The organism is Fulvimarina fulva, assembly GCF_039652615.1.
Taxonomy (GTDB): Bacteria; Pseudomonadota; Alphaproteobacteria; order Rhizobiales; family Rhizobiaceae; genus Fulvimarina.
Window position 1 is genome coordinate 228,510 of record NZ_JBDJAC010000004.1, and the last position, 57,172, is coordinate 285,681.

Below are 57,172 nucleotides of genomic sequence, written 5' to 3' on the forward strand. Positions count from 1 at the left end.
CATACCTCGCCCTCGGCGATGATCGCCGAGGCATCCGAAAGGATCGAAAGCGCCGTCATGGAGCCGACATCGACCATCATCTTGAAGGCCTGGCCGAGAAGATAGTCGCCGACGAGGACGCTTGCCTGATTGCCCCAGATCGTGCGGGCCGTGCTTTTGCCGCGCCGCAGATCGCTTTCGTCCACCACATCGTCGTGGAGAAGCGTCGCGGTGTGCATGAATTCGACGCTGGCCGCGAGTTTGACGTGGGAAATGCCGTCTTCATAGCCATGCGCGAGGGCCGACGCGATCGTCAGCATCGGGCGCAGGCGCTTTCCGCCGGACGAAATCAGATGGTTCGCGATCTCTGGAATGAGCTCGACCCGCGAGCCAGCCATGGAAAGGATCAGCTCGTTGACGCGTTCCATGTCGCGCTGGGTAACCGAAACGATCGTATCGATCGTCGGGCGGGCTTGCGTGTGCTCGACGCGGTTCGCAGCAACCACTCTCTCACTCCAATCGATCGCAGGATTCGTGGTGGATCATGTGCCACCCTTCGAAGCTCTGATATTCATCCTAGTGCGAAACCATCGTTAAGCCAGTCCGGCCGATGGATTTACAGGTTCAGCGCGCACTTGCATTTCCCCGCGCTTGCCCGTCAACATGGATATCGCTTGCCAAGCAAAAAACCGGTAGGGGCGGTATCGGCGCTTTTCAGGCGCGAGGTAGATGGGGCGACATTTTATGCAGGAACTGATGCGATCCAACGACGCGGTCCTCATTTCGTTCGTCGATGCGCTTCTGAAGGACGCCGACATCCCGCATTTCGTTGCCGATCAGCATATGAGCATTCTCGACGGGTCGATCGGCGTGCTGCCGCGCAGGATCATGGTCGAGGAGGAGGATCTGGAAAAAGCCCGGCGGCTGATGCGCGATTCCGAGCTCGGCCATGAACTCTCGACAAGAACCTGACGGCGAAGCGGACCGTCGGCGCGCACCCGAAACCTCTGTCGACGCATTCTATAGCGGCCGCTTCCATCTCGTTCAGCCACGGCGGACCGGCTATCGCTCCGGGCTCGACGCCTTGCTTCTTGCCGCGACGGTGGGTGAGGGGGCGATCGGCGAATTGCTGGACATCGGGTCTGGCGCCGGTGCGGTCGGGTTCGCGGCGGCGACTCGGGCGCCGGATTTGCGGGTCGCCCTGATCGAGAGCCAGCCCGTCATGGCTTCGTGTGCGCGCGCCGGCCTCGACGAGGGTCGCAATGCCGGATTTGCCGATCGTGTTTCCGTCGTGGAGACGGATCTCTTTTCGCTCAAGCCGCGAGAACTTCATGCGGCACGAGGCGTCCGGCTCGCCGATTTCGTCGTCACCAACCCGCCATTCTATCTGCCGGGCCAGCGCCCATCGCCCGATCCGATTCGCGCCGCTGCCCTCAGCGCGCCGAGCGCGGATTTTCTCATGCGGTGGATGGAGGCGAGCCTCGCACTTCTCAAGGATGGCGGACGATTTGCCTCGGTCCTGCCGCCCGCTGCCCTGGCTGTTTGCCTGCCAGTCCTGTCCGGTCGTATCGGCGGGCCGGCGATCACGCCGATCCACGGTCATCCGGGCGAGGCGGCGAGGCGGCTCATCCTCAGCGGACGCAAGGGATATCGCGACAGCCTGACTTTTCTCCCCGCGCATTTTCTGTTCGATCCGGGCGGAGGAAAAACCGATTTTTCTCATCGCATTTCCGAGGGGCTTATCCATATCGGCTGGCCGCAGCCATCGGGATCTCGCACGAACTCCGTCTGATACCGCCGGACGAATGAATTGACCCGCTGGGTCAATCCACGCCCGGCAAACGGCTCAAACGCCGCTCGGGCTGCCGACGACCCATGAAACCGATGGTTTCAAAGGTCCGCCGGTATGAGCGCTTCGCGTGAGGGGACTGCAAAGCGGCTCGAGCAAGGCTCAGTCCTCGAAATCAATCTGACCGGCGATGACAGCGCGACAATGTCAGGCGGTGGCGATCAGCGAGAGGATGAAGGCCTCATGGGGGTCGAGCCTGGAGCCTTTCGGCTGACCCTGCCGATCGGGCCCGTACGAGCGTTTTCGCATTCAATTGCGATGCAAGGATCCTGACGTCGACGCCCCGATCGCAAACCGGCGGCCCGCGGCTCGCGTCGACAACCCGCTTGCGAAGATCGACCCCGTATGATCGCGCCATGACCTCAACCTCCCTTATCCATCTGGATCAGGGAATCACGCTTTGAGGCCAAGCGCAGACCAGCGATTCCGCGTACGGTGAAATCACTTTGTTTACTCGGGGGTGCATTCAGGATGGACCCGAGCGTCCGCCCGACGCAAATCAGTCAGTCTCATCGTATCGTATTTCAGTATTCCCCGGTCCGCAGCTGCTCCCCGCCCGGCATCATGCTGCCGGTCTCGCCGGCCGGGTTCGCGAACGGGATCGGTGGAGCGCCGGCTTCAGCCTCCGCATCGTGCCCCAGCGCCCAGTGAACGGAGGGAAAGGCGAGCTCGTCATAGGGGATATCGTCAGGCGAAAAGAGCTTCACCTCAAGACTTTCCGGGCCGGGCGAATAGTCGGGCTTTGCCAGCCGCGCGCGGTAGATCAGCTGCACCTGACTGATGCGCGGCACGGAATAGACCGCGAGCAGGCGCTCGATATCGAGGGTGATGTTGGCTTCTTCGGAGGCCTCGCGCCTCGCGCCATCTTCCGGCGTCTCGTTCAGCTCCAGATAGCCGGCGGGGATCGTCCAGAACCCTTCGCGCGGATTGATCGCCCGGCGGCAGAGCAGGATCTGGCCCTCGTGCCGCACCACCGAGCCGACTACGATCTTCGGGTTTTCGTAGAGCACAAAGCCGCAATTGTCGCAGATCTGGCGGGAGCGGTTATCGTCTTGCGGAACGGTCTGGGTGAAGGAGATCTCGGTCATAACCGTCTACATGGACTGAAACCCCCGTTCGGAAACGGGCCCCCGCGCGAATTCGCGCGGGGGATGTTCCGTCATCCCTTTCGGCTGAAGAACGCCTCGAAAGCCTGCCGCGCTTCTTTCGAGACGAGGCGTTTGGCGAAGATCCCGATTTCCCTGTCTATGCATTCGATCACCTCGGACCGATCGCCCCGTATGAGGTTTTTCGTCAGCTTCACCGCCTCCCGCGGTTTGTCCGCGATCGCTTTCGCCGCCGCAAAAGCCGAGCCGTCCACATCCGCGTCCACGATCTCCGTCACGAAGCCGCATTCGCGGGCAAATTGCGCATCGAAGGGACGGCCCATGGCGAGCATCTGGAACGCGCGCTGATTGCCCATGAGGAGTGGCGCGATGAGGCTGGAGGCCGCTTCCGGCGTCAGGCCAAGGTCTACGAATGGCGTCTTGAACTCGGATTTCGGCGTGGCCAGCACGAGATCGCAGTGGAACAGCATGGTGGTGCCGATGCCGATGGCGAGGCCGTCGACGCCCGCGACAACAGGCTTCTCGGCCTTGGCGAGAGAATGCAGGAAGTCGCGAACCTCGGTCGGGAGCCCGCCGCCCTTGGCGATTTCCATGAAGTCGACGAGATCGTTGCCCGCGCAGAACGCGCCGGGAGTGCCGACGAAGAGGATCGAGCCGATCGCCTCATCGGCCTCCGCTGTCTGAAGCGCCTCGTTCATGGCGCTGTACATCGCCCGCGAGAGCGCGTTCTTCTTGTCAGGCCGGTTCATGCGGATGGTCTGGACGCCATCTGCGAGCGTTGTTTCGATATGGTCGGTCATGCGGCCTCCAGTCCAAGGGCGATTCGACCTGCTTCGAGGCTCTCGGCGCCTTGGCAGACCTGTGCGGAAAGGCTTGGCGCTTCGGTGAGCAGGTTCTCCGCCATGAAGCGCGCGAGCGCCGTGCGTTCGCCCGCCGGATCGTCCGCGAGTGCGCTTTTGACGAGATAGACGCCACCTGCGGCAAGGCCGAAGAGGCGCAGATAGGGCGTTGCGCCGGCAAGCGCCGTCTCCGTCTCGCCCCGTGCGAGAGACTCGGACAGGAACCGCGTCGCGGTCTCCAGCTCGCGCAAAGCGGCGTCGATCATCGATGCGGACCGCCCGAAATCCGGCAGGTTGCGTGCCTCGAGCGCTTCCAGGACGGAACGCAGTTCGAGGCTGTAGCTGGAGACGGCCCCGCCGCCCGATAGCCCGATCTTGCGCGTTACCAGATCGATCGCCTGAATGCCGTTCGTGCCTTCGTAGATCGGCGCGATGCGGGCATCGCGCAGCAGCTTGGCCGCACCGGTCTCTTCCACATAGCCCATGCCGCCGTGTACCTGAATGCCCAGGCCGGCGACCTCGACGCCGACATCGGTGGAGAAGGCCTTGGCGATTGGCGTCAACAGATCGACGCGATCCTTCCAGGATTTCGCGGCGTCCGTGTCGCCGGCTGTTCCATAGTGCTTCGCCATATCGCCGGCATGGCCGCAGGCATAGGAGATTGAGCGGGCCGCTCCCGTCAGCGCCTTCATGGTCAAGAGCATGCGCGTGACATCGGGGTGGTCGACGATCGGTGCCATCTGCCCCTTCGTCTCGGCGCCCTTGGCAAGGCGCGTCGAGCGGCCCTGCCGGCGCTCGCGTGCAAATTCCAGCGCCTTCTGGGTCGCCGTTTCCGCAATGCCGACGCCCTGGATGCCGACCAGAAGCCGGGCATTGTTCATCATCGTGAACATGCAGGCGAGGCCCCGGTTCTCCTCGCCGATCAGCCAGCCGATCGCGCCGGGCTCGCCAGTCTCGCCCTTCGCATCGCCATAGATCATCGTGCAGGTCGGAGAGCCGTGAATGCCGAGTTTCTTTTCCAGCGCAGAGCAGAAAACGTCGTTGCGCGCGCCGAGGCTTCCGTCCTCGTTCACGAGGAACTTCGGAACGAGGAAAAGCGAGATGCCCTTCACCCCCTCCGGTGCACCCGGCAGGCGTGCGAGGACCAGATGGATAATGTTGTCGGTAAAGTCCTGCTCGCCATAGGTGATGTAGATCTTCTGGCCGAAGATCCGGTAGGTGCCGTCGCTGGCGGGCTCCGCGCGGGTCTTCAGCCCGGAAAGGTCAGAGCCGGCCTGGGGCTCGGTGAGGTTCATGGTGCCGGTCCACTCGCCGGAGACGAGTTTGTCGAGGTAGCGGGCCTGCAGTTCTTCCGAGCCGTGGAGATGCAGCGCCTCGACCGCGCCCACCGTCAGCGTCGGGCCGATGGCGAAGCCCATGGACGCCGAATTCCACATCTCCGCTGCGGCCACCGCGAGCGACATGGGCAGACCTTGTCCGCCGTGCTCTTCCGGCCCGGTCAATGCATTCCAGCCGCCCTCGCACCATTCGCGGTAGATGGCGGGCCAGCCCTTAGGCGTCGTCACGACGCCATCCTTGACGACGGCGCTTTCGTGTCCGTCATTGGCAAGCTCGGGTGCCATGCGTTCGGACGCGAACCGGCCTGCTTCGCCGACGATGGCATCGAGAAGGTCGGAGTCGAGATCGCCCGACGCGCCGCTCGCCATGGCCTCGTCGAGCCCGGCCACGTGCTTCAGAATATGGACGATCTCCTCCGTCGGAGCTTGATACATCGCTGTGCCTCCTCGCTGTCGCACCGGCCGTTCTTGTCGCGCCGGTCTGGTTCTTCTTTTAACTTAAGGCACCCAAAGCCCGGCTGCGATGCATGATTAACTCAAAATCTCAACGCATGGCGTGTGGATGCCCGGACATCGTGTCCGAACAACGCAACAAAAGGCGCGGCCCCATGAGGTCGCGCCTTTCTTTGTTGTTCGAGAACCGGAGTGACTTGAGACTTACTCAGCCGCCTCGAACTGGTTCATCGTGTTGTCGGCACCGCCAGCCTTGAGGGCCGCATCGCCAGCGAAGTATTCCTTATGGTCGTCGCCGATGTCGGAGCCGGCCATGTTCTGGTGCTTCACGCAGGCGATACCCTGGTGGATTTCCTCTCGCTGCACCTGCTTGACGTAGCCAAGCATCGCCTCGTCGCCGAAATAGCGCTTGGCGAGATTGTCGGTCGACAGAGCCGTCGTGTGGTAGGTCGGCAGCGTGATGAGGTGGTGGAAGATACCCGCCTCACGTGCCGCATCTGCCTGGAAGCTCTGGATCTGGCGATCGGCTTCCTGACCGAGTTCGGTGTCGTCGTACTGGCTCGACATCAGCTTGCTCGTGTCATAGGCGCTGACATCGCGGCCTTCGGCCTCCCAGGTGTCGTAGACATGCTGGCGGAACTTCAGCGTCCAGTTGAAGGACGGCGAGTTGTTGTAGACGAGCTTGGCGTTCGGCATGACCTCGCGGATCCGGCGAACCATGCCGCCGATCTGCTCCACATGGGGCTTCTCGGTCTCGATCCAGAGAAGGTCGGCGCCGTTCTGGAGCGAGGTGATGCCGTCGAGAACGCAGCGGTCTTCGCCGGTGCCTGGCTTGAACTGGTAAAGGTTCGAGGGCAGACGCTTCGGACGCATCAGCTTGCCGTCGCGCTTGATCACGACATCCGACGATCTGAGATCGTCGACCGTGACCTCCTCACAGTCGAGGAAGGCATTGTATTGATCGCCCAGATCACCGGGCTCTGCCGAATAGGCGATTTCCTTGGTGAGACCTGCGCCGAGGGAGTCCGTGCGGGCAACGATCACGCCGTCGTCGACACCCATTTCGAGGAAGGCGTAGCGCAGGGCGCGGATCTTGTGGATGAAGGCTTCGTGCGGAACCGTCACCTTGCCGTCCTGATGGCCGCACTGCTTCTCGTCGGAGACCTGGTTTTCGATCTGGAGCGCGCAGGCACCGGCCTCGATCATCTTCTTGGCCAGAAGATAGGTCGCCTCGGCATTGCCGAAGCCCGCATCGATGTCGGCGATGATCGGAACGACATGGGTCTCGTGATTGTCGATCTCGTTCTGGATCTTCTTCGCCTTCACGTCGTCGCCGGCTTCGCGAGCCTTGTCGAGATCGCGGAATAGGAGGCCCAGTTCACGGGCATCGGCCTGCCGCAGGAAGGTGTAGAGCTCCTCGATCAGCGCCGGAACGGAGGTCTTCTCGTGCATGGACTGGTCGGGCAGGGGGCCGAATTCGGACCGCAGCGCGGCGACCATCCAGCCGGACAGGTAAAGATATTTCCGCTTGGTGGTGCCGAAGTGCTTCTTGATGGAGATCATCTTCTGCTGGCCGACGAAACCATGCCAGCAGCCCAGCGACTGGGTGTATTGCGACGGATCGGCGTCGTAGGCCGCCATGTCTTCGCGCATGATCTTCGCGGTGTACTTCGCGATGTCGAGGCCGGTCTTGAACTTGTTCTGGGCCCGCATGCGCGCAACGGCCTCGGGCTCGATCTCGCCCCAAGCGTCGAACTTTCTCTTGAGGTCGATGATTTCCTGAATATCGGTCTGGTAGGCTGACATGATGGCACCTTCGGGCTTTTGTCGCAGGTCTGTAAATTTTTGACGGTGCGGTCTCGTCCCTGGTCGCTTGACCGTTGGTTCGCGACGAAACCGCCCTGCCGTGTGCCCCGATATATCCGCCGGCGCGCTTGCCATGTCCACGAAAAGGTCGGGAATGCGTTGTCAAAAGCGGTCATGATGTCGGGTGTGGATATGACAGAGGCTGCGGTATTGTAAATTTTTTTACAAAATATCTGGCGGCACGCTCGGTCTTCCAACAAGCAAAGCCAGTCCCGAGGGCCGCATTCCGGCCTCCTGCGGCTTCTGCGGTGTCCCGACGCCGATTCAGCGCTCGTCGGTGGAAGCGGTTCCTGATGATGTCCGCTCTGTGCGGCAAGCGCACCGCGTGCCGCTCTGCCCGTCCAGCGTCGCGGGCCCGGCGTGCGGGGCTGCGTACCCGCTCAGCGTCAGGCGTAGGCGAGGTACTGGCTGATCTGGTTCAGATTGCCGGCGAGTTCCTCTTGCGGCAACTCTTCCGAGAGCGAGATCGTGAAATAGGGGGTCTCGACGGTTCCGTCGCTGCGGACATGGGCGGCGATCAGGAATCCCTTGGCCGCCTTCAGGTCGATTGTTTCAGCGCCGCCGCCCGACCGGCGCTGCACGGGATCTCGCCCGCCGCCTTTTCGGTCGCTCGGCACCACCATCGCCAGTCTCATCGGCCCGGCAATGACAGCGGCTGGGCGAGGGGCGGCCGCACCTATGACGCGCTGCCGCCCGCCTGTGTCTGCGACGATGTCGTCGAGGCTTCCGGGCCTGCGGGTGGGTGAGATCACGCTTCCGGCCGGCTGGTCCTGACCGATCGTCTGGTAATCCGAAGACCGGAGCGGCTCCTTGAGCAGGAGGATATGATATCCACCGCTCAGCGCGCCGGGCGTGAAGCCGAGCGATGCCTCGATCATGCGAACCGGACGCGGGCCGATGCGATTGAGTGTCGTCAAGGTTCCAGTCAGGCGAATGCCTCGCCCGACGACGGACTCCATTGGTTCGATCGGTTCGGGATCGGTCATGCGCAAGTCTCCGCGAAAGCCATCACTCTCGAGACTAGAAGAATCCAGGCTTCAACGACAAGACACCACGCTCTTATTTCCTTCGCTCGGCAGGCTATTTCGCTTTTCTGGAAAGTGCTGCCCACGCTTTATCAGACCAAATGTCGAACCATCCTTCGTCTGCATCATAAATCTCATTGGCCGCAACGCGCTTCGCAATCTCTCCGCCAGCAGCGCCAGCGCCCGCCGTTGCTGCCGTAATCAAGATCAACCCGACCCACCCGACCGGTGTTGCCATCGCTGCGACGCCGATACCAATTCCTATGCTGGCAAGTGCTGTTCCGGCCAAGGACCCTGCTTTTTCGACAACAATGATTGTTCGTTCGTCGTCGGACTTGGCATTCGCAATCTGTGCGCCTGTCAGGCCGAGATCCACGACACTCACGATAATATTGGCTGTCTTGGCGACTTTTGCGATGCGCGCCAGCTTGTCGATCTCGGACAGATGTCGGGCTGCACGATGCGAGGCGTTTGGCTGGATGCGAAGCACTTCGCCTGGTCGCTTGCCCGGATTAACGAGGTGATGAAGCGGGCCGAGCTGATGGTTGATCGCCTTGATACTTTTGCCTCGGGCGTAGTCGTACTGTCCGACCGAGATCATCCCTGACTCTTTCCGGAAATATTGCAGAACAATGTTCTTGACCAAATCGATCGATGCGAGAGACGCTTTTCCCACTACATCGAAAAAGCCGCCAGCCGCGGTGCTGTAAGCATCGTAGAGGTTCAGATCTCCAAGGAAATTCCGCTCTTCCGGGCTGTAGCTCTCCAATTTCGTCGCGATCGCCGTACAAGAGCGGCCTGTGTCTTGATCGAATGTCGGAATACCGTTGGCGCGTTCACTGGAAATGATCGTGCCCCCGAGAGGTGGAAGCTTGATAAGCTGATTAGGGAAAATGCGATCCGGATTCTTGATGGCGGGATTGGCGCTCACGACCAGCGTCCTGACGGCCGCGCTATCATTAAGGAAAGCAGCATTCCCATAATGGGCTCGGAGAATCCGATCGAGTTGGTCCCCGGATCGAACTTGGTAAAAGCCAACGTCCATCTTCAGTCTCCTTGCGGTTCTGAATTCTCTTCATTGTAGAGGCGGAACTTATTGATATTATTTTCGAATTTTTCGAGAAAAATGGTTGTTATTCTGCGATGCGAAGATTTCGGTTGTCGACCTTTCTCGCCATGAGTGCGCGAGAATAACATCATGACCTTCGTAATCGTTTCCCTTATTCTACGCGATATTTGAATTGTCTTTCTTCCACGTCTATCCGCGCGGCCTCGATTTCCTTCTTCTCGATGATCCGCGTCAGGAACTGGCGTGACAGCTCGGGCAGCAACGTGTTCGTGATGATGTTGTCGATCATGCGCCCGCCCGACTCTGGATCGTTGCACTGGGCGACGATGTGGTCGACCACCGCATCCGTATAGGTCAGTGTCGCCTCGTGGTTCTCGCGAACCCGGCGCACGATGCGGTCGAGTTGCAGCCGCACGATGCCGCCAAGCATATCGTCGGACAGCGGGAAATAGGGGATCGTCACGACCCGGCCGATGAGAGCCGGGGGAAAAACCTCAAGCAGATAGGGCCTGAGGGCCGCGTTCAGCGTGTCGGGGGCTGGCTTCGTCTTCCCGTCCTTGGCCATCTCCATGATGACCTCCGTCCCGACATTTGAGGTGAGGATGATCAGCGTGTTCTTGAAATTGATCTGACGGCCGTTGCCGTCTTCCATCTGGCCCTTGTCGAAGACCTGAAAGAAGATCTCGTGAAGGTCCTGATGGGCCTTCTCCACCTCGTCGAGCAGAACGACGGAATAGGGCTTGCGCCGAACCGCCTCGGTCAGGCGTCCGCCTTCGCCGTAGCCGACATAGCCGGGAGGGGCGCCTTTCAGAAGCGAGACGCTGTGGGCTTCCTGAAACTCCGACATGTTGATCGTGATGACATTCTGTTCGCCGCCGTAAAGCGCTTCGGCGAGTGCCAGCGCCGTCTCGGTCTTGCCAACGCCAGACGGCCCGCAGAGCATGAAGACGCCGATCGGCTTGTTGGGGTTGTCGAGCTTGGCGCGGTTTGTCTCGATGCGCTTCGCGATCATGTCGAGGCCGTGCGTCTGGCCCAGAACGCGCTTGTTCAGGATGTCTGAGAGCTGGAGGATCGTCTCCAGTTCGTCCTTCACCATGCGGCCCACAGGGATACCGGTCCAGTCCGAGACGACGGAGGCCACGGCATCCTCGTCCACATGGGCGTAGATCATGCGGTCGTCGGGATTGATGGCGGACAGGGTCTCGATCTTCTGCGACAGATCGGAACGGACGGCCTCTGCGCTTTCGCCGTCGCCTGGGGAAGCCGCAGGATGTGCATCCTGCTCGTCCGGTTCAGTGCCACTCGCGCCGCCGTCCGCTGGCGCATCCGTTCCCACCGTGGGGGCCGCTTCCGGCGTGGGCTCTTTTTCTCCGGCCTCTTCGGCGAGCTTTTTGCGCAGGGCGAGGATATCGTCGACGATCGCCTTTTCCCGCTCCAGCGCCTTTTCCTGGTTTGCGAGCTCGGACTTTCGCTCGGCGATATCCGTATCGAGCTCCTTCAGCCGCGCCGGCTTGGTCGTGCCAAGATCGGCCTCCCGATGTAGCGCACCGAGTTCCTTCTCCAGGGCGGCGATCGCGACGTTCAGATCCGCGATCCGGGCTGGCGTCGTAGTCTGGCTGATCGCGACCCGCGCACAGGCTGTGTCGAGAAGGCTGACGGCCTTGTCCGGCAGCTGCCTTGCCGGAATGTAGCGCGCCGAAAGGGTGACGGCAGCTGCGACCGCCGCATCGGAGATACGCACGCCGTGGTGCTTTTCCATCGGCGCAAGGAGCCCGCGCAGCATATAGGTGCAGGTCTCGAGTGACGGCTCGTCCACATTCACCGGCTGGAATCGCCGGGTGAGCGCCGGATCCTTTTCGAAGTACTGGCGGTATTCCGCCCAGGTGGTCGCACCGATGGTGCGCAGGGTGCCACGGGCAAGGGCGGGTTTCAGAAGGTTCGCCGCATCGCCCGTTCCCTGGGCTCCGCCTGCCCCGATCAGTGTGTGCGCCTCGTCGATGAAGAGGATGATCGGCGTCGGCGAGGCCTGAACCTCGTCGATCACCGAGCGGAGCCGCTGCTCGAATTCGCCCTTCATCGAAGCGCCGGCCTGCATCAGGCCGATATCCAGCGCATGGAGTTTCACGCCCTTCAGCTGCGGTGGCACGTTGCCGGAGGCGAGGAGCTGGGCAAAGCCTTCGACGACGGCGGTCTTGCCGACGCCGGCATCACCCGTCAGGATCGGATTGTTCTGCCGCCGTCGCATCAGGACGTCGATGATCTGACGGATCTCGTCGTCCCGCCCGACGACAGGGTCCATATGGCCTGAGGCGGCGTTTGCTGTCATGTCGACGGAGAAGCGATCGAGAGCCGAGGTTCCGCGCCCCTTGCCCTCGCCGTCCGCAGCCGCTGATGAGCCGGAGGTGAGGCCGGAGCCGTCCATCGGCCTCAGATTTTCCTCGTCGGATTCGCCCCAGACCAGTCGCGCTTCCGCAGCCACGGTCTCCGGATTGAGGTCGCGAAAGGCGCGGGAGAGGCCGTAGATCTCGTCCTGCAGCTTCTTGTCCTGGAGGCAGGCGATGAGAATGTGGCCGGTGCGGATCTGCACTTCGCCGAAGAGCAATGTCGCATAGACCCAGCCGCGATCGAGGGCATCCGTCAGGCTTGGCGTGAAGCCCGGCATCTCGGTCACGTTAGCGCGAAATCCCTCGATGACGCGCTGGATGTCGGCAGAGACGCGCGCTCGATCGAGATTGAAGTGGTCCAGCGTGATCGACAGGTCGGACCGATCGTTGGCCAGTATTCCGGCCAGGAGATGGGCAAGCTCCACATTGCGGTGCCCGGCCTTCTTCGCCCTGAGGGTGGCCTGCCGAAAAGCTTCGAAGCCAAGCTGATTGAGCTTGCCTGCGACCGTCTCCAGACTGATATCGATCATGCTGTCCCCTTCAGTCTTTGTCGTTTGGCGGCGCTTCGTCCGCAGCGTTCATTCGGATTTCGAGCGGCGCAAAGCGCGCGTCGTAAAAATACGTCTCGCCCTTTTCGACGCGGGCTTTCGGATCGATCCAGCTCGTCAAGCCGAGCGCGCCGGACTCGCCGAGCCGCACGGGCGGCGCCTGATCGGCCTTGAGTCCCAGTTCGACATCGAATTCGAAGCGGTGGCCCATATAGAGGAAGCAGATGTCGGTCAGCCGGTCGCAGAGCTCGCCGCCCGGTAAGAGGCTTTCGTAGCTTTCAAGGGTTTCGGTCTTGAGGCGGATGCGGATTTTCTCGTTGATCGTATAGGCGCGCGAGCCGAGATAGGCATCGTCGCCAATGCGCATGCCGCTGACACCGATGGCGCTGCGTTGGATCTGGTCGAATTCGAGCCAGCTGCCGATCCGCTCGATGATCTCGACATCCGTGTGGAGCAGTCCGCGCAAAAACCGTTGCAGCTTGGTTGCCGTCTTCACCCGCCCATCGGCAAGCCCCGAATAGGGAAGCTTTATCTCATCGGGAATGCTGTCGCGATTCGAGGAAGCCTTGGTGCCGATGCCGAGGAACGATCCGAAATAGTCGACGAATCGATCGTGGTCCGGCCGGTCATGCTGGGTTATCGCCCGGGCATCGGACCAGGCCCTAAAGAAGAACTGGAGAAACCGGTTGGAGAACAGCTCGGTGAAGCGCACGAAGGAAGGATCGCGTCCTCGGCTCCACTCCATGGCATCGACGGAGGTCGTCAGCGGGAGAGCGCCCTGCGGTCCGAAAAAACCCAGGAACCGCGTATTGAGATGAGGAATACCCTCGCGCATCTCGAAGCTCTCGATGGTCGAAAGCGGAAATTCCAGAAAGGGATCCTGACCGAGACTGACCACATCGGCGCGCCTGGTTTCGCTGCGGCCGATACGGGGCTGATCGGGTGTCGCCTTTTCGATCTCCCGGAGGATCGAAAAGAGATCATGAACGGTCGGGTTGGCTTCGAGCTCGTCGCGGCGCGTCATAAGACCGGACCGGTTCCCGAGCGCGGTGGCCAACGCTTCACGAGACCGCGCTGGCGCGACGTGATCACCGTTTCGGTGAAACTGTTGATGCTGGAGTAATCGGCAAAAAAGCGATCGAGGAGCGCGCCAAGAAGCATGATTCCGGTTCCCTCGAAGGCATTCTCGTCGAGTGTGACTGTGATCTCGATTCCGCGGGCCGCGTTAAAGCCGTCGGGCTGGCGAAGGCGCCGCGAAATGGGGCGGCACGCAATGCCGACAATGCCGCGCAGGCGCCGGTCACTGGCAAGATCGTTCATGTCGGAAAAGAGGGCGAGAATCTCCCGAACCGCCCCGGCTGCATCCTTGCCGGAAAACCGGGAAATGCCATGATGGTTGAAGTTCAGGGCGTTGATCAGCCGCCACAATACGGTCCCCATGCTCCGTTCGTGCGGCTTGGACCGCTCCTGTACGACGATCGACTCGCGGGGGCGTGTCGGGCCGGAAATGCAGTCGAGGCTGATAGAGGTATCATCGACGAGATCGAGTTCCGCGCCGGTCGAGCCCATCGGCAGCTGATCTGGCAGATGACGGTTCGTACAGACCGCCCTGACCGACAATTCGCGGGCTCGCTTCGACGAATTGAGATTTGCCGGCTCGCTGTGGATGAGAAACAGATCGCTTCCAAGATATTCCGCGCGCTGGCCGAACCGACGCTCGCGTTCCGTGCGAAGCCGCGGCATCCGGCGGACGCTGTAATAATGGGCCGTTTTGAGTGGCACGGTCTCCGGGGGGGCGGCGTAGAGGGGATAGACCGGCACCTTTTCCTTCTCGCCCGGATAGATCGCCTCCACCTTTGTGACGCGATAAGGCTCGAAATCGATCCAGCGACTGACATCCGGCACCACCTGGTATTCGTGCCGGTCCTGCTTCAGCCGGATGCGGCTGCAGGTCATTTCGAACAGATTGACCGCGGGCGCTGCATTCAGCCGGAACATACCCGCGTCCACCCGCGGCGCGAGCGCCGTGTCGATCTCGTCGAACTCGAAGAGGAAGTCGGCCTGGGGCACGTCGAGGCGCTCCAAAATCCGCTTCAGGCGGGTCAGGCGAAAGCCAAGATAGGCGTTGGGAAATGCAAAGAAGCTGCGCAGCAGCGCAAAGCCGCTCGGCATCCGGTCGTCTTCGCCGAAAATCGGGCTTTCGCCGAAACCGATCTGTTCGATCGAGTGCGGTTCGAGGCGCATGAAGCGAGGATTGCCGAACGGGTCGACATATCGGACCGATATCGCCGTCAGATGGGCGAAAAGCTGCTCGTACAGATTGACCGCATCACCGAAATTACCCCACAAAAAGAACGGTAAATCATCGGTCTTCACACCGCTGAGCGGGGTCTGCCGGTTCTCGTTCGATGTCTTCGCTGTTTTATCGGACGGTGCGTTTGGCGAAGGGCGCCGGGTAATCGTCAGCCGGAGCCCGGCAAGCGTCGTGTCTCTCACTTCGAGACCAAGAGCCTGGAGGGCTGCGGGAGATGTGAGATATTCCGCCGTTTCGACCCGCAACGGCGCGACGAACAGCGGTCGGGACAGCCGGAAATGGCAAGAGACCCGGCGTTCGGACTCCACATAGACGGTATCGACGACACTCCCCTCAGGGAACCGCTTTCCGGGCGTCAGATTGTCGTCGCTGAAATTCGGACGCGCCTCGACGAGGATGGCGGAGGGCGTTGGCGCCAGATAGTCAGGCATCAAGCGCTCAAGCAGCTCTGTCGTGAATGTCGAGAACTCGCTGTCGAGCTTGAGCTGCACGCGGGCGGCCATGAAGGCGCAGCCCTCCAGGAGACCGGCAATGCCGGGGTCGACCTTTTCGCGGGTCAGACCGCCGAGGCGTTCGGCAATTCCTGGAAATTCCTCCGCGAATTCTTCGGCGCGCTCGTAAAGAATCGCCAGTTCTTGCTCGTAGAACCGCAGGAATTCGGCATTCATCTGATGCTACGCCCCTGATTCAGGTGAACCAGACCAGACGCGACATCGACCTCCGCGATGAATTCGATCGGAACATTGTAGGGACGGCATTTCATCATGCCGGCGATTTCGAAGCGGACGCGATGATTGACCTCGTCGTTTGCCCTCTTCTCGATCGACAGGTTCTCCGACGAAAGGCGCGGCTCGAACCGAAGCAGTGTGGAGGTCAGTTCGGTGGCAAGCTTATCGACGGCCCGGTCTTCGCTCGTCATCCGTCCGACATCGTCCAGTCCGTAGTTCAGCACGGATGCGCGGACACGCTTGTAGTCGTCGAGGTTGATGACGGATTGCAGGTTGATGCAGTTGGCGAGGGCCGTCAGATCATTCATGAAATCGGCGCGCAACGTCGCTTCGTCGACGCCGCGCCTGCGCAAAGTTGCTCTGTTCGAAAGGACGCGGGCGCCTTCTTGGCGTTCGTCCACCTTCGTGCGGGCATCCCCTTCTTCGTAGGCGGTTCGAAACGCATACATCAGAGGAATCTGAAAATAGTCTTGCTTTGCCAATACGCTTTTACCCAGCACTGAAGAGCATCGCGGGTCCTCGGTCCGCCGTCGAAGTTTTCGCAAATCACGCGTGACGTCAGCAAGACTGGAGCCCGGTGGCCAGCGCGGAACCGATGAGGCAAGCGAAGGTTGGCTGGGCTAAGACTGCCTCTGAACCGAAAGAGAAGCCACCTTTTGGGAATTTAAGGTCCGCTCTGCTCCCAAATCGCTTGCATCGGACAGGTCCTGGCGGTGTCTCGCATGCAAACGGCCGGGTCGACGAAGCTGCCAGCCCGGCCGTCCTTATTCAGTTCGGGCTTAGCCCGCGACGTTTTCCGCGATTTTCCACTTGAACTTGGGCTTCTTGCCCTCGCCGCCGTTCTCGAGCTGTTCGATATACTGGACTTCGACTTCCGAGAAGTTGAGCGTAACCGTTTCGGTGATGCGATCATCCCCACCAGAGCCGGAACCGCCCGTCTGGTAGGAAGAGACAAACACCTTGTCCATGGTGATGGTGAAGTAGTTGACCGGCTTCTTGCCACCCGACTTCCGCGCGACCATGACCGCTTTCGGGTAGTGAGCGCCGCTGGCGCAGCTGTTCATGAAGGACGGTGATGCCTTGTCGACATACTTCGTCACTGTGATGTCCTGGAAGTTCGCCTTGCCGGCACCGGCGCCGCCGCCGAGGTGATACGTACCGGAATTCGATACGCCCCAGGACCAAGCGAGAACGTCGATCTCTTCCTTGTGTTCGGAGTCGCGCGACTCGCCCTTCACTTCATCGATTTTGAGAAATACATCGACTGCCACTGTCTTAACTCCAAGCTATGTGCAGGTTTTCCTGCGGGGGTGGTGTGGACCGATCAGCCCTTCTGACCGGGAAGCCGAGAAACGAGACTCAATCCGATATCCATGCCTTCCAACTGGAAGTGCGGACGCAGGTAGAACCGAGCGCCATAATAACCCGGATTTTCTTCGTCGGGATATACAGTCACTTTTGCTTCAGCGAGCGGCTGCCGCGCTTTCTGGGCTGGTGTCGATATCTTCGGCGTTGGGTCGACATACTGGTTGATCCAGCTTTGAAGCCAAACCTCCAACTGTTCCTGCTCCATTGTCTCGCCGATCTTATCGCGAACCATACACTTAAGGTAGTGGCCAAAGCGCGACACTGCGAACATATAGGGAAGTCGCGAGGAGATGTTGTCCGACGCAGTGGCTTCCGCATCGTTATATTTCTTAGGCCTGTAGACGGATTGCGCACCGATAAATGCGGCCTTGTCGGTGTTCTTGCGATGGATGAGCGGAAGAAGTCCGGATTTCGAAAGTTCCGCTTCCCGCCGGTCGCTGATCGCGATTTCGGTCGGGCATTTGAGGTCCACGCTTCCATCATCGGTCGGGAAAACGTGTGTGGGAAGATTGATCACTTCACCGCCGGATTGGACACCGCGAATACGGACGGTCCAGCCATATTCCTTGTAGGCCCGGTTGATATTCGTCGCCATCGCGTAGGCGGCGTTCATCCAGGCATATTGCTTGCCGGCATGTTTGTCGGTTTCTTCCTCGAAGTTGAACTCCTCGACAGGTACCGATTTGGCGCCGTAGGGCTCGCGCGCCAGAACGCGTGGCATGCAAAGGCCCAGATATCGCGAGTTCTCCGAGTCACGCAGGGATTTCCATCCGGCATATTCCGGCGTGTCGAAAATCTTCGACAGATCACGCGGATTGGAGAGCTCCGTCCACGTATCCATGTTCATCAGCGAGGGCGCCGCGCCAGCGATGATCGGGCAGTGGGATGCCGCGCCGATCTTGGCGAGATCGCGCATCAGATGGATATCGACCGGCGAATGGTCGAAATAATAATCGCCGACCAGGGCGCCGTAGGGCTGCCCACCAAGCTGCCCGAATTCCGCTTCGTATACTTTCTTGAAAAGCGGGCTCTGGTCCCACTTCGCATCACGATAGTTGCGAAGCTCGCGGAAAAGCTCGTTCTTTGAGACGTTCATGACCTTGATCTTCAAGGTCGAGTCCGTCTCCGAATTGTTCGACAGATATTCGAGTCCGCGCCAGGCGCTTTCGATTTCCTGGAACGTCTCATTGTGGATGATTTCGTTCAGCTGATCGGAGAGCTTCCGGTCGAGCTGGGCGATCATGTCGTCGATTGTGTCGAGGACATCGTCCTTGACGAGATCGGTGTTCTCGAGCGCTTGGCTGACAAGCGTGTTGATCGCCTTGTCGACCTCGTTCTCATGAACTGTCGAACGCGGCTTGAAGGACTGCTTCAGAAGAGCGGCGAACTCGTCGACGTCCTCATAAGTCTCAGATGCACTCTCGCGTTCTTGCAGATCACTCGCCATTCGTATCAGCCTATCGCTTTGATCTCAGTGCCAACCAACGCCCGATTTACTTCGAGCCGTCGTCTTCGTTTGCGTCCGCTTCGCCGGCTTCGATCGACTTCTGACGCCGTTCCTTCAGCGCAGTCATCATCTTGGGGTCCGCGAGAAGCTTGCGAAGCTGGCCTTCGGCAGCAACGCGTCCGTCCATGTAACGCTGCAGATTGGCCAATTGCTCACGGGCTTCCAAAAGCTCCCTGAGCGGCTTGACCTGACGGGCGACCGCCGCCGGGCTGAAATCGGACAATGTCTTGAAGGTGAGTTCGACGCCCAGCTGCTCACCTTCGGTGTCCGAAAGCTTGTTGGCGCAGCGAAACCTCACCGCAGGCTCGACGCTCGTCATATACGCGTCGAAATTGTCCATATCGACGCCCGTGAAGTTCCGCTCCGCCACGGGTGGCTTCTCAACCTTGGAGGCATTGCCGGACAAGTCAGACATCACGCCCATCACAAAGGGCAATTCCACCTGTTTCTCGGCGTTATAAGGGTCTTCGTAGGAAATCTGTACGCGCGGTGGCCGGTTGCGCTTGATAAACTTCTGACCTGAATCCTGCGACATCGACCCACCTCTTCCGCATATCTTTCCTCAGGGGTACTCACGGGCTTCACCCCTGTCAATGCGATTCGACGTGGAATGAGGTGTCATCTATGCGTCATAAATTTGACTTAAGGTTGATGGTGATGATGCTTGGTTCTCCTGGCTCTATGGTATAATTAGTAAATATACGATAATACCTTGGTGTATATGAGCGAGTGAGCCGCTGAGCGACGATATGTTAACAATAATTCGATTCGTTTCTATAACGTGCGGGCTTGTGACGTAGGGGAATGGGCGCTGCTATTTGCTGCGGGCCATTGTTGGAGTGTTCGGCGTGCGATAGCCTATTGATCGGCGATCAGTCTTTTCGCCCGTTTTTGCCACTCAAAACAGTGCGCCATTCTCCTTCACGATTGTTTGCATGGCCGACTTATAGTCCTCGAAGTCCGTATCGGTTCGCGTGACGGTTTTTTGCGCTACAACCGGTTCTGAACCGGAGGGCGCTGCGGCCGCGACCTGGCTTGCCTTGGCCCCATGCATCTTTCGTTCCGCCCAGTCGATGACATAGCCCACGGAACGTCCCCTGAGAAACGGATTGGCCGCGATCACCTGATACCCAAGGACATCGACAAGTGGACGACTACTGTCGGCCGACAACACGATATGGGCACCATCCATTCCGAGGAAGTGACAGAGATACAGCCTTCCGGCGGTGATTCCGTGTCCGCGCGCCTTCAGATAGGCCTCGCCCTCGAGCGCGAGATTCTGCACCATCTCACGCGAGATCGTCGGATCATAGCGAAGGGCGAGCAGATCGTCGCGTGAAAGCGACCGGGCGAGATCGGGGCGATATGTTCGCATCATCCGCAGCCAGGTGGACTGGATGAACTGTCCAAGGCCGGTGGCCGTCGAGAGGGGGTTCTTGGCGCGGGCATTGCCGGCGCTCTCCACCCGGATGATCTTGTTCACTAGCATGCTGACGGCGCCGCGCTCGTCGCCGACACTGGCGTATTGCGTCGTGGGAGCGCCCGGCGCTGAGCCCGGCGCCAGCGGATCGACCGCCTTGTCCGCGATGTAGAGTTCGAAGTGAAGGTGCGGGCCGGTCGACAGCCCGGTCGTGCCGACATAGCCGATTACGTCACCGGCCTGAACGTGGGTTCCGACCTTTGCCTTTTCACCGAACCGGCTGAGGTGGGCATAGCGTGTCGCCCGGCCGGCCTCATGATCGATCTTGACGAGATTGCCGTAGCCCTTGCCGTCGCCGGCATAGGAAACCGTGCCGTCGAAAGCGGCAAAAACCGGCGTTCCGGTCGGCGCGGCCCAGTCGACGCCCTTGTGAATTCGGACCGTCTCGAGGATCGGATGCTTTCGCGGCCCGAAAGTGGAGGTCATGACACCCTTGACCGGCGTGACCATGCCATTGACATGTGCTCCCACCGTGACGCTGACCTGATCGGTGATCTCGCTCTCCGTCAGGCAGTCGAAATCGCGCTTGTTGGGGGCACGATAGACGAAGCATTCGATCGTTGCCTCTGCTCGACGGATCGCGGCATAGAGGACCCGCCCGCTGGTGCCGCCGGTGCTGTCGCGCGGCGCATCGCTGTAGATCAGGACGAAGCGATCCTTGGGCGATGCGAAGCCGCTGAGATCCTCCCCGCGCGCAAGCAACATCATAGCTTCTCCGACGACGCCTGAGGGCACGCCGTTTCGCATCGCGGTGCTATAGACCGCGTCCAGCAGGCGATATTGTTTCGCCGGACCCTCCTTTTGGGAGAGAGCGAACAGGTCCTTCTGAACCCAAGGGTCGGCACCCTCGACGAAATTGCCGTCATCGCTTCGGGCGAGCGTGCCGATATAGTCGCGCGCCTTGTAGATCGAGATCTGCCCGACCGACCACCGCGCAGACTGCCCGTTGAGGCGAAGGCCACGGACCGCGACGATCATCCCGGCCTCGAGCTCGTTGATCCCGAATAGCTGTTTCGCTGCCTTCTCGGCATGTTCGGCTTCGCCGTCGTCGAAGCCATCTTCCGACAAGAGGTTTTCGAGGCTTCGCTTCGCGAGCACCGAGACGAACATATCTTGCTGGACCGGTGCGCGCTGGTAGTCAGGCCGGAGCAAGGCCACGCTCGTCGTATTCTCGATCGTGGTACGCTCGAATTTGGGAAGTGCTTCTTCCCCATTGGAGATGGTTTCGCCCCAGCCTGCGGTTTCCGCGTCGGCTTCGATATCGAGCGAAATCTCCGAGACGCCCACCGGCATCGGCTCGCTATCAGGTAGATAGGGAAGCGGATCATCGGCGGTCACCGTTTGCTGGGCCCGAAAGAACGCAAATTCTTCCTGGGTCGATGGCAGATTGGCCATGAAGCGCTCGCTCGAAGACACCATGGTATCGGAAAGAAGATAGACCTTTCCTTCCGGGACGAACTTGCCGAGGTCTTCAGGCCGTTCGACCGGGCGCGCCCGAGCCGATGCCTCGCCTCCCTGTTCGAGTGTTATGCGAAGGGGATCGCCCATCAGGTCGAGTGCCTTTGGTCTGACGCTTGGCGCAGGCTGCTCGGCATCCGGAAGCGCGATCTCGACAGGCGTCAACTCTTCGTCGAGATCGGTTTCAGCCTGGGCGATCGGGGGTTGCGAAGGTGTCGGTTCGCCTCCTGCCAGGTAGACGATACCAGCACCGACGACCGCAATGACGCACAGGCCCGCCAAACAGATGCGAACGATCTGGCGTCGACGGCGATCGCGCCGACGCTTCTGCTTCGTCTCGCGAAAGGAGGGGTCAAGAACGTGCATGAAGACGACCCGCCGGTCAGGAGCTTGGCGGGCTTATTGGTTGCAGGTGAGTCCAGCATCCGCTGTCACGAGGGCGCGTGATCCAGCGCTCGTCTTCCTGAAGCGCCAGACGGTAACTGCACGTCATCGGAAGGCTCCACGCAGCATTCTTCCACGGCTGAAGCCGCTGCTCGAAGACGTTTGACGGCGCGGCGCTGCCTGCCGGACTTTCGGGGCAGGACGTGTCTGAACGGTACGACGGGCCGGGGCCGCGCGCTTCTTGACCGCCGGCTTCGTGGCGGCCGGCTTCCTTGTCGTCGTCCGTTTCTTTGCGGCGGGCTTCGGGCTCGCATTCTTCTTCACGCTCGGCGTCGATTTGCGCTGCGTCTTAGCGGCTGGCGTCGGATCGGCCTTCGGCGCGACACGCGTCACCTTGCATACAACCTCTTCTTCCTGCCGAAGATTGGAGAGAAGTGTCGGATTGGGTCGCGAGTCTTCGGGCTCCATCTTCTTGTTGGCATAATAGCGAAGCAGCGCCCGAGCGGAATTCGCCCCCCAAAGGTTGTCGACCGTGCTGCGATAACAGCCAAGGCGAGCCAACTCGGCCTGAACCGCACGTGGCAGCTGATCTTCCTCGACACCGAGAGATTCGGCCGTGATCTCCCCGGAATCATCCTCTCCTGCCGTATCTGGGATTTGGGGGAGGAGAGCTGGGTCTATATCGTTTGGCGTAAGGGCCGCGACCTGGATTTCACCCTCGCGTTTCGGAAGTTCCTTGCCGACGATGACTTCCGCTGCCAGATTGGCAGGAACGAGACGATCGATCTCGACACCGGTTTGGGTTTCTTTCGAGCCCGCCAGGTGTTCCACGGCAGCATAAGGCTTGTTCACGTTCTCGGCGGCGCTGATTGCGCCTCGTGTCGCCGATGCTGGTTCGGCGGACCGCAATTCGATTGTTCGTGTCTGGCTCTTGGGTCGCTCGCTTGCTCCATCCAAGCTTATACGTTCTGGCGCATCGCGCGGCGAGAGGACCGCTACATCGTATTCGCGGCTTTCCTCCGTGCTCGCGCCGGGGGCGTTCGGAGACAAGTCCCGAACGACCTCAATGCTGATCTGCGGTATGATCGGCTTTTCGGCCACCGAACCATTCGCGATGTCTTGCACGTCATCTGCGATAGCTCCATCGGGCGGCTCTTCGGCAGAAGCGGTCTCGATTGCCGTTTCGGACACGGTTGGGGAGTGAGCATTTGTGCCCGCAGCCTCGGAATTGAGGGTGTCTTCCAAAGGCGACGTGCCGGCGGTGTCCGAAAGCGGCTCTGGCGGCGTGACGACAGAGATCTGGATGCTCGGCTGGATCGATGCGATCTCGACGGTCTCTTCTTCATCAGGCGCGAGCGAAATTCCGAACCGCTCCTCGAACTTGGCGCGCAGGTCGGGCGGCAGGGCAGCCAGCATTTCCCGATCTTCGTCAGTCAGGCCGGATCCGGCTTCGTTCTCTGGAACGAAGTAGAACTGCGAGCGAAGCGAGGACTGATCCCACGGGGTCTGCTGATAGAGCGTGTTCTCCTGCACATCGTTTCGCACCTGGATCATCAGGTCCGAGATGCTCAGGCCCGGCTCGGTGACGTTGTCGACGAATGCGCGCGTGAAGGGGCTGTTGTCTCCCGACCCGTCCCGCGTGACATTTCCCGGCTGGGTGGCGAAAGCCACAAAGGTGCCGTTGCCGGTTTCCACCTGCGAAAGACCTTCGCCGGTTTGTCCGCGCAGGCTCGCGGGAAGCGGATTGTTGCGGCAGGCATCCAGGAAGATGAGCGTCTGGCGACGACGGTCTTCAAGCTTTGCAATGATTTCGTTGAGGCTCAGCGTCTGGGTCTCGATGCTGTTCTGTTCCGTCAAGACTGCATCGCTCGGTACGAGGTAGTTCACCCCGCCGAACTGAAAACCGTGGCCGGCATAGTAGAACAAGGCGGCATCCGCGCCGTCGGCTTTCTGCTTGAATGCATCGATCGTGTTAAGCATGTGCCGCCGATCGGAATTCTGCAGCAGCGTCACGTCGAAACCAATCTGCTCCAGGGTTCCGGCGACGGTTTCGGCGTCGCTCGCAGCATTTTCCAGGGAGTAGATCGACTCGTATTCCGAAATGCCCACGACAAGAGCGACGCGCCGATCATCGTCGGCAAGCGCAGAATCGGGACGTGACAGAACGAGCGCAGCGAGCGCAATTAAAACGAGCAAGATGTATCGTTCGATCTTGATCACGAGATCGTCGATCCGATCCAATGGGCGGTCCAATTCTGCATCGCTGATGCTAAACCCTACGTGAGGTAAAATCCACCCCTCTCTGGGTTTCTACTTGCCTTATCGGTCGGTATTCGTCCGTTCCGGAGGTATTGCCGCTGTCAGCTGACTTTAGCGATTTTGTGGCGTGAGAAAGAGTGTCCACCGGGCCATGGTTTGAGTGTCGACCTCGATGAAGCCGGCCGTGGAGAATCCGCGCACGAAGCAATCCTCCGTTCCGCGTATCGTAAAGCGCCGTTGCGCGATGCACATCTGTGTCGATCCATAGGTCACGGGCTGATCGAATACGTCGTTGGCGTAGACATAGATATAGCGGCTCGTCAGTTGCTCTCTGATCACAGTCGAGCATTGATTGGCGCCGATCGTCCACCAGCCTTCGGATTGGAAGTCGCTGTCCACCTCGCGGCCGATGGAGACGTTCACGACGTCGAGCGACTGATTGCAGACCGCGAACTGCGCTCGGGCCTGATCAATCGCGAGGCCGAGGAACACCAGCAGCGCCAGTGCCTTGCGCCGGTGCGGCCATCTTCGCTTGCCAGCGATGTCGAACGATCTTCCAGAGTCCATCAAGGCCTTCGTCGTCGGCGCGTGTTGCGGCTCGTTTACCGCTATCTGTTGTATCGACAACTTTATTTGCGGTTACGGTACCAAGCTGATATGTCGATACGTAAACGGCAGGGAGCAGTGCGATGAAAACACTGGTTGTGGCGACTTCCGTAGCGCTCGCGACAATTTCGGTTACGGTCGCGATTGCTGCTCGCTCGAATGTGACTTTCTCGGCTTCCACCGTCAAGAATGTTGTCGCTGCTGCGGGCGATGCCTCGGCTGATCTCGATGATGACGCGGTGAGGTCTTTCTCTGCGGCAGCGCTTGGCGCCAATGACGGCGCAGCCGATCGGTCGGTCGATAGCGTGATCGACGGTCTGAAGCAGACGGCTATGGTCGCGCCACATGCAAACCCCTCCGCCAGACACGCTCTCGGAGATCGGCCGGAAGTTCAGGCCCCCTCGCTCGATTCAGCACTGGTGCCGCTTCCATCGCGGCGTCCGTCTCAAGCGATCGCTTCAAGAAACACCGCTCCGGCGGTCGGTCTTGGCAGAACTGCTGAAGGGGGTGAACCGGTCCGGCAGGCCGCGGCGATCCCGGCGAGACCCCGTAACATGACGCAAAGTACTGCAACCCGGCAATCCGTGAAGCGAGCCGAACGCCAGAACGTTGCGTTTATCCGAGGCCGCGAACCCGGCTCCTCACAATTCAGGACACGCGTTCGAAGAGCTTTCGTCCTCGGCTCGTTTCGGTAAGTCCCGGCGGTTTTCGACCTTCCAGTTCACATCTCCTGCAATGCCGGCTGTATAGCAGGGAGCCGGAGTTTTTGGATGGCCGTCCGTTTTATCGCCGGTCGCACCGGCTCGGCATCTTCAGCCCCTTACGTGGACGGTTGACCGAATCCGAAGGCCGGGTCAGACTGCCTTATCACGATCGTCGGATCGGCCGATCGATCATGATTGGAGAGGACATGCAGGACATGATCAGGCGCGCCGTCACCGGGGCTGTCGTCGCCTTCGGTTTGATTGGGTCGATCCTTGGCATCGCTTGCGCCCAACAAGCCGAGAGCCCTTCATCCAATACCGCTGGTGAAAACGCCGCGCCCTCGGGTGGGATCGAGCTCGAACTGAACAACGCGACGGACGCGGACGGTGCATGCCGAATTTCCTATCTTGCATCCAATAAGACGCAGCAGGCCTTCGAACGCATTGCTTACGACTTCGTCGTGTTCGACGAGGAAAGTCGCGTGTCGAGACTGCTGGTTCTCGATTTCGGCCAGCTTCCGGTCGGCAAGACCAAGGTGGTCCAGTTCGATCTGAGCGACCAGCAATGCAGTGAGATCTCGCGTCTGCTCATCAACGATGTGTCGGAGTGCTCCATCGCGGGAGGAGATTCAGCGCTTTGCCTTCAGGGGCTGAAGACGAGCACCCGAACCGACATCGTGTTCGGGCTCTGAGGACGGAGACGATAGATGTCGGGCGGGCTCTTCGATCAGATCGGGTCGGTTGGCGGGTTGGTCCTGCTCGCTCTGGCAATTCTATCCATCGTCGGCCTGACGATCAGTCTCTTCAAGTACTTTCAGTTCATGCAACTGGGTGTGGGCCAGAGCAAGGAGGCGACGCGCATCCTCGAAGCCTATGCTTCGCGTAATCGTGAGGCGACGGGCGCGCTTGCAGGGAGCGCAAAGACCCTTCGCGGCCATGTGGTCGGTGCGGTGATCGAGGGGCTCAGCTTGCGCTCCCAGAGCGATACTTTTGCCCGGGAGAGAGGATATCAGGCAAGCACGGCGGCGATCGAACAGCTCAACAGGCATATGCGCCTTCTCGAGGCTATCGTTCAGTCGGCTCCGATGCTGGGGCTTCTCGGCACGGTCCTCGGCATGATCGACGTCTTCGAGGGGCTTGCCTCGAGTGGCGGGGCGGTGGACCCGTCCAACCTTGCCGAAGGCATATGGACGGCATTGATGACGACGGCCGCGGGGCTTGTCGTGGCAATTCCGTTTTATTTCATCACCGTTCTCCTTGAGCAGCGGATCGATCAGGAGCGATCGGCCTATGAGATCCTGATCTCACAAGGACTATGCAGCCGAACAGGCCGATTTGAGCGGGATATGGCGGCTGACGATCGCTCATCTGCCGCCAAACGCTCGCCCGGGCAGATGCCTGTCATGCCAGGAGCCTAATGCATGATGCGGAGATGTTGCATGACTTTTCGGATCAAATCATGCGGCAAGACAAAGGCCTAGAGCGGCATTCCGGCTCGTGCCTGATCGTATTTCGCTCTAGCGACGCGATCGAACTCGGTTAAAGGACACGCCACAATTGATGGGCGCGAGATGATCAGCATCGGGAAGTCGGCCGGTATGGGTGGGCTGGATGGTCGCCGAACCAGGTCCGCCCTGTTGGAGCTGGACGCGTGACAGGTCCGGCAAGACGCCTTCCGCAGCGCCGCCGGCTTCGCGGCTTTCTGTTGACGCCCCTGATCGACGTCATCTTTCTCCTGCTCGTTTTTTTCATGGTGTGTTCGCAGGTTGCTCCCTATTCCCTTGTTGAACTCGCGAGCAGCGCACAGGCTGGCGGAGCTGCCTCGGCAGCGCCCACCGAGGCGGAGCCAAGCGAGCGCCCGGATAGCGCGGATGGGACCGAGATCGTGCTCATACTCTCGCGCGGCCATATCAGGGCCGGCGCATCCACGATCACGCTCGCACAACTCCCCGAAGCGCTCGCCGTCATGAAGGAGGAAGGCGTGCGCGATGCGCTTCTTCTCACGAACCGGTCGGCGACGGTTCAGGATGTCGCGACCGCGCTGGAAGCATTCCGCGCGAGTGGTCTCGATCGTGTGCGCTTCGCCGCGCCGCAGCGCTCCCCAACCTCCGGTACCAGGGGAGGGTAGTCACCCATGAGACAGGCCCCCACCGAACGGCGCCGTCTCGATTTTTCGATGGCGACGATCAACGTCGTCTTCCTGCTGCTGCTGTTCTTCATACTCAGCGGTACGATCATCGAGCCGATCGAGGCGGAAATCGATCCGGCTGTGACCCGCTCCCTGCCGGTCGAACGTCTGCCGAGGCCCTTGCTCGTTCTTCGGGGCGAGAACGATATCGTTCTGGAAGGCGAAGCCGTTCAACGGTCCGAACTCGCGGGGGCCCTTTCGCAGATCGAGCGGGATGAGGCATTCGAAAGCGGGCGGATCTATGTGCTCTCGTCCCGAACCGTGGCCGCCTCTCTTCTTCTTGACATGGCCTCCGAGTTGAGTGGCCGTGGCTTTGCGGTCTCGCTCGTCACCTTGCGTGACAACCCCGGAGTGAGCCCATGATGACCGACGAGCGTTGGCTCTGGCTTCCGGCCATCGTGACCTCTCTTGCGGTCCACGTGGGTGGTCTCCTTCTCGGCCTCAGCCAGCCGAACGAGCCGGAGGTACCCCCGGCAGAGACTGACTTTGTGATCGATGCAATGCCGCTTGATGTAGTCGACCCCGCAGTCAGCGCCATCGCGCCGGATGCGAACGGGCCGAGCGATCAGCCTTCCACGAACATGGCCGAAGAGAGCCCGAACGCACGGGCAGCCGACGATCTCGAAACAAATGTCGCAACAGCGACAGTTGGCACAGACGTGGCGAGCGACGTCGTCGCCGATCGCGAGCCGGATGCCGCAACGCGACCTGATCGCCCGGACAACGAGACCGCGCTGCAAGCCAGCGAACGGATCGCCGCGCGTCAGGCAACCCAGTCGGCGCCCGGCTCGCGATCGGCTGGTGCGGAGGCTTTAGACGGAGTCACTGTCGTGGAGCGGGTCGGTCAGACCCGGCCTGGTCGGGCCGAAGCGCGTCAAACGCCTGTGCTGGGCGCGGAGCACTCGTCGCCTGAAACCATCGATGCGAGCGAAAGCGAGGCGGTGGTCGCCATGTCGGAGGCAATCCGTTCCGAAATCACCCGGATGATGGCGCCGTTGGCGATCATCGAGCCGATAGCGCCATCACGGGTTTCGCCGGACAGCTTGCCGCGCAACGGCGTTGAAGCGGCGCCGCAAGATGAAGAGGTCGTTCGCCAGGCCCCCGCCGCGAGCCTCCCCGTCCGTCCCAGCGACGGTACCGCCGTCGTGCCGGACGAGGCGGCCGCTGCGCCACCCGTGGAGCTTTTTCCATCCGGTGCGGACGCCATTGCGCCGGAGCGGGCCTTTCGTCTCGGATCGCTTGGAACACAGACCCTGACTCCGCTGGGGCTGCCGGAGAGCGAGGTGCTGGCGGGCGAGGAGGGCGGCGGACCGTCGGCCTCGCCGGATGCAGCCGAGGTCATCCGGTTTATCAAAGGATATGCGACGGGCCGGTGCTTTGCCGCCATGCCGAGCCGGGCAAGCAACGACCGGATCGTCATCGAAGGCCTGTCCAATTCCGCTGCCCGTCTTTCGGACTTCGAAGAACAGATCGCCGCAGCCGTCGATTTTCCACTCACGATCCAGACAGGCCAGATCACCGATGCGCAGTGCCGCGCGCTGTCGTTTCTCACCTATTCGAAGGACTATCCGGTCTCGCAGCTTCGTCTTCAGATCGACCGGCGGAACGTTGCAACCGGAGCCGAACTCTCCGGAAAGATCAGCGGGATCGACGCGCGCAAGCTCACCGTGCTGATCGTCGACGATGAAGGGATCGTCCAGCAGGTGCCTGACCGGTTCTTCTCTGAGCGGAGCGCGGACCAGGCCCGCTTCGTCGTACCGCTCTCAGCAACGGCCGGCCTTTTCGATACCGCGAATATTGCCCTTGCGATCACCACGCCGGATCCGCTGCGGACAGCGCAGGAAGCCGACGCCGCGAATGTGGAGACCTATTTCGAGCAGCTGGCCGTCGAGCTGGCCGAACCCGGCAATGCGAGCAGCGACCTTGCATTCGCGTTCTTCTATATCCGCGGCGCGGGCTTCGAGTGATCGAAGTCATGGCAGATTTGTCGCGGTTTTCGCCTGATTACAGGCAATGGACGACGTGCGGCCTTGACCTGCCGATGGCATTTTCGTTGAACTTTTACGCATGACCTCGCACTCTCCCCGGTGACAGTCCGGGCCGCATTGAGCCGAGACCGATTGGGAAGACCGCATGAAGATCGAACTTCGGATCGACAACTACGATCAGCTGCCGGACGGCGGTCCTGTAACCTTCGTCGCCGAAGACAGAACGTTCGAGATAGGACGCGACGCCTATCGCGACTGGACGCTGCCGGACGACGAGCGCTACATCTCGGGCCGGCATTGCGAGGTGCAGTTCGAAGACGGACAGTACTATCTCGTGGATGTTTCCCGTAACGGAACTTACGTCAACGGCGCGCATCACCGGATGAAGGGTCGCCATCTGCTCGGAGACGGCGACCGGGTGCAGATCGGTCCTTATGTCGTGGCCGTCTTTCTCATGGAGACCGAAGATTACGGCAGGCAATCATCTGCCGCCGCCTCGCCCTTTGCCGGTGACGGCATCTGGGATTTCGGCGGCCCGACGCCCGCTGCCGTCGACCGGCGCGACTTTTTGCCGGCGCGCGAGCGCTCTGCGCGCAATGCCGACCGGGATCACATCGACCTGCCTGTCTACCGGGAGCCGAAGCCCGCTGCACCGGCTCGCAGCTTCGATGGACCCGAGAGCCCGTTTTCGCGCAAAGAGCGCAGCGAAGCATCTCCCTTCGAGCAACGTGAGGCGGAAGAAGACCCGAGGGCGTCGCCGTTCGAGACGCGTGAGCCGATGATTTCCCCTCAGAGCATGCCGCCCGAGAAGCGCCGCATTGAGCCCGCGCCTGCACCTTCGAGGCCGCCCTACAACCAGGCCCCCGATGGCGCGCGGCGCGCGCCGGAGCCGCCGGCCTCAACCAATTCCAGTTTTGTCGAGGCCCTCGCGCTTGCCGCCGGATTAGAGCCGAGTGCGTTGCACGGGCGTTCCGGCGCAGAACTCGGAACGGAGATCGGAACAGTCCTGCGCGAGGTGAGTGAGGAACTCTCCGGGTTGTTGAAGGCACGGGCGGCCGCCAAGGCGATGGCCCGCGCCGAACGCACGATGATCACGGCTGAAAACAACAATCCGCTGAAGATCCTGCCGACAGCGGCAGACGCGCTCCAGATCATGTTCGCAACGAACCGGCCCGGATATCTGGGTGCTCGCGACAGTTTTCGTCAGGCGTTCACCGACCTGAAAAGCCACGAGCTGGCGACCTATTCCGCCATGCAGAAGGCGCTGGCAAAACTGCTCGAGGGCTTGTCGCCCGATGCGATAGAGGCACGAGCTGGCGGCTCGGTGCTTGGGTCGCGTAAGTCGCGCGCCTGGGACATCTTCGTGGAGCGATGGGATGCGAAATCCGAGCCTTACGAAAACGGTATGCTCGACGTTTTCCTTGCCCATTTCGCCGAAGCCTACAATGCTGCCGCGCAAAGCGCGCAGGACCGTGAGAGATAAAATTTAACCTGTGCGTGCCGGGCTCAAATGTATTGACGAAGCGTAAGCGGGCCGGTAGCGTATGCCAATCGTCAGGCACCCTCTTTGGATGGTTTCCATGCACACTTCCGCTCTCAAGGCGCTTTTGATCGCATCCGCAACCTTGCTGTTCGCTGTTCCGCAGGCAAGCGCTGAGCCGGCCTATTCGAAAGCTGAAGTGCTCGATTTCCTCGTTTCTTCCGCCGATCTTGGAAAGGCGCGTGGCATTTGCATCGGCACCGCACAGGAATGCCGTAAGGACGACGTCAAGCCGCGTGGTTTCGACATGATGATCAATTTCAATCTCGATTCGGCCGAGCTGACTGACGAGGCGCTCGAGAACCTCAACGTCTTCGCGAATGCCTTGCAGGATCAGCGCCTGAACGCCGCGACCTTCGTCGTCGAAGGGCATACCGACGCCTCGGGCACCGAAGCTCATAACGATGAGCTTGCTTCGCGCCGTGCGGATTCGGTCAAGTCTTTCCTCCTGTCTTCCGGTGTCTCCCCGGAGCGACTGACGGCGATCGGACTTGGCGAAAGCCAGCCGCGCACGGATGATCCGTATTCGGCGGAAAACCGGCGTGTCGAAATGCGGCTTAAGCTGCAATAATACCGAGAGGCCCTTGAAACCAACGGTTTCATAAGGCCGCCGGGAGCCCGAGCGGCGCCTGAGCCACCCGTCGGGCAAGAGTCGGGCAAGAATTGACCTGCGGGTCATTTCATTTGTCCGGCGGTATAATCGCACCAAAGGCGGGTATATGTTCTTACGGAAGCGTCCCGATCCGGTCTTGTGGTCGGTTTGAGAATAAAATTGAAATCTGCGGCGCGAGGCCATTCTCCTGACAGGTGAATTGTCTCGCGTATTACTTTTGTCCGGCCCATGTTTGCCGGATAACGGGGTGTCAGGGTCTTGCGTTATCAGCATCTCGTCGAGCCGATCGAACCGGACAATGTTTGCGGACCGGATCTCGATGACGAGCTCGACAACGACTATCTGAACTACATGATGCTCGCGGAGGGAAAGCTTCCCACCGCCTATTTCGACAAAGACCGCAATCCCTTTCCTCGCCAATCGATTGATTTCGCCGAAGACATCGAGCCTGCGGCAGCGCTGCTTGAACGCTCCCGCGATCTGCGTCTTCTCTCGCTCGAAGGCCGGCTTCGCATTTTGTCAGGGGACATTTCGGGGTTCTGCGACTGTATTTCTGCCTGTGCGGCGCTTCTGACCGAACGATGGGATGACGTGCACCCCGGCTCCAGTGGCAATCATACGGAACGGCAGTCGGCGCTCAACGGGTTCAACAGCCGCACCAGCGCCTGCTTCCCGCTGATCTTCGCGCCCATCGTTCGCGACAAGCGCAAGGGCGATATCACGCTTCGAATGCACATGCTTGCGACCGGTGCTGCCACCGCACAGGGGGCAGAGCTTGCCCAGGGTGCGCCGGACGAGGCAGAGATCCAGCGCGTCCTATCCGCAGGCGACAATGCGAAAGAGGTGGAGACGGTCCATCAGCGTCTGACCGAGGCGCTTGAGGCGTTCGACGTGATCTACAATCAGATGGTGAACGAGGCCGGTTACGAATATGCACCGGACTTCGACACGATCCGGGAGACGATCGGCGATCTGCTGGAACTGATCGGCTCTGCCCGGAACGACCTCACGCCCACCAATGAGCCGGAGGCAGGCGTGCCGGCCAGCGTCGATGAAACAGCCGAGGTCCCGGACGCCTTATCTCTGAGCGAAGTCGCACCCGTTCGGCCGGCGGCCGCCGCTCCGGGAGCGATCGGCGATCACCGGGACGCCAAGGCGGCGCTGGCGGCGGCCGAACAGTATTTCGCCCGCATGGAGCCATCCGCACCAGCACTCGTGTTGATCCGTCAGGCGAAATATCTCGTCGGGCGACCACTCATCGACGCACTGGTCGCGCTTGTGCCGGACAAGGCCGAGCAGATGGTCATCCTCCTCGATCCCAACCAGAACTTCCTGATCGGAATGGAGCGGCTGCGCGAACTGTCGGACCAGCCGGGCGCGTGGGACGAAGACGGCGCCGGAGGCGGCGATGGCGACGATCCGGCGGACGGCGCTGACGACCAGACGAGCCAGGCCGCCTCCGCCACCGGAAGCAAAGCCTCAGCCCGCCCAGCGGCGAAAACGCGAAACGAAGCGGTCGCGGTGATGACCGAAGTGGAGACCTTCTTCCAGAAGGTCGAGCCGTCCAGCCCCATTCCCCTGCTCATGCGCAAGGCCAAAACCTACATGAACAGGGACTTCAACTACATTCTGCGCGATTTTCTGGAATATTCCCAGCGCGACGACGACTGATCGCGAGGAGTGCGCTCCGCTTGGACCCTGGTCTGGCCTCGCCGTCTTCTTCATGACGCCCGACGCTCTATGTGACGAAGCTTCCACTTCCTTGGAATCGTTACATCGATGCGCGCATTTCTGATCCAGACCTATGACAGGCTCAAAGGCTCTTACTGGTTCTTCCCATCCCTCATGGCGACGATGGCGGCGCTGCTCGCCGTGGTATTCGTCCAGCTCGATTCCATTATCCCCTCGACGTTCTTCGGCAGCAATCCCTTCTTCTATGCCACCCAGCCGGATGGAGCGCGCTCCATTCTGAGTGCGATCGCCGGATCGATGATCGGGGTCGCCGGCACCGTCTTTTCCGTAACGATGGCCGCGGTCGTGTTTGCTTCGAGTTCCTACGGGCCGCGCCTTCTGACGAATTTCATGAACGATCGCGGCAACCAGATTACGCTCGGCACCTTCGTCGCGACCTTCGTCTACAGCATTCTCGTCCTTCGCTCGGTGCGCAATGGATCCGACGAGGCTGCCTATTCCACGATGTTCGTGCCCAATCTCGCGGTTTATGGTGCCATCGCGCTCGCCATCGCCTCGATTGGCGTTCTGATCTTCTTCATTCACCACGTGCCGTCGAACATTCACATCTCCAATGTGATCGCCCGGATCGGCCAATCCCTGATCGCCCGGATCGACATGATGTTTCCGCAGAAGGTCGGCCATCCGCCGGATGCGGACAATCACGAGCACGTTCTCTGGCAGGTGCCCGACTGCTTTCGCTCCGGCGCGGAGGAGCGCCATCCGCCCGACTATGCCGAGGTTCGAGGAACGCGCTCGGGCTATCTTCAGGTTCTCGACCACGAGACTTTGATGACGGCGGCCCAGGAGCATAACCTGATCATCCGCTTGAACTGCCGGCCCGGAACGTTCGTGCATTCGGGGGCCTACATCTTCGATGTGTGGCCCGCCGAGCGGCTCACGGAGGACGCGCGGGATGCGCTTCACTCCGCTCTTGCCCTCGGCACGATGCGAAGCCCGTCTCAGGATCTCTTTTTCTTGATCGACGAGCTTGTCGAGATCGCGGCCCGCGCGCTCTCGCCGGGCGTCAACGACCCCTTTACGGCGACCACCTGCATGGATTGGCTGAGTGCGGCCTATTCGTCCTTCATCGGCCGCGATCAAGTCGACCCTTTGCGAACCGACGAGGATGGGAAGCTGCGTCTGATCGCGCCTTCATTCGATTTCGGCGGCTATCTGGAACAGGGGTTCGGCAATTTGAGACAATATGCGGCCAGCGACCGGATTGCTTCCGTTCACGTCCTGAAGGCGCTCGGCGATCTTCTGTCGGTCGCCGAGCGGACCTCGGAGATCGAGGCCTTGCGCGACCAGAAGACCAAGCTTCTGGTTCTCTCACGCAAGGCGCTGACCGATGCCAATCTTCAAGCGGTCGAGGCCGAGGCCGATGCATTCGATGCGCGTGACCGGCACCCCCGACGGCGCTCGGAGAACAACGCCCACTCGATCGACTGACGGCGAACGGGCGAAAAGGTCGCTTAGACCCGTTCGCCGCGTGAGCGGCCGAGGACGCCGCCGATGACGCTGACGATGGCACCGAGAAGCAGAGCGACGAACGCGGAGAAAGAGGCTCCCGCCACCGATCGAGCGGCCGCGTCCGCAGCCTGTCTCGACGAGCGGACCATTTCGTCGACGGATTTCTGATAGCTGGCGAGCCGTTGCTCGGCGGCCGACTGGGAAAGCCCTCCCGATTGCTGGAGGGCAGCGATGGCTGTCTGACGCTCTGTGTCACTTGCGGTTTCGGACAAGGCAGCGGCGACTGCCGAAGATGTGTCGGCGTTGCCGGCCCCGTTGGCGGGTGCGGCTTCAGCGGGTGCGGCTCCAGCATCCTGGCCCGCCGCCTCGTTGGCGGCGTTTTCGCCCCGTGCAAACCTCAGCGAGCGAAGATCGGCTTCGACGCTGGCCGGCAGGCGCGAGCCGGCATTCTCCGGTCTTGCGAGATCGTTAGCGGCGGTCGACAAGCTCTCGACCGATGCGCCCACGGCACCGAACGCACCGCCGAGGACGGCTGATGCCGTTCCCCCGAGAACCAGAACGACCAAAAGCGTCGCTACCGCCCAGGTGACAAGGCCGTGAAGGATTGCATCGACCTTTTCGGACAGGCCGGCGAACCGGGCTGTCGCAAATCCGCCGATGAGAAGGCCGACGAGAGCTGCGACCAGCGAATATATTCCGGCTGGCGAGGCGAGGGCGGTTACGGACCGGTCCGTGCCGGGGAGGCCGCCGAATCCAAGGCCGAGGCCGAGAAGTCCCAGCATCAGCTGGATCGCAATGGCCAGGATCACGCCGGCGATCACGGCACCCCACGCGATCATGCGCGCACGCCCACCGCTCCCAAGACTACCGCTGCTGCCAGAATAACGTTCTCTGCGATACTCGCCGATTGCCATGCGCCTCTTGCCCACTTTCGCGTTCTGCCCCGGAAAATCGGGATAACACCAACACGAACGTAAGGTACAGGCACTATAATCGTTTCCGGCTCTCGGAAAATCTTCTCAGCTGCGTGGTTACCGCTGTCTTTACGGCCAGTGGCGGCGCTGCCCGGTCCCGTTGAGAGCCGTTCGGCTTGCCCCTCGTGAAGTTGCTCAGCAGTTTTGTCGCTGATCTCGACAAAACGGATTCGATCTGTTAAAGGCCCGCGACCCATTCAAAACCGGACGGCGTTATCGCTGAACGACCGTCCTGACGACCCTTTAGCAGACACACTGGCGGAACCGTCCTTGCAGATCATAGTCCGAGATAACAATGTCGAGCAGGCCCTGCGTGCTCTCAAGAAGAAGCTCCAGCGCGAAGGCGTTTTCCGTGAGATGAAGCAGCGCAGCTTCTACGAGAAGCCGTCCGAGAAGCGCGTTCGCGAAAAGGCCGAAGGCGTTCGCCGCGCACGCAAGGTGGCCCGCAAGCAGGCCCAGCGCGAAGGCGTTCTGCCGGGCCGCAGCCGCTAAGGCGCTTGCGAGCGGAATGCCGGTCTCGGATCGGTATTTCTCCTCGAAGTCCTTGCCATGCGGTTTGACGTGATCCCAAAAGACACGCTGCTTTTCGGCATCAGCTTCTAGCCTCGACAATCCAGACATTCGTTTCAGGCAGCGGTCGATTTCTGTATCGACAGCTGCCTTCTGCGTTGCGCCAATGTCACATTCGCGCTTTCCGTTCCGGTCGCCATCGCGGCCGTCTCCAATTCGGCGTCATGGCCGGTTAGGGACAGGGCTCGTCCTTGATCGTCACCGCATCCGGAGCTCGTTCGAACCGTGAAGCTGCAGCCCGTCACCGTCCGCAATCCTCGCAGTTGCTTCAGGCCGGCCTATGCCATTCTTGCAACGGCACTTCTTCTTACCGGGTGCCAGACCGGCGGTGAGCCCATGGTGAATGCGATTGCGCTCGACGCCAATCAGGGGCTCGATCAGAATATCTCCTCGCTGACCCAGACCGTGAACGCCAATCCGCAGGACCCCGAGGCGTATAACGTTCGCGGCACTGCCTACGGGCGTTCCGGCCAGAACGAGGCGGCGATAGAGGATTTCACGACGGCGATCTCACTGGACCCGAATTTCTATCAGGCCTATGCGAACCGCGCGCTGATCTATCGCCAGACCGGAGAGCGCCTGAAGGCGGTCGAGGATTACAACCGGGCGCTCCAGATCAACCCGAACTATAGTTCGGCCTATATCGGGCGCGGCAATATCTACCGGCTTGCCGGCCGCAACCGGGAAGCGCTCGCCGATTTCCAGCGCGCCATCGACCTCAACACGACCGATCCGCGCGCTTACCATAATCGCGGTCTGCTCTATCAGCTGGACGGCCAGCACGCCCAAGCGATCGAGGACTTTTCTAAGGCGATCTCGCTTCAGTCGAACGCCGCCGAGCCCTATTCCGGCCGCGGCGTCTCCTACCTTGCTCTCAACGACGTGGAAAACGCCGCCACCGACTTCCAGGCAGCGCTGAAACTCGACCAGAGCAAGGCGGAATACTGGGTCAACCAGGCCGTTCTCCTGGAGCGGCAGGGTGACCGCCAGAAGGCCTTCCGCTCCTACGCCAAGGCCGCACAGCTCGATCCGAACTATGTGCCTGCCAAGGAAGGTATGAGCCGAACGCGGGCGTGAGCCGTAAATTCGGCGGCTCTTGCGGTGGCGGAGCTTGCTCGGTCGACGACGTCTCCTTGCAGGATTTTGAACAGGATGGACCAACACACCCATCGGGTTCGACCGACGGAGTTTTTTCGTCATTGTCCAGATCGTCGCTGAGGTCGAGTGCTATTCTGAGGGCTGCCACATGCTGCGCCCGACAGGGATCGTCTTTCAACGCTGCGTAGACGCTTTCATGAAGGTCACAGCCTCGCCGGTTGGCATCCCTGCGACAATGGCCTCGCTTCCGATTGCAATCCTTGCCAAGCTTGCAGCGATAAGACTCGACCGTGGCGTATTGGAAATGACGTTCGTAGTCATTCCACTGCGTCCAGTCGCCGGATGATGCACCGTCCCAGTAAAGCGTATGGGTGAAGAGACGGCTGAGAACGGTGAATCTTGCAGGCCGTTTCATTCTGACTTCAAAGTCTCTGATGCCGAAGCCGAAACCGGGCTCTCTGAGATCGCGGCGTCGCGAGATTTCCGAAAATCCTTGCTGTTCTTTCTTGCTGATCAGCCGTTCGGCCGAAAGGCCGGCCGTGGGCCCGGAAACAAAGTCTCCCCAAAAGATGTGCTTTAGCGGATCGTAGATGTTGGTCCATCGCGTCGCGACGAACATCGATGCGTGCTGCGGGCGAAGGCGCTTGCCGCGTCTGCGTTCCGTGGCGTCGGGGAGGCGGAGCTTATAAGCTGAATAAGCGGTCGCCAGACATGACGGGGCCGGCTTTCCGCTAGAAGCGGTTCCGTGGCAAACGGAGGCTGGAGCCATGTCGTCGGCTTCGCGCTGGAAACCTTTGGAGGCGAATTCCAGGTCTGTAACCTTTGGATTGCGTACTTCGCCATTCGGTTCCACGATCAGTCGGAATTCCGATGATTTTGTCTCGTGGGGACAACCGGTGTGGAGAATTGGGGCTGAGGCGAGGGGCGGCGATATGGGCAGCTGCCGATCGCGTACAAGTTCGGCAAGCGCGATGTGATCGCGCGCGAGCAGAAACTCGCAGTGGGTGAGTGGGCTGCCCAGGGTCACGAAATCAGAAATGCGCCAGACAAGCGGAATATCTTCCAGGGAGGCGCCGGTCTGCAATCTGTCCGTGATCGCGCGAACGTCTTCGTAAGGAATGGCGGTGGTTTCGCCGCGGCTCCGCCTGATCTCGTGAAGGCGGGGAGAAAACGCACGCACTGTGAGTGGCTTGGAGTCATCGCGAAATTCCTGAAAGACCCGCGTCTCGTCCACCATGTCAGCATAAGTTCTCGCAAGCGCAGTAGAAACCTTACGCTGGGCAAGCCGGTACTTTCGCAAGTTTTCGCGGGTCCACGGATCTCGCGCCATCTGGCGCTTGTCGACCTGCTTTCCGGTGAGCCGAACCGGCTTGGGAACGCGTGACGCGCAGAATCGCCACAGGCGCTGACAGTCCATCGATCGTGTCTCGAGATCGGTCTTCAACACGCGATTTTGCCGTTCCGTGTCTGCCACCGATGCGGCCGTCACCACATCATCCACCGCCTCGTCGACGCGAGCCCCGAATTCAATGCCCTTGCGAAGTCCGGCCTCCTGCCAGAACATGCGCAGGAGATCGTATGCGATGATGCTTCCGAGGCTGTGCCCGACAACGATGACGCGGTCGTAATAGGCTGGTGGTGGGCCACCCTTTTTCCAGCCGCCCTCCGGGGCTTTCTCGATATTGTGCAACGCTCGTAGAAGCTTCAAGCCACGCTCATGAACGGCAGCGCGCTTCTCGACCGTTGCGCCGTTGATCAGCACATAACGCGCCACATCGCCGAGATAGGGAACGATCACACTCTGGGCGAACATGCCGATGGCCGGGCCGATCACGATGAGCCAAGCCCCGAACGCAGATACGGCCCAGAGGGTGAAGAAGACCGATACGAACACCAGGAGTGACCAGAAGAGAACGGCCCCCCACAGATCTGTGCCATTGGGGAGCCACGATGGGTGAACGGATTTCGCAGAAAAGCTCCTGCAGGTCTCAAGGAGCCGTGTCCTCGAGCTGAAAAACACATAAAGCGCCATGGCCAAGGCGAGGACCGAAGCCAGCGTCGTCGCATGGGTGAAGATTTGAGTTTCCGGGTTTATATCCGGAACGCTTCGGGCCGATTGGATGGCTTGACTGAGCCAGTATGACAAATAGCCGCCTGTCGGCGGCGGTTCGCAAACCCCAAAAACACTGCAGTAAACTGTGTCGACAAGACGCTTGAAGTTTTCTTCGACCCAACTCTGGAAAGTGAGCAGGCTATTACTCGCTTGATTCTCCCCGATCCTGTCAAATGTCTTGATCAAGCCAACGAACGAGAAGCCAACCGTGAAAATGGTGAGCATCCACAGAAAATACCAGGCGCTCCTGACACCTTTGGGAACCTGATAAGGCCATCGCAAAAGAAGCCCGAAGACCCAGGCCTTCGTGTGCTCCCAAGTCGTGCCCTGCATAATGTCTTGCCAGTAGAGCTCGTAAAAATCGGTTCTGGTGCCATCATTGTCGGGCGGCGTCGTGATGCGCGACAGTTCGGCAGAGCCAGTTCGTGCATCCGGGACGATCCAGAGGTGATTGATCCAGTTCTCGTCGTCGGCTTTGAAGCACGGCTTTGCTTTTCGCGGAGGTTCGCATTGCTCGGGCGATAGCAAGTTCTGGAACTTCCGCGTCAGACGCGTGTCTTTCTCCCACACCTCTCGCACGAAAGAACGCAGGGTCTCCATGGGGCGCTGTTCGCCCATGCCGTGAATGACAAGCACGGCCTGACGGCGGACTGTCGTGCCATCCTTGCCTGACAGCTCGGTCGTGTCATGCGGTTCATCGGGGGTCTCTTGCTCGAGGACGTCCTGATCGGCTGCAGCCATGAGTGTCTCTCCCGCACGCTGGCGTGAGAGTTGCGCAAGAATTAACCCGCGTCAATACTTAAAATGACCTAAGGTTAGGCGGCGCCGATCAGGCGGTAGCTCACCTTGCTCGGATCGGGCGCATAGGCCGATTCCGAACGGGCCAGATCGCCGATCCGGTCGTGGTGCGGAGATTTCACGCAGGCCGGGTCGGTCGCGGCTGCCTCACCCACGAGGGCAAGCGCCTGACAGCGGCAGCCGCCGAAATCGACATGCTTCCTTTCGCAGGAACGGCACGGCTCCTGCATCCAGTCCGTGCCGCGATAAGCCTCGAAGGCCGGACCCTTGTACCAGACATCGGCGAGGTCATGGTCGCGCACCGACCAGAAGTCGAGATGCTCGATCGTCTCGGCCGCATGGCAGGGCAGCACCTTGCCCGATGGGGTGACGGACAGCGTGCGCGTACCCCATCCACCGTTACAGAGCTTGGGATACTTCGCGTAATAATCCGGAAAGACCGCATCGATGACGAGCGTGCCCTTCAGCCGCTCGCGGGCCTCTTCCACCTGCTCGATTGTCCTGTCCACATCGGCCTTGGACGGCATCAGATGGGCTCGGTTCTTCAGCGCCCAGCCGTAATATTGGGTGTGGGCGATCTCGATGCGTTTCGCACCGAATTCCACCGCCTTCTCGATCATCACCGGGACCTGATGGATGTTCTGGCGATGGATGACCGAGTTGAGGGTGAGGGGGAAGCCGCGTGCCACCACCTGCCTGGCGAAGGCCTGCTTGCGCTCGAACGCGCCTTTCATGCCGGCGACGGCGACCGTGATCTCTTCGTCGGCCCCTTGCATGGAGAGCTGGATGTGGTCGCAGCCAGCCTCGAATAGCGCATCGAGCTGGCTTTCCTTCACACCAACGCCGGAGGTGATGAGATTGGTGTAAAGGCCGACTTCAGCGGCATGGCGGGTGAGTTCGACGATATCCTTGCGCGCGCAGGGCTCGCCGCCCGAAAGGTGCAGGTGGATGACGCCCAGCTCGGCCGCCTGGGAAAACACCCGCTTCCACGTCTCGGTATCGAGCTCCGCCGAGCGGCCCTCGAGTTCGATGGGGTTGGAGCAGTAGGTGCAGCGCAAGGGGCAACGATGGGTAAGCTCGGCCAGAAGGCCGATCGGCGGTTGCGGCTTCGGCTTGGCGTTCGCCTGCGGGCGTTCGTCCAGTAGGGTCTCGCTCATGGTGTTCCTCCTACGCTCAGCCTGCGATGATCGTCTCGACCATCGGCTCGTCATGCTCAGGCCCCGACCCGAGCATCCAGTCGTTCCGCTTGCGGTGGCACCTCATAGTGCCCGGTCGCCTGCGTCTATCACCGTCTTTCCGCGCTGGATCCTCGGGATGGAGCCCGAAGATGACGGAGATCGATGGCTAAAGCGCCACCATCTGCTTGTCGCGAAGGTCGATCAGAAAGGCTTCCACGTCTGGCCGGATCACCGCCTCGTCGGCCGTGAAGACCGTCGCGAGGTCGGACACTATGCCGGCAAGACTGGTCTTTCCATCGACCCGCTTCAGGATCTCCACGGACACGCCGTCGATATTGTAGATGCGCTCGGGGCCGACGAGAATATACCCGCCACGCGCCTTATCCTCGCGAAACCTCACGCCGTGCGGAAGGTTTGGAATCGTATCGTCCGCAAGGTCGCTCATTCGGCTGCCTGGCTCGCTTCTTGGGCAAGCATGGTTCCGGGCTGCCAGGCATCGAAGGGCAGGTGACCCGGTTCGACATAGGCGTGCATCAGCGCGTCGAGCTGCGCCCAGAGAACCTGACACTTGAACTTGAGCGACTCGATTACCGCCTGCTGATCTTCCGGCGTTCGGGCGTTGTCCAGGCAGTAGTTCAGCGCGAAATCGCTGTCGCGCTTGGCCTGAACCGGGCGCTTGTCGAAATAGGCGAGGGTTTCCCGAGAGATGAAGTCGTAATGCTCCAGCATCCCTTTCGTGCGGATGCCGATCACATTCGGCGAGAACAGCTCCGTCAGCGAGGATGCGATCGCCTCCAGAAGCGTGCGCTCGCGCACGAAATGCACATAGGCGTCGACCGCAAACCGGGTGCCCGGCAGAATACCGTTCCCCGACATCACATAATCGCGGTCGAGCCCGACACCGTCGGTCAGCGCGATCCACTTGACGATACCGCCGCGTTCCTCCGGAGAGCCATCATGGTCGATGATGCGTTCGCGCCATTCCTGGCGAAGCTCCACCGTGCCGAGCCGTGCCAGAATGAAGCTGTCCTTCACCGGGATCATTGACTGGTAGTAGTAGCGGTTCAGCGCCCAGGCCTGCACCTGTTCGCGCGAAAGCCGGCCTTCCTGAAGCATGATCTGGAAGGGATGATTGGAATGATAGCGGGTCTTGCCGATCTCGCGAAGCGCTGCTTCGAGATCGGATCTGGACATCATTTCGGTCATAGCTCGAGTTCCATACCGTCATAGGCGACCTGCCACCCGGCCGCCTCGACTGTCTGTTTTTCCCCCGATCCATCGATCCAGATCGGATTTGTATTGTTGATGTGAATATAGACGCGCTCGCCGATTATCGCGCCGTCGAAAGCGGAAAGGCTCCCGCCCTCACCGGAGATGGGCATGTGGCCCATGCGCCTGCCGGTCTTGACGCCGACACCGGCATTCTTCATTTCCTCGTCGACGAAGACCGTCCCGTCGAAGAGAAGGGCATCCGCTCCCGATACACGCGCTTTCAGGCTTTCGGGCACATGGGCGCAGCCGGGGATGTAGAACAGCGTCTTCCCGTGGGCCGAAAGCTTGACGCCCACGGTCATTTCGCTTTCCTCGCCAACATCCACGCTATCCGTCTCGAGATAGAGCGGCACCTTGCCGGGAACCGAGAAGAGCTCGGCCGTGAGGCCGGGGACCGGTTCGAACGGCTCGCCTACGGCGATCTTGCGCTTGGCGACATGGTTCGGATCGAGAACCTGAAACACCGGATTGGCCGAAATGATATCGTGGACGCCGCCGGTCGCGTAGAGCGTGAAATCCTGCTTCTCGCGAAGCGTCAGGAGGCCGGCGGTGTGATCGACATCGCCATTGGTGATAAGGACGGAGGCGATCGGCGAGGACCGTTTCGCGCCGTCCCGCGCAATTGACGTCGCGTTCGGCCGCATGGGCTCGAGCTGCATGATCTGTTGTCTCAGATCGGGCGAGGCGTTGAGCAGAAGCCAGTTTTCGTCGTCAGCCGTGACGGCGATGGACGATTGTGAACTCGCGCGAACTCTCTCGTCTCCGTCCCAGAAGAGGCGACAGGTTTCGCACAGGCAGTTCCACTGGGGGTAGCCGCCTCCTGCAGCGGCCCCTAAAACCAAAAGCCGCAGGCGGGGTTTCCCCCGCCCACGGCTATCAGACATGGTCTGCAACTTAGAATTCGATCGGCATGTAGCCGTTGATTTCCATTGCAACGCAAACTTCGGTGATAACGGGCTTATTCCAGGCCATTCTAGTCTCCCATTTGTGTTCTCTGCGAGCAATCCGATGCTCGGCACCGGTGCCCAACCGACTCTTACATAGCAAAAGGGGGGCCGGTATAGAAGGGTCGTTCACGCGCGACCAATGGATAAGGGAAAAAGTCCCGGCTCGGTCGGGGGTGCCGAAAAGCACGGATTTCCATAGGTCGCGAGCCCGCCTCCGCCAACTCGAAAGCGTTTCAGTCGTTCTCCGTTGCCCTGTTCCCGACTGGCTCACCCCGGCGCAAGCTTGAGGCCCGATAAGCGTTAACCGGTCCTTAACGATTGGCGGGCGGCGATGCTGCCTGCCGTAAGTTTCGGACCCGACAAAACTGACTGTTGGCACCGAAAGCGAAGGCACGAGCCATGGCGATCGACACGATGAAGAGCGCGCCCCTTGCCGCAATCGGCTCAGGCGGCCGAGAAACCAACAAGGGTGGCCGTGAAATCCTCTTCGCCATGGCGGTGGTGTTCGTTCTCACCGTTCTCTTCGTTCCGATCCCGTCATTCCTGATCGACATGGGGCTCGCCCTGTCGATCGCACTCGCCGTCCTGATCCTGATGGTGTCTCTGTGGATCGAGAAGCCGCTCGAATTCTCCGCCTTTCCGACGGTCCTGCTTCTTGCGACCATGCTGCGCCTCTCGCTCAACATCGCGACGACGCGCGTTATCCTGTCAGAGGGGCATGAGGGCGTGAACGCTGCGGGCCATGTCATCGGTGGCTTTTCGAACTTCGTCATGGGCGGCGACTTTTTCATCGGTCTCGTGGTCTTCGCCATCCTGATCATCGTCAACTTCATGGTGATCACCAAGGGCGCGACCCGTATCGCGGAGGTCGGCGCGCGCTTCACCCTCGATGCGATCCCCGGCAAGCAGATGGCAATCGACGCGGATCTGTCCGCCGGTCTCATCAACGAGAAGGAAGCCCAGACCCGGCGCAAGGAGCTGGAAGAGGAATCCTCGTTCTTTGGCGCGATGGACGGTGCCTCGAAATTCGTGCGCGGCGATGCAATCGCCGGCCTCATCATCACCGGGGTAAACATCTTCGGCGGCATCATCATCGGCATCATGCGCCATGACATGGATGCAAGCTCGGCGGCGGACGTCTTCACCAAGCTCTCCGTCGGCGATGGTCTCGTCTCCCAGATACCGGCTCTCATCATTTCTCTTGCAGCCGGCCTTCTCGTCTCCAAGGGCGGGACGCGCGGCGCAGCCCAGCTCGCGGTCGTCGGCCAGCTCGGCAAATATCCTCGCGCTCTCTCGGTCGCGGCCGCTCTGATGATCTGTCTCGCGCTGATGCCGGGCCTGCCCTTCGTGCCCTTCACCGCGCTCGGCGGCATGCTCGCCTTCGTCGCCTTCGTCATCCCCAAGCGCCGGGCCGAAGCGATCGCCCAGGAAACCGCACAGAAGCAGGCCGAGGAGAAGGCCGCCGTCGCAAGCGAGAAAAACTCGGTCAAAGAGAGCCTGAAGATCGTCGAGATCGAGCTCGTCCTCGGCAAGCAGATGTCGGCCCATCTTCTCCTGCAGCGCGACGAACTCGCCCACCGCGTGCAGAAGATGCGCCGCCGCTTTGCCTCGCGCTACGGTTTCGTCGTCCCGGAGATCAAGCTGTCCGACGACCTCGCCATCGGCCCGAAGAGCTACGAGATCAAGGTTCACGGCACCACGGTGGCGACGCAGGAGATGCGCCTCGGCGAGCTTCTCATCGTGCTCGGCGATATGCCGCCGCCCGAAGTGCCCCATGACATGACCAAGGAGCCGGCCTTCGGCATGAAGGCTGCGTGGATTTCGGAGAGCTTCGCCTCGGAGGTGAAGCGCCAGGGGCACGAGCCGATCGACACGCTTACCATCGTCCTCACCCATCTTTCGGAAATCTTGCGCAACAATCTTGCACAGCTTCTCTCCTACAAGGACATGCGGGCGCTGATCGATCGCCTGGAGCCGGAATACAAGCGGCTGATCGAGGAGATCATCCCGACCCACATGTCCTATTCGGGGCTCCAGTCGGTTCTCAAACTGTTGCTTGCCGAGCGCGTCTCGATCCGCAATCTCAACCTCATCCTCGAAGCCATCGCCGAGATCGCGCCCCATGTCCGGCGGTCCGAGCAGATCGTGGAGCATGTGCGCATGCGCATGGCGCAGCAGATCTGCGGCGACCTTTTGCACAATGGAACGCTCTCGGTCCTGCGCCTTGGAAACCAGTGGGATCTTGCCTTCCATCAGGCCCTCAAGCGCGATGCCAAGGGCGACGTCGTCGAATTCGACATCGATCCGCGCATCGTGGAACAGTTCGCGGAGGAGGCGACCAAGGTCATTCGCGAAAAGATGGATCAGGGCGAGGTCTTCGCACTCGTCGCGGCGCCCGATGCACGTCCTTACGTGCGCATGATGATCGAGCGGATCTTCGTCAATCTGCCCGTGCTCTCCCATGTGGAGATCGCGCGCGGCGTCGAGTTGAAGTCTATCGGATCAATCTCGTGAGCGAGGCCGCGTCAGCATTCATCTTTGCGCATTTCCTGATCTTTTGCCGGATCGGGACCTGTCTCATGCTGCTGCCCGGCTATTCCTCGAACCGCATTCCGACGCAGGTCCGCCTCTTTCTCGGCTTTGCGATCTCGCTGGCTCTCTCGCCCCTGCTCCTGCCTGAGATCGAGCCGCTCGTCGTCGGCGCAACCGATGCCGGGCGCTTGAAGCTCATCTTCTCGGAGGTGATGATCGGTTTCTTCATCGGCCTTCTCGGCCGGTGCTTCCTGATTGCCCTTTCGTTTTTCGGCTATGTCATCGCCAACGCGATCGGCATGGGCCAGCAGCTTGGCCCCGTCTATGAAGACGCGCCCGACCCGGTCATCGGAACGATGATCACGATAACCGCGACCACGCTCATCTTCGTGACGAACCTCCATGCCGAGATCGCCCGGGCGCTCGTCGATTCCTACAACGCGTTGCCTGCATCGGACGGCTTCGGCGTGCAGGCGAGCCTCATCAGTCTCACCGACAATCTCAAGCTCACCTTCGTCCTCGGTCTGCGTATCGCAAGCCCGTTCGTGCTCTATGCCGTCGTCGTCAATTTCGCGATCGGCCTTGCCAACAAGCTGACGCCGCAGATTCCCGTCTATTTCATCTCGCTGCCCTTCGTTCTCGCAGGTGGCCTGTTCCTGTTCAGCTATGTGATCGGTGACTTCCTGATCATCTTCATGAACAGTTTCGAAGGCTGGGTGATGAACGGATGAGCGCGGATTCGAGAAAGAAGCAGAAGCGGCTCGAGCGCGTCCTGAGGGTTCAGGTCCAGAAGCGTCAGATCGAGGAATGGGCGCTGGCGCAATTCAAACAGAAGCGTGTCGAGATCGACCAGGTCGATCAGGCAATCCTGGAAAGTCTCGATCCCACTTCGGAGCTTCACGGCCTCTTTATCGAGGCGAAGGTCAAAAGCTTGCGCCGGAACGACCTCGTGCGTCGGGAGAACGAGGAAAACCTCAAGGCGGGCGAGGTGCGTCTCGCCGAAGCGCGGCGCCGTGAGAAGGGCGTCGAACGCAAGGCCAAGCGGGCAGGGCGGGATGCGGCGGTGGAAGAGGGTGCGGCCGAACTCGAAGGCCATATCGAAAGTTTTCTCGCGCAGCTTTCAAACAGTCTCAGATAAGCCGCCGCGTTTAAATTCCTTAACAAGTCGTTTTCGCCCGATAGAGGAAGGCGCGTTCCGTCATGAGCTCATCGCCCATCGAAGGGATCAGACCCGTTCAATCTGCCAGTGCCGAACCTGTGGCCCGTATGGCTCCGCGTGTCGCCCACGAGGTCGACAAGCTTACGCCGATGCAGGAATTCGAATCCTTCACCCTGCGCAGCTTCGTCGAAGCCATGCTGCCATCCGAAGCGTCCAACTTCTTCGGCTCCGGCACGGCCGGCAATATCTGGCGCTCGATGATGGCCGAGCAGATCGGCGAGCAGATTGCCCGGGCCGGCGGTATCGGTATCGCGGAGACGATCGCCAAGGACCGGGGCATTGAAACGGACGCTGCCGGCGAAATCAGGACCCAGCAAGGCCAGAGCGCTCGAATGCGGTTCGACGCAGTGCTTGCTTCGACCACCATGCCGTAATCCGTGACGCTGTGACGGCAGGCGGCCTTTTTGACCAAACCCGTGCTGCAGACCGAAGACTTCGAGCGGAATGGCGCTCTCGACCTGCCGCATTTCGCTCCGGCGCACATCCCCAAGAGGAGTACACTTCATGCAGACCGCCCTTTCCAATGCCGTCGACCGTCTCGAAGCGGTGCTCACCAGTGAAATCGACGCTCTTGCAAAAGGCCGCCGGATCGATCTGCTCGAATCGGCCGGCCGCAAGAACCAGTCTCTGCTCGAACTGACGCGGCTGACGCGCGGCCTCAGCGTCGACGGCCTCGATGGCCATACGCGCGAGCGCCTTGCCGGTCTGCGTCAGCGCCTCCAGGAGAACGAGACCGTGCTCGCGCGCCATGTCAGGGCAAGCCACGAAATCTCGGCGATCATGGCGCGGTCGATCGAGGCGGCCGAATCCGATGGCACCTATTCAAGCCGGCCTGAATTCGCGGGACGTGTCCGGTGATCAAGCTCATCATCGTCGGTGTGTGGGCGATCGTCGTCGCCCTCGGCTCCAGCTATGCTGTCATGTCCATGTCCGGCGGATCCGAGGAGGTGGCCAAGGAAGAGCACGCCGACTATTACGCCGGCCTCGACTATCGCTCGACGGACGCGATCACCGTTCCGATGATCTCTGACAGCAAGCTTCAGGGATATATCATTGCACGCTTCGTCTACACGATCGATGGGACTATCGCGAACAAACTCGCTGTGCCGCCTGAGCCGTTCGTGCTGGACGAGGCCTTCCGCCGCCTCTACGCCAGCGACAATTTCGATTTCGACAATCCTCAGCGCTACGATCTGTCGGTGCTCATGGAGACGATCAAAGTCTCGGTGAACGCGCGCTACGGGGAAGATCTGGTCAAAGAGGTTCTGGTCGAGCAGTTCGACTATATTCCCAAGGGATCGACCCGCGCACCGGCCTGACGGGATCGTCCAATTTGCGGGACATATGACGGGCACCAAAAAGGCCGGGACGTTCGACGTCCCGGCCTTGATGTTTCCCGGATCCCGAATGACCGCCGGCCAACTCTTGAACCGGGCTCAATCAGTGAGCGGCCCAATCAGCCGCCGAAGATGCCGCTCAGCAGACCGCCCGCAATGCCGGTTTCACGATAGACCCCGCGGCCGCCCTGGCCCTCGGGGCCGATCACCACCACCTTCGTTCCGCTCGGGACGCGGCTGTAAAGATGGGCGACGTCCTCGTTCATCATGCGGATACAGCCTGAAGAGAGCCGCCGGCCGATGGTCCATGGCTGGTTCGTGCCATGGATGCGAAACAGGGAATCGTGACCGCCGCGATAGAGATAGAGAGCTCGGGCGCCGAGCGGGTTCTTGGGCCCGCCGGCCATGCGCGCCGGCAGAATGTGGCCCTTGCGGCGCTCGCGGATGACCATCTCTTTCGGCGGAATCCAGTCCGGCCATTCCGCCTTGCGTCCGACCTTCATATTGCCGGACCAGCCGAAGCCTTCCTTGCCGACGCCCACGCCATAGCGCGTCGCGCGGCCACCCGGCTCAACAAAGTAGAGATAGCGACGGCGCGTATCGACGATGATCGTACCGGGCTTTTCGCTCGTCTCGATGCTGACGGCGGTCCGGTTGAAAGCGGCGGAAGGGCGTCGCTGCTGCATCATCGTGCGACGCATTACGCGCGGACTGTCCGCAGACTCCCAGGTTCCTGTGGCGTAGTTGTAGACACGCGAATCCGCATGAGCGCCCGAGATCGAGCTGGTTGCGACAATCGCAGACGCAGCGGCGCCGATGAGCCACTTTCCGAAAGACATCAGGTTTCTCCAGCCGATGGTCGGACCTTCTCGTGAGGTCTTTGACTTAATTTTAACACAATTTCGCCGCCGTTCCAACACGCTTGCACGCCGAAAGGTTCCAACTATACGGTGAATGTTACGTATAGGTATGTCGTCGGTCGCTCAGAGGACGACCACTTTCGTCCCGACCCGCGCCCTCTCGTAAAGTTCTTCGACATCCTGGTTTCGCATCCGGATGCAGCCCGAAGACACGGCCTGACCGATCGTCCAGGGCTGGTTCGTGCCGTGAATGCGGTAGAGGGTTGAGCCGAGATAGAGCGCGCGCGCGCCAAGCGGATTTGCAACGCCGCCCGGCATGAAGGCTGGCAGATCGCGCCCCTTCTTCTTCTCGCGGGCGATCATTTCCTTCGGCGGCGTCCAGCTCGGCCATTCCTTCTTGGCCGTGATGTTATGTGTTCCGCGCCAGGAAAAGCCGGGCTTCCCGACGCCGACGCCGTAGCGCATCGCCATCCCGTTCGCTTCAACGAGGTAAAGGAAGCGCGCATTGGTATCGATGACGATCGTCCCTGCGGCTTGGCTCGTCTGATAGGGGACACGTTGCGGGAGGAATTCCGGCGATGTCACGCGCCTTGGTGCGACCTCCCGGACGGGGTTCTGCCAAGTCGCAGCTGTGCGCGGATACCGGGGCTGAACCGACTGGCGCGTTGCCCTTGTTTGCGGTGCATAGCGCGGTGCCGCCGGCTGCCTTGTGATCACCTGCCGCGCGCCGAACGGATCGGGGGAAAAGATGCTGCGCCCGCTGCTGACCCGTTGCCTCGGTTGCGCTCCGCCGAAGACGACACCGGCGGCATTGACCCGTTGCGAGCGCTTCAGCTGCTGCAGCCACGCTTCGCGGGCCTCCTGCGGCGCAACCGCCGGCTGTTGCTGGTAATAACGCTGGCCCGCTTCGGCCTTTGAGACGGCCGCACTGAGGGAGCCGATGGCAAGAAACGCCGAAAGGGCGATCGCGAATTTGGGAAGATGGTGATCCATTAAGGTCCGGTCCAATCGACGCGCCGGCCTGAAGCCGGCTGATTGCTCTCGATTGTGTCGGGTGTGGGAAACCGAAACGTTAAGCGAATGTCTCCATTATTCGGAAAGGTTAACGATCGGTTTCGCGATGAGATGCCGCGCGGATTTCGAGACGCCGCCCGGTTGGATCGGCCGGAACGAGGTATCACGCCACCGGACAATATTTGGCCCATGGCCAATTCTCGTCCGGCGCACGGCTCAAAAACCGTCGGTATCAAGCCTGAGAGCGATCGATCTCGCCGTTGAGGAAGGCTTCCGCATTTGCGAGGGACTTCAGCCCGGTCGGCGTACCGAAGACCTCGAAGACGTGGCAGCCGCCGTTGTAGAGGGCGATCCGGGCGTCGTTTCCGGCCGCCCGCCAGCGCATTGCCATGAAGAGTGAGTCGTCGAGGAGCAGATCCTTCGTGCCGCAGGAGAAATAGGCCGGGGGCAGGGCAGTGAGGTCGGCGTAGAGCGGCGAGTTTCTGGGGTCCCGCAGGGCTTCGGGTTCGGGAACGGCGAGCGAGGAAAAGGTCGCGACGTCTCGCGTATTCAGGATCAGCCGATCTTCTCCGAAATTCCTGACGCTCGGCGTCATGCCCATGTCGTAACAGCCGGCCACGAGCAGGGCGGCCCGGAACGGCTGCGAGCCGGCTTCGTCCCGCAGGCGGATGAGCGTGAGGGCAGACAGGTGCGCCCCGGCCGACTCGCCACCGATTGCGAGCCATTCGGTCGGCAGATCCGCGATGTCTCCGGCAGCCAGGGCAAGAGCTGCCTCGAAGCAGTCGTCGCCTGCCGCCGGAAACGGATGCTCCGGCGCCAGCCGATAGTCGACGGATACCGTTGCAAGTCCTGTCGCTTCTGCAAGCTGCCGCAGGCGGGGATCGCTCTCGAACGGTTCGCCGAACACCCAGCCGCCGCCATGGATGTGAAGGAACGTCCCGCGGGCCTCTCGGGTCTTTGGCCGCATCACCCGCACGGGGATTGCCCGTCCGTCCCTTCCGGGAACGAAGAACATTTCGGCATCGGGGTCCGGTTGGCGCTGGGGGAAGATGCCTTTGCCCTCGAGCCTTGCCTTGCGAACCGTCTCGATCGGAAAGGACCAGGTGTCAGGACGCTTGTCATGCTCGCTGCGGAGATAGGCGTTGAGGTCGCGTAAATCGTCCGGCATGTGAGCGGGATCGAAGGTCGAGGCGTCGGGAAGAGAAGACATGGAAGAGGTGGCCCGTGGTTTGGAATGCGTCTGCTGCCGCGTCATCTAGACCCGGCGCCAAAGCCTGCCAGTTGAAGGCGCAGGACGACAGGACAAGACCGGGACGCGGACATCATGCAGCAGCACATCGAAACCATCGAGATCGCGACACGCGGACAAGGCTTTACCGATGTCACGGCGGAGATCGCGAAGCGTCTGAACGCCGCCGGGGCGGGCGACGGACTTGTCACGCTTTTTATCCGGCACACCTCCGCTTCACTGACGATCCAGGAAAATGCCGATCCCGATGTGCGTCATGATCTTCTGAATGCGCTCGATCGGCTGGCTCCGCAGGACGAAGACTACGTCCACACCATCGAGGGGCCGGACGACATGCCGGCCCATATCAAGACCATGCTGACGGGCACCCATCTGGCCGTTCCGGTCTCGAAGGGCCGGATGATGCTCGGCACCTGGCAGGGGGTCTATCTGGTCGAGCACCGGGCGCGGCCGCATCGCCGGGAGATCGTCGTCCATTTCGCCGGCGAAATCCGCGGCGGCTGACGGTTCTGGTACCGCCCCGATCCTGACGGGCATCGCTCCGTCAACGCCGCTGATCATCACCAGAAGCATCAGGTCAGCGACGAGATTTTGGTGCGGAACGCGCTAAAACTAACTTCAACCAATCCACCGAAGGACTATCCCCATGGAAATCATCACGCTTCAGCCTGTCGTTGCATTGATCGCGGGTGTGCTGATCCTGATCATGCCCAGGCTCCTCAGCTACATCGTCGCCCTTTATCTGATCTTTGTTGGGCTCACCGGGCTGTTTCCAGATCTGATCAACCAGATCACCGCGGGCAATTGATCTATGAGCACGGGTCAGGAACGGGTCGTCGTCCTTGGAGGGGGAGCCGGCGGGCTTGAACTTGCCTGCCATCTGACCGGGAAGGAGGGGCTCTCGGTCACGCTGGTCGATATGAATGGCGCTCATGTCTGGAAGCCGCGCCTTCACGAATTTGCCGCTGGCACGGTGGATTCGACGCTTTCGGAGATGAGCTTCTACATGCTTGCCGCGATGCGCGGCTTCACCTTCGAACAGGGAAAGGTTCTCTCGATCAACCGGCAGGCACGAACGGTTCACCTCGCCGGCGTCAGCAGCCAGCACGGCTCGATCCAAGGGCCCGCTCGCAATATCGAATATGACCGTCTCGTCATCGCATTGGGCGGTGTAACGCCGGATTTCGGCACGGACGGCGTTGCCGAACATGCCGTGCGGCTTGACGAAAAGTCCGATGCCGACGATTTCCGCGATCTGTTCATCGCCGCGATCCTGCGTGCCCGCGAAAATCGCGAACCGGCCCGGATTTCGATCGTCGGCTCCGGGGCAACCGGCACCGAACTTGCAGCTCATCTCAGGGTGGCCGAACGCGGCTTCATCAACAAGGCTGTGCTGGAAAGCGATCCGCCGCTTCTCGATATCTCCATTCTGGAGGCAGCCCCCGAAATCATGCCGGGAGCGTCGGACGAACTGCGCAAGGCCGTGCTGGAACGTCTGGATAAACTCGATATCAAGACGAAAACCAACGCCAAGATCGCGGCCGTCGAAAAGAACGCAGTTGTCGCCGCCGATGGCGAACGCTGGCCGACCGATATCACGGTCTGGGCCGCCGGCCTCGTGGGCAATCCGTGTCTCGCCGGTCTCTGCGATTTCGAGATGGACAAGAAAGGGCGAATTTCCGTCGACGGCAAATTGAGAACCACGGTCGACGATCGCGTCTATGCCCTTGGCGATGCGGCAAGCTTCAAGTCGGAGCCCGATGCCGCGCCCTTGCCGCCGACGGCCCAGTGCGCGAGCCAGCAGGCCACCTATCTCGCCAGCGCTCTTCCCAGGGCGATCGCTGGCGGAACGCCGAACGACTTCAAATATGACGATAAGGGACGCCTTCTGTCACTCGCCAGTGGCGGCTCCGTGGGAAGTATCAGTCTGTTCCGGTCCAAGAACGATATCCTCGTCCACGGCCAGTTCGCACGCGCGGCCTATGATTCGATCCAGCGCCGGCACCAGTGGTCCGTGCTGGGTTATCTGAAGGGAACGGTCGCGATCTTCGCCGATTCAATCTCGCCGACCAAGGGGCCTGCGCTCAAACTGCATGGCTGATACGATATCCGTTTGATCAAGCCGGGTACCGTATCGAAGCCCCAGACGGCGGGTGAGCGTTTGCAGATCCGTTATCGCGTAGCGATCAAACGGATTTCGTATGATACCGCATCCCGTCTTAAATCGAGGGGCCCGTGAGCTTTTCGGAAAGCCGGCCCACGGCATCCTGCGCCGATTTGAGAGCCGGATAAACGTCGAGCACCTCGCCGTAGACTTCGAGCGCCTTCTCGTTCTCGTCGGTGCGTTCGAGAATAAGCGCGAGGCCCATCAGCGCGCCCCAGTGGCGCGGTTCGCGGGCAAGGGTCTGCTCGATATCGGAGATCGACTTGCCGTAGTCGCCGCTGGCAAAATGCGCCGTCGCGCGCCGGTTCCAGGCCTCAACGTAATCGGGCTCCAGAACCAGAACCTGATCCAGCAGATCGAGGACGGCGTCGTTCTGCTTGTGCCCCATGGCCTGGGTCGCGCGGCGCATCAGGAGATCGATCGTCGCACTGCCGCTGTCCTGCCAGCGCCGCTGGATCTTGCGGGCGGTGCGCTTGGCCTCGTCCTCGTCGCTGATCCGTTTCAGGTCGGCAAAGAGCGTATCCAGCGTTTCGGGCTGCTGTTCGGCCGGTTCGGCGAGATCTGTCGATGCGGCGCCGTCCGCGTTTCCGGGTGGCAAATCGGCCGTTCCATCCTCCTCATCGTCGAGAGGAACGCCAAACGCTTCGGGTGGCACGTCCGGCTCGGCATCGGGGGCCGGCCTCACCATGGGGCCTTCTTCACCGGACCCCGGCGGAAGTGGCACCTCAGGCATCGCGCCGGGTGCACCGTCGTCGGGATTGATGATCGACGGATTACGGGTCTCCTGGGCACCACCCGTCGTCGGCGTAAGGCCGAGCGCGGTCGTGAGAAGGAGAATCGAGGGCAAACGAAAAACGGCTTTCATGAGCCCGAGACTATCGACCTCATGAAAGCCGTCAAACTGAAAATACCGTGAGACGCACCGATTGACGATGCGCCTCAGCCGATTTTCAACACGCGCATATCAGCCCTGACGAGCCTTGAAGCGCGGGTTCTGCTTGTTGATGATGTAGATACGGCCCTTGCGGCGCACCATGCGGTTTTCGCGGTGGCGGGATTTGAGGGCCTTCAGCGAGTTCTTGATCTTCATAGCGGTCTCCCGGTCGTCTCTTTAGCGACGGGATCGAATTCGCTTGCCGTCGCGCAAACAAAAAACGCGCCGTTAGACGCGTTCGTCCATTCAGATGTGTTGACAGCGATTTATCCAGCGTCAGCCGGAATGTCAACGCCGCCGGTGTATTCCGGCGGCAATGGATGACATCTTCACGACAGTCTCTTGAGCCGCGTGAAGTGCCCCATCTTCCGTCCGGGCCTGACATCGATCTTGCCGTAATGGTGCAGAACGACATCGCTTTCTCCGGCGAGCGTCTCAATCCGCCTGATCTCGTCGCCGATCAGGTTTTCCATCACGCAATCGGAGTGCCGCATCGGATCACCGAGCGTGAGACCGGTAATGGCGCGAATATGCTGCTCGAACTGCGAGATCGCGCAGGCCGCTTCCGTCCAGTGCCCCGAATTGTGGACCCGAGGCGCGAGCTCGTTGACGAGGATGGTTCCGTCGGCGCGCACGAAGAATTCGACGCCGATGACGCCTACATAATTGAGCTTTTCGAGAATGGTCCGGCCAGTCTCCACCATCCGCTCGGCCACGAGCGGCGTGACCCGGCCCGGAACGGTAGAGCGCCTCAGGATGCCGAGACCGTGCTCGTTGTCGGCCGGATCGTAACAGGCGACGCTTCCATCCTTGCCCCGTGCCGCGATCAGCGAGGCCTCGTATGCGAAGGGCACCTTGCCTTCGAGAATCGACGGTTTCGAGCCGAGGCTCTCATAGGCGTCGGCGACCGGCCCTTCCTTGCGGATGCTGGCCTGCCCCTTGCCGTCATACCCGAAGCGACGGGTCTTCAGGATGCAGTCGGTGCCGATGTCGATCAGCGCGTGGCCGAGTTCTTCCACACTGTCGATCGCGCGCCAGGGCGCCGTTTCAACGCCGATCCCGTTGAGGAAGGCCTTCTCCACCACGCGGTCCTGCGCGACCTCCAGCGCCTCGGGCGGTGGAAAGAGATCGGCTTCGACGATCGCCTGCCGGGCCGGGCCGACGGGCACGTTCTCGAACTCGTAGGTGACGACATCGGAATGACTGGTCAGCTGGGCAAGTGCGCGAAGATCGTCATAGGCCGCGACGATCGTCTCGTTCGCCACCTGGAAGGCCGGCGATTCCTTGTTCGGATCGAGCACCAGCGTGCGATATCCGAGGCGCGCTGCGGCCATGGCAAGCATCCGGCCAAGCTGGCCGCCGCCAAGAATACCGATGGTTGAACCGGGAGGCAGCGCGCTCATCGCACGGGCTCCTCGTCGACGGGCTGTTCCGTGACGCGCTCGCTCTGGGCTTTGCGATAGGCATCGAGCCGGGATGCGATTCCGTCGTCGCCGAGCGCGAGGACGCTTGCCGCCATCAGCGCCGCATTGACCGCGCCGGCGCGACCGATCGCGAGTGTGCCCACCGGAATGCCCGCCGGCATCTGCACGATGGAAAGCAGGCTGTCCTGACCCCTCAGGGCCTTCGACTCGATCGGTACGCCGAAGACGGGAAGGGGGGTCATGGAGGCCGTCATGCCGGGCAGGTGGGCGGCGCCGCCTGCGCCTGCGATCACCACATGATAGCCATTCGCTTTCGCGCCTTTCGCGAACTCATAGAGCCGGTCGGGCGTGCGATGGGCCGAGACGATCTTCGCCTCGAAGGGGATTTCGAGCTCGGTCAGCGTATCGGCGGCGTTCTTCATGATGGGCCAGTCGGACTGGCTGCCCATGATGATGGCGACGCGCGGCGAAAAGATCCGGTCGGTCATGCGATAATGTCCGGTATGATCTGGTCTTCGAGTTCCTGAAGGCGGTCCTTGATGAGGAGCTTTTTCTTCTTCATGCGCTGGATCCGCAACTTGTCGCAGCCAAAGGCTTCCATCGCCTCGATCGCGGCATCGAAATCGGCATGCTCCTGGCGAAGCTTTGCGGTCTGCATCCGCAGCAAAGCCTGTTCCTGGTCCGCCATCGCGT

The 57,172-nt window shown here is 61.0% G+C and carries 53 protein-coding genes (1 of these 53 running past the window's edge); 22 read left to right on the top strand and 31 right to left on the bottom strand.

The window, feature by feature from the left end; all coding sequences use genetic code 11:
* Positions 1-407, bottom strand: the beginning of a protein-coding gene (locus ABDX79_RS08120; RefSeq protein ID WP_346219863.1) for a polyprenyl synthetase family protein. It extends 532 nt beyond the left edge of the window; the window shows 407 of its 939 coding nt (coding positions 1-407); its start codon is at positions 405-407; its stop codon lies off the left edge, out of view.
* Between the two features lie 316 nt (positions 408-723).
* Between ABDX79_RS08120 and ABDX79_RS08125 the strand changes: the two genes are divergently transcribed.
* The gene (locus tag ABDX79_RS08125) at positions 724-951 is read left to right on the top strand and encodes a putative signal transducing protein (RefSeq protein WP_346219864.1); all 228 of its coding nucleotides are present in this window, start codon (positions 724-726) and stop codon (positions 949-951) included.
* On the top strand, positions 929-1,771 hold the full coding sequence (locus ABDX79_RS08130; protein WP_346219773.1) for a tRNA1(Val) (adenine(37)-N6)-methyltransferase: 843 nt from the start codon (positions 929-931) through the stop codon (positions 1,769-1,771). Before ABDX79_RS08125 ends, ABDX79_RS08130 begins: the two co-directional genes overlap by 23 nt.
* 581 nt (positions 1,772-2,352) lie before the next feature.
* On the opposite strand, the gene ABDX79_RS08135 is transcribed toward ABDX79_RS08130, so the two are convergent.
* The 16 genes from ABDX79_RS08135 to ABDX79_RS08210 all read right to left on the bottom strand — a co-directional run bounded on the left by ABDX79_RS08135 (position 2,353) and on the right by ABDX79_RS08210 (position 24,520).
* Positions 2,353-2,916, bottom strand: a complete 564-nt coding sequence (locus ABDX79_RS08135; protein ID WP_346219774.1) for an NUDIX hydrolase — start codon at positions 2,914-2,916, stop codon at positions 2,353-2,355.
* Positions 2,917-2,987: 71 nt separating this feature from the next.
* Positions 2,988-3,734, bottom strand: a complete 747-nt coding sequence (locus tag ABDX79_RS08140; RefSeq protein ID WP_346219775.1) for a crotonase/enoyl-CoA hydratase family protein — start codon at positions 3,732-3,734, stop codon at positions 2,988-2,990.
* A complete protein-coding gene (locus tag ABDX79_RS08145) occupies positions 3,731-5,545 on the bottom strand; it encodes an acyl-CoA dehydrogenase family protein (RefSeq protein WP_346219776.1) in 1,815 nt (604 codons plus the stop codon). Before ABDX79_RS08145 ends, ABDX79_RS08140 begins: the two co-directional genes overlap by 4 nt.
* A 222-nt stretch (positions 5,546-5,767) precedes the next feature.
* Complete coding sequence (locus tag ABDX79_RS08150; RefSeq protein WP_346219777.1) at positions 5,768-7,369, bottom strand: isocitrate lyase; 1,602 nt, start codon at positions 7,367-7,369, stop codon at positions 5,768-5,770.
* Positions 7,370-7,815: 446 nt separating this feature from the next.
* On the bottom strand, positions 7,816-8,415 hold the full coding sequence (locus ABDX79_RS08155) for a hypothetical protein (protein WP_346219778.1): 600 nt from the start codon (positions 8,413-8,415) through the stop codon (positions 7,816-7,818).
* Positions 8,416-8,509: 94 nt separating this feature from the next.
* On the bottom strand, positions 8,510-9,385 hold the full coding sequence (locus ABDX79_RS08160; protein ID WP_346219779.1) for a hypothetical protein: 876 nt from the start codon (positions 9,383-9,385) through the stop codon (positions 8,510-8,512).
* Between the two features lie 289 nt (positions 9,386-9,674).
* Positions 9,675-12,437: a type VI secretion system ATPase TssH gene (tssH, locus tag ABDX79_RS08165; protein ID WP_346219780.1), complete on the bottom strand. Its 2,763-nt coding sequence runs from the start codon at positions 12,435-12,437 to the stop codon at positions 9,675-9,677.
* Positions 12,438-12,447: 10 nt separating this feature from the next.
* The gene (gene tssG / locus ABDX79_RS08170) at positions 12,448-13,479 is read right to left on the bottom strand and encodes a type VI secretion system baseplate subunit TssG (protein ID WP_346219781.1); all 1,032 of its coding nucleotides are present in this window, start codon (positions 13,477-13,479) and stop codon (positions 12,448-12,450) included.
* A complete protein-coding gene (gene tssF, locus ABDX79_RS08175) occupies positions 13,476-15,437 on the bottom strand; it encodes a type VI secretion system baseplate subunit TssF (RefSeq protein WP_346219782.1) in 1,962 nt (653 codons plus the stop codon). The genes tssG and tssF overlap by 4 nt, the downstream gene beginning before the upstream one ends.
* Complete coding sequence (locus ABDX79_RS08180) at positions 15,434-15,946, bottom strand: type VI secretion system baseplate subunit TssE (protein ID WP_346219783.1); 513 nt, start codon at positions 15,944-15,946, stop codon at positions 15,434-15,436. Before ABDX79_RS08180 ends, tssF begins: the two co-directional genes overlap by 4 nt.
* Before the next feature lie 330 nt (positions 15,947-16,276).
* Positions 16,277-16,768: an Hcp family type VI secretion system effector gene (locus ABDX79_RS08185; RefSeq protein ID WP_346219784.1), complete on the bottom strand. Its 492-nt coding sequence runs from the start codon at positions 16,766-16,768 to the stop codon at positions 16,277-16,279.
* A 53-nt stretch (positions 16,769-16,821) separates the two neighbouring features.
* Positions 16,822-18,312 (bottom strand): type VI secretion system contractile sheath large subunit, encoded by a 1,491-nt coding sequence (gene tssC / locus ABDX79_RS08190; protein WP_346219785.1) that lies wholly within the window; start codon positions 18,310-18,312, stop codon positions 16,822-16,824.
* Between the two features lie 46 nt (positions 18,313-18,358).
* Positions 18,359-18,907, bottom strand: a complete 549-nt coding sequence (gene tssB / locus ABDX79_RS08195; protein ID WP_346219786.1) for a type VI secretion system contractile sheath small subunit — start codon at positions 18,905-18,907, stop codon at positions 18,359-18,361.
* Positions 18,908-19,270: 363 nt separating this feature from the next.
* Positions 19,271-21,676 (bottom strand): M23 family metallopeptidase, encoded by a 2,406-nt coding sequence (locus ABDX79_RS08200; RefSeq protein WP_346219787.1) that lies wholly within the window; start codon positions 21,674-21,676, stop codon positions 19,271-19,273.
* A 123-nt stretch (positions 21,677-21,799) separates the two neighbouring features.
* Positions 21,800-23,947, bottom strand: a complete 2,148-nt coding sequence (locus ABDX79_RS08205; protein ID WP_346219788.1) for a caspase family protein — start codon at positions 23,945-23,947, stop codon at positions 21,800-21,802.
* A gap of 117 nt (positions 23,948-24,064) precedes the next feature.
* Positions 24,065-24,520 (bottom strand): DUF1036 domain-containing protein, encoded by a 456-nt coding sequence (locus tag ABDX79_RS08210; RefSeq protein WP_346219789.1) that lies wholly within the window; start codon positions 24,518-24,520, stop codon positions 24,065-24,067.
* 949 nt (positions 24,521-25,469) lie between these two features.
* Here ABDX79_RS08210 and ABDX79_RS08215 point away from each other — a divergent pair.
* The 9 genes from ABDX79_RS08215 (at position 25,470) to ABDX79_RS08255 (ending at position 34,775) form a co-directional block, all read left to right on the top strand.
* A complete protein-coding gene (locus ABDX79_RS08215; protein WP_346219790.1) occupies positions 25,470-25,955 on the top strand; it encodes a hypothetical protein in 486 nt (161 codons plus the stop codon).
* A gap of 15 nt (positions 25,956-25,970) precedes the next feature.
* Entirely contained in the window at positions 25,971-26,681 is a 711-nt protein-coding gene (locus ABDX79_RS08220) for a MotA/TolQ/ExbB proton channel family protein (RefSeq protein WP_346219791.1), read from the top strand.
* A gap of 233 nt (positions 26,682-26,914) precedes the next feature.
* Entirely contained in the window at positions 26,915-27,391 is a 477-nt protein-coding gene (locus tag ABDX79_RS08225) for an ExbD/TolR family protein (RefSeq protein ID WP_346219792.1), read from the top strand.
* 6 nt (positions 27,392-27,397) lie between these two features.
* Positions 27,398-27,814, top strand: coding sequence for a biopolymer transporter ExbD (locus ABDX79_RS08230; protein WP_346219793.1), 417 nt, complete (start codon positions 27,398-27,400; stop codon positions 27,812-27,814).
* On the top strand, positions 27,811-29,418 hold the full coding sequence (locus ABDX79_RS08235) for a hypothetical protein (protein ID WP_346219794.1): 1,608 nt from the start codon (positions 27,811-27,813) through the stop codon (positions 29,416-29,418). Before ABDX79_RS08230 ends, ABDX79_RS08235 begins: the two co-directional genes overlap by 4 nt.
* 166 nt (positions 29,419-29,584) lie before the next feature.
* Positions 29,585-30,922 carry a type VI secretion system-associated FHA domain protein TagH gene (tagH, locus tag ABDX79_RS08240; RefSeq protein ID WP_346219795.1) on the top strand — a complete coding sequence of 446 codons (1,338 nt, stop codon included), beginning with the start codon at positions 29,585-29,587 and terminating at the stop codon, positions 30,920-30,922.
* Between the two features lie 97 nt (positions 30,923-31,019).
* The gene (locus ABDX79_RS08245) at positions 31,020-31,550 is read left to right on the top strand and encodes an OmpA family protein (protein WP_346219796.1); all 531 of its coding nucleotides are present in this window, start codon (positions 31,020-31,022) and stop codon (positions 31,548-31,550) included.
* A 300-nt stretch (positions 31,551-31,850) separates the two neighbouring features.
* A complete protein-coding gene (locus ABDX79_RS08250; RefSeq protein ID WP_346219797.1) occupies positions 31,851-33,263 on the top strand; it encodes a type VI secretion system protein TssA in 1,413 nt (470 codons plus the stop codon).
* A gap of 108 nt (positions 33,264-33,371) precedes the next feature.
* Positions 33,372-34,775: a DUF2254 domain-containing protein gene (locus ABDX79_RS08255; RefSeq protein WP_346219798.1), complete on the top strand. Its 1,404-nt coding sequence runs from the start codon at positions 33,372-33,374 to the stop codon at positions 34,773-34,775.
* Between the two features lie 23 nt (positions 34,776-34,798).
* Here ABDX79_RS08255 and ABDX79_RS08260 read toward each other — a convergent pair whose 3' ends face one another.
* Positions 34,799-35,635, bottom strand: a complete 837-nt coding sequence (locus ABDX79_RS08260; protein WP_346219799.1) for a hypothetical protein — start codon at positions 35,633-35,635, stop codon at positions 34,799-34,801.
* 405 nt (positions 35,636-36,040) lie between these two features.
* On the opposite strand from ABDX79_RS08260, the gene rpsU reads away from it, so the two are divergent.
* Positions 36,041-36,262, top strand: a complete 222-nt coding sequence (gene rpsU / locus ABDX79_RS08265; RefSeq protein WP_346219800.1) for a 30S ribosomal protein S21 — start codon at positions 36,041-36,043, stop codon at positions 36,260-36,262.
* Between the two features lie 303 nt (positions 36,263-36,565).
* Positions 36,566-37,417 carry a tetratricopeptide repeat protein gene (locus tag ABDX79_RS08270; protein WP_463671135.1) on the top strand — a complete coding sequence of 284 codons (852 nt, stop codon included), beginning with the start codon at positions 36,566-36,568 and terminating at the stop codon, positions 37,415-37,417.
* Positions 37,418-40,366: 2,949 nt separating this feature from the next.
* Here the strand turns inward: ABDX79_RS08270 and pqqE are convergent.
* From pqqE to pqqA, 5 genes are all read right to left on the bottom strand, one after another.
* Positions 40,367-41,506: a pyrroloquinoline quinone biosynthesis protein PqqE gene (pqqE, locus tag ABDX79_RS08275; protein WP_346219801.1), complete on the bottom strand. Its 1,140-nt coding sequence runs from the start codon at positions 41,504-41,506 to the stop codon at positions 40,367-40,369.
* 187 nt (positions 41,507-41,693) lie between these two features.
* Positions 41,694-41,972 carry a pyrroloquinoline quinone biosynthesis peptide chaperone PqqD gene (pqqD, locus tag ABDX79_RS08280; protein WP_346219802.1) on the bottom strand — a complete coding sequence of 93 codons (279 nt, stop codon included), beginning with the start codon at positions 41,970-41,972 and terminating at the stop codon, positions 41,694-41,696.
* A complete protein-coding gene (gene pqqC / locus ABDX79_RS08285) occupies positions 41,969-42,724 on the bottom strand; it encodes a pyrroloquinoline-quinone synthase PqqC (protein ID WP_346219803.1) in 756 nt (251 codons plus the stop codon). The genes pqqD and pqqC overlap by 4 nt, the downstream gene beginning before the upstream one ends.
* Before the next feature lie 5 nt (positions 42,725-42,729).
* On the bottom strand, positions 42,730-43,650 hold the full coding sequence (gene pqqB, locus ABDX79_RS08290) for a pyrroloquinoline quinone biosynthesis protein PqqB (RefSeq protein ID WP_346219866.1): 921 nt from the start codon (positions 43,648-43,650) through the stop codon (positions 42,730-42,732).
* Between the two features lie 43 nt (positions 43,651-43,693).
* Complete coding sequence (pqqA, locus tag ABDX79_RS19685; RefSeq protein ID WP_007067894.1) at positions 43,694-43,771, bottom strand: pyrroloquinoline quinone precursor peptide PqqA; 78 nt, start codon at positions 43,769-43,771, stop codon at positions 43,694-43,696.
* 374 nt (positions 43,772-44,145) lie between these two features.
* On the opposite strand from pqqA, the gene flhA reads away from it, so the two are divergent.
* The 6 genes from flhA (at position 44,146) to ABDX79_RS08320 (ending at position 48,816) form a co-directional block, all read left to right on the top strand.
* Positions 44,146-46,260: a flagellar biosynthesis protein FlhA gene (gene flhA / locus ABDX79_RS08295; protein ID WP_346219804.1), complete on the top strand. Its 2,115-nt coding sequence runs from the start codon at positions 44,146-44,148 to the stop codon at positions 46,258-46,260.
* The gene (locus tag ABDX79_RS08300) at positions 46,257-47,009 is read left to right on the top strand and encodes a flagellar biosynthetic protein FliR (RefSeq protein ID WP_346219805.1); all 753 of its coding nucleotides are present in this window, start codon (positions 46,257-46,259) and stop codon (positions 47,007-47,009) included. The genes flhA and ABDX79_RS08300 overlap by 4 nt, the downstream gene beginning before the upstream one ends.
* Positions 47,006-47,416 (top strand): hypothetical protein, encoded by a 411-nt coding sequence (locus ABDX79_RS08305; protein WP_346219806.1) that lies wholly within the window; start codon positions 47,006-47,008, stop codon positions 47,414-47,416. The genes ABDX79_RS08300 and ABDX79_RS08305 overlap by 4 nt, the downstream gene beginning before the upstream one ends.
* A gap of 62 nt (positions 47,417-47,478) precedes the next feature.
* Positions 47,479-47,871, top strand: a complete 393-nt coding sequence (locus ABDX79_RS08310) for a rod-binding protein (RefSeq protein WP_346219807.1) — start codon at positions 47,479-47,481, stop codon at positions 47,869-47,871.
* Positions 47,872-48,001: 130 nt separating this feature from the next.
* Positions 48,002-48,355, top strand: a complete 354-nt coding sequence (locus ABDX79_RS08315; RefSeq protein ID WP_346219808.1) for a flagellar protein FlgN — start codon at positions 48,002-48,004, stop codon at positions 48,353-48,355.
* Positions 48,352-48,816 (top strand): hypothetical protein, encoded by a 465-nt coding sequence (locus ABDX79_RS08320; protein WP_346219809.1) that lies wholly within the window; start codon positions 48,352-48,354, stop codon positions 48,814-48,816. The genes ABDX79_RS08315 and ABDX79_RS08320 overlap by 4 nt, the downstream gene beginning before the upstream one ends.
* A 137-nt stretch (positions 48,817-48,953) precedes the next feature.
* On the opposite strand, the gene ABDX79_RS08325 is transcribed toward ABDX79_RS08320, so the two are convergent.
* From ABDX79_RS08325 to ABDX79_RS08335, 3 genes are all read right to left on the bottom strand, one after another.
* The gene (locus ABDX79_RS08325) at positions 48,954-49,673 is read right to left on the bottom strand and encodes a L,D-transpeptidase (RefSeq protein ID WP_463671136.1); all 720 of its coding nucleotides are present in this window, start codon (positions 49,671-49,673) and stop codon (positions 48,954-48,956) included.
* A gap of 144 nt (positions 49,674-49,817) precedes the next feature.
* Positions 49,818-50,687 (bottom strand): L,D-transpeptidase, encoded by an 870-nt coding sequence (locus ABDX79_RS08330; protein ID WP_346219810.1) that lies wholly within the window; start codon positions 50,685-50,687, stop codon positions 49,818-49,820.
* Between the two features lie 253 nt (positions 50,688-50,940).
* Positions 50,941-51,918, bottom strand: a complete 978-nt coding sequence (locus ABDX79_RS08335; RefSeq protein WP_346219811.1) for an alpha/beta hydrolase — start codon at positions 51,916-51,918, stop codon at positions 50,941-50,943.
* Between the two features lie 114 nt (positions 51,919-52,032).
* On the opposite strand from ABDX79_RS08335, the gene ABDX79_RS08340 reads away from it, so the two are divergent.
* The 3 genes from ABDX79_RS08340 to ABDX79_RS08350 all read left to right on the top strand — a co-directional run bounded on the left by ABDX79_RS08340 (position 52,033) and on the right by ABDX79_RS08350 (position 54,058).
* Positions 52,033-52,461, top strand: a complete 429-nt coding sequence (locus ABDX79_RS08340; RefSeq protein WP_346219812.1) for a secondary thiamine-phosphate synthase enzyme YjbQ — start codon at positions 52,033-52,035, stop codon at positions 52,459-52,461.
* A gap of 142 nt (positions 52,462-52,603) precedes the next feature.
* Positions 52,604-52,765, top strand: coding sequence for a DUF3096 domain-containing protein (locus tag ABDX79_RS08345; RefSeq protein ID WP_346219813.1), 162 nt, complete (start codon positions 52,604-52,606; stop codon positions 52,763-52,765).
* 3 nt (positions 52,766-52,768) lie between these two features.
* A complete protein-coding gene (locus tag ABDX79_RS08350; RefSeq protein ID WP_346219814.1) occupies positions 52,769-54,058 on the top strand; it encodes an NAD(P)/FAD-dependent oxidoreductase in 1,290 nt (429 codons plus the stop codon).
* Between the two features lie 118 nt (positions 54,059-54,176).
* Here the strand turns inward: ABDX79_RS08350 and ABDX79_RS08355 are convergent, their stop codons facing one another.
* From ABDX79_RS08355 to ABDX79_RS08375, 5 genes are all read right to left on the bottom strand, one after another.
* Positions 54,177-54,968: a tetratricopeptide repeat protein gene (locus ABDX79_RS08355; RefSeq protein ID WP_346219815.1), complete on the bottom strand. Its 792-nt coding sequence runs from the start codon at positions 54,966-54,968 to the stop codon at positions 54,177-54,179.
* A gap of 117 nt (positions 54,969-55,085) precedes the next feature.
* Complete coding sequence (gene ykgO, locus ABDX79_RS08360; protein WP_007067880.1) at positions 55,086-55,211, bottom strand: type B 50S ribosomal protein L36; 126 nt, start codon at positions 55,209-55,211, stop codon at positions 55,086-55,088.
* Positions 55,212-55,384: 173 nt separating this feature from the next.
* A complete protein-coding gene (locus tag ABDX79_RS08365) occupies positions 55,385-56,458 on the bottom strand; it encodes a 5-(carboxyamino)imidazole ribonucleotide synthase (protein WP_346219816.1) in 1,074 nt (357 codons plus the stop codon).
* Positions 56,455-56,967 (bottom strand): 5-(carboxyamino)imidazole ribonucleotide mutase, encoded by a 513-nt coding sequence (gene purE / locus ABDX79_RS08370; RefSeq protein WP_346219817.1) that lies wholly within the window; start codon positions 56,965-56,967, stop codon positions 56,455-56,457. The genes ABDX79_RS08365 and purE overlap by 4 nt, the downstream gene beginning before the upstream one ends.
* Positions 56,964-57,167: a YdcH family protein gene (locus ABDX79_RS08375; protein ID WP_346219818.1), complete on the bottom strand. Its 204-nt coding sequence runs from the start codon at positions 57,165-57,167 to the stop codon at positions 56,964-56,966. The genes purE and ABDX79_RS08375 overlap by 4 nt, the downstream gene beginning before the upstream one ends.
* Between the last annotated feature and the right edge of the window lie 5 nt (positions 57,168-57,172).

Coding starts and splice junctions, on each gene's coding strand:
- ABDX79_RS08125 (WP_346219864.1), top strand. CDS start 724: ATGCAGGAACTGATGCGATCCAACGACGCGGTCCTCATTTCGTTCGTC.
- ABDX79_RS08130 (WP_346219773.1), top strand. CDS start 929: ATGAACTCTCGACAAGAACCTGACGGCGAAGCGGACCGTCGGCGCGCA.
- ABDX79_RS08135 (WP_346219774.1), bottom strand. CDS start 2,916: ATGACCGAGATCTCCTTCACCCAGACCGTTCCGCAAGACGATAACCGC.
- ABDX79_RS08140 (WP_346219775.1), bottom strand. CDS start 3,734: ATGACCGACCATATCGAAACAACGCTCGCAGATGGCGTCCAGACCATC.
- ABDX79_RS08145 (WP_346219776.1), bottom strand. CDS start 5,545: ATGTATCAAGCTCCGACGGAGGAGATCGTCCATATTCTGAAGCACGTG.
- ABDX79_RS08150 (WP_346219777.1), bottom strand. CDS start 7,369: ATGTCAGCCTACCAGACCGATATTCAGGAAATCATCGACCTCAAGAGA.
- ABDX79_RS08155 (WP_346219778.1), bottom strand. CDS start 8,415: ATGACCGATCCCGAACCGATCGAACCAATGGAGTCCGTCGTCGGGCGA.
- tssH (WP_346219780.1), bottom strand. CDS start 12,437: ATGATCGATATCAGTCTGGAGACGGTCGCAGGCAAGCTCAATCAGCTT.
- tssG (WP_346219781.1), bottom strand. CDS start 13,479: ATGACGCGCCGCGACGAGCTCGAAGCCAACCCGACCGTTCATGATCTC.
- tssF (WP_346219782.1), bottom strand. CDS start 15,437: ATGAATGCCGAATTCCTGCGGTTCTACGAGCAAGAACTGGCGATTCTT.
- ABDX79_RS08180 (WP_346219783.1), bottom strand. CDS start 15,946: ATGTATGCGTTTCGAACCGCCTACGAAGAAGGGGATGCCCGCACGAAG.
- tssC (WP_346219785.1), bottom strand. CDS start 18,312: ATGGCGAGTGATCTGCAAGAACGCGAGAGTGCATCTGAGACTTATGAG.
- tssB (WP_346219786.1), bottom strand. CDS start 18,907: ATGTCGCAGGATTCAGGTCAGAAGTTTATCAAGCGCAACCGGCCACCG.
- ABDX79_RS08200 (WP_346219787.1), bottom strand. CDS start 21,676: ATGCACGTTCTTGACCCCTCCTTTCGCGAGACGAAGCAGAAGCGTCGG.
- ABDX79_RS08210 (WP_346219789.1), bottom strand. CDS start 24,520: ATGGACTCTGGAAGATCGTTCGACATCGCTGGCAAGCGAAGATGGCCG.
- ABDX79_RS08215 (WP_346219790.1), top strand. CDS start 25,470: ATGCAGGACATGATCAGGCGCGCCGTCACCGGGGCTGTCGTCGCCTTC.
- ABDX79_RS08220 (WP_346219791.1), top strand. CDS start 25,971: ATGTCGGGCGGGCTCTTCGATCAGATCGGGTCGGTTGGCGGGTTGGTC.
- ABDX79_RS08230 (WP_346219793.1), top strand. CDS start 27,398: ATGAGACAGGCCCCCACCGAACGGCGCCGTCTCGATTTTTCGATGGCG.
- ABDX79_RS08235 (WP_346219794.1), top strand. CDS start 27,811: ATGATGACCGACGAGCGTTGGCTCTGGCTTCCGGCCATCGTGACCTCT.
- tagH (WP_346219795.1), top strand. CDS start 29,585: ATGAAGATCGAACTTCGGATCGACAACTACGATCAGCTGCCGGACGGC.
- ABDX79_RS08245 (WP_346219796.1), top strand. CDS start 31,020: ATGCACACTTCCGCTCTCAAGGCGCTTTTGATCGCATCCGCAACCTTG.
- ABDX79_RS08255 (WP_346219798.1), top strand. CDS start 33,372: ATGCGCGCATTTCTGATCCAGACCTATGACAGGCTCAAAGGCTCTTAC.
- ABDX79_RS08260 (WP_346219799.1), bottom strand. CDS start 35,635: ATGATCGCGTGGGGTGCCGTGATCGCCGGCGTGATCCTGGCCATTGCG.
- pqqE (WP_346219801.1), bottom strand. CDS start 41,506: ATGAGCGAGACCCTACTGGACGAACGCCCGCAGGCGAACGCCAAGCCG.
- pqqD (WP_346219802.1), bottom strand. CDS start 41,972: ATGAGCGACCTTGCGGACGATACGATTCCAAACCTTCCGCACGGCGTG.
- pqqC (WP_346219803.1), bottom strand. CDS start 42,724: ATGATGTCCAGATCCGATCTCGAAGCAGCGCTTCGCGAGATCGGCAAG.
- pqqA (WP_007067894.1), bottom strand. CDS start 43,771: ATGGCCTGGAATAAGCCCGTTATCACCGAAGTTTGCGTTGCAATGGAA.
- flhA (WP_346219804.1), top strand. CDS start 44,146: ATGGCGATCGACACGATGAAGAGCGCGCCCCTTGCCGCAATCGGCTCA.
- ABDX79_RS08305 (WP_346219806.1), top strand. CDS start 47,006: ATGAGCGCGGATTCGAGAAAGAAGCAGAAGCGGCTCGAGCGCGTCCTG.
- ABDX79_RS08310 (WP_346219807.1), top strand. CDS start 47,479: ATGAGCTCATCGCCCATCGAAGGGATCAGACCCGTTCAATCTGCCAGT.
- ABDX79_RS08315 (WP_346219808.1), top strand. CDS start 48,002: ATGCAGACCGCCCTTTCCAATGCCGTCGACCGTCTCGAAGCGGTGCTC.
- ABDX79_RS08325 (WP_463671136.1), bottom strand. CDS start 49,673: ATGTCTTTCGGAAAGTGGCTCATCGGCGCCGCTGCGTCTGCGATTGTC.
- ABDX79_RS08330 (WP_346219810.1), bottom strand. CDS start 50,687: ATGGATCACCATCTTCCCAAATTCGCGATCGCCCTTTCGGCGTTTCTT.
- ABDX79_RS08335 (WP_346219811.1), bottom strand. CDS start 51,918: ATGTCTTCTCTTCCCGACGCCTCGACCTTCGATCCCGCTCACATGCCG.
- ABDX79_RS08340 (WP_346219812.1), top strand. CDS start 52,033: ATGCAGCAGCACATCGAAACCATCGAGATCGCGACACGCGGACAAGGC.
- ABDX79_RS08345 (WP_346219813.1), top strand. CDS start 52,604: ATGGAAATCATCACGCTTCAGCCTGTCGTTGCATTGATCGCGGGTGTG.
- ABDX79_RS08350 (WP_346219814.1), top strand. CDS start 52,769: ATGAGCACGGGTCAGGAACGGGTCGTCGTCCTTGGAGGGGGAGCCGGC.
- ykgO (WP_007067880.1), bottom strand. CDS start 55,211: ATGAAGATCAAGAACTCGCTGAAGGCCCTCAAATCCCGCCACCGCGAA.
- ABDX79_RS08365 (WP_346219816.1), bottom strand. CDS start 56,458: ATGAGCGCGCTGCCTCCCGGTTCAACCATCGGTATTCTTGGCGGCGGC.
- purE (WP_346219817.1), bottom strand. CDS start 56,967: ATGACCGACCGGATCTTTTCGCCGCGCGTCGCCATCATCATGGGCAGC.
- ABDX79_RS08375 (WP_346219818.1), bottom strand. CDS start 57,167: ATGGCGGACCAGGAACAGGCTTTGCTGCGGATGCAGACCGCAAAGCTT.